Genomic DNA, 55,117 nt, shown 5'->3' with positions numbered 1-55,117 from the left:
AGGTCGTCGGGGAGCGCCGCGGGGTCCCAGAACTTCCACTGGGTGCACTTGTTCGGCTCGCGCAGTTCCGGCTCGCCGCTCCAGGCGCGGGCGCGGAAGAACAGGCCCATGCGGGGCCGGTCCCCGGCCATGTCGATGTGGTGAACGACGTGGGCGAGTTCGACGTCCTGCCGCTCGATGTGCAGGCCGGCTTCTTCCCGTGCTTCCCTGATCAGGCAGCTGATGGCGTTCTCCTGCTCGCAGTGTCCGGCCAGGACGTGCCAGGTGGACGGTGCGAAAGCGGAGTCGGGGTGGCGCAGCCCGAGCAGCACCGTTCCGTCGGGCCGCTCCAGGTAGAGGTGGACGCCGATGACGTTGAGGACCGTGCCGCGTGGGGAGGCCGAGCCGCGCTCCCCGTGGGATGAGAGCCCGCTCTGCGGCGCGGTGAGGGCCGGGTGGCCGGCGGCGTGGCGCCGTACGAGGTCGCGCGTGGTGTCGGCGATACGCAGGCGGTGGAAGTCGTCGGGGGAGAACCAGGCCAGCATCACCCCTTCCGTCAAGTGGAGTTCCCCGGGGTCGCCGTTCCAACGGCCCGCATAAACGGTGATGGACACGGAAGTGCCGGCGTCGTCGGACGCACGCTCAGTGCCGAACGGGGTCAGGTCGGCGATGTGGAGGCCGACTTCCTCGGCCAGTTCGCGCCGCACGGTGTCTTCCAGGGTGGCGTCCTGCGGCTCTCGGCCGCCGCCCAGCAGCGACCACATGCCCGGCTCCCAGATCCGTCCGGGGAAGTAGTCGCGCAGGTGGAGCAGGTACTCGCCGCGGTCGTTGTAGATCAGGGCCGAGGCGTTGGCGGTCTCCGGCTCGGTTCCGGGCGTGAGCTTGAGCAGCTTCTCGCGAAGGGAAGGGGAGGTCAACCGGTCCACGGGCCGCCACTCGATACCGCCGACCTCGTCTTCCTGCAGCACCACCGGTACCTCGGTCGTGTGCAGGCGGAAAAGGAACCGGAAGTCGAAGTGCTGGTGGCCGGGTTCGCCCTTGCTCGGGCGGGCGTCGATGTGGTGGATGTTGATGTCGACCGGCACGGTCTCGTAGCCGGGCCATGGCGCCATGGCCTCGGGCGGGATCCCGGTCTCCTCGTGCAACTCCCGCAGCGCCGCTCCTGCAAGGGACTCGTCGCCTCGTTCGGGGTGTCCGCCGGGGGCGTGGACCTGCCCGCTCGCCAGGTGCAGCACGTGCAGAACGCGGCCGAGCGGGTCAACGACGATCGCGCCGCAGGTGACGTGCCCGGTGAAGGTGGAGCGGTTGGCGATGTCGGCTCGACGGTCGAGCGCGTCCAGGAGTCCGCGGAGCTGCTCGCGCTCGTGAGGGTGGTGTGCGAGATAGGTCTCGATGGTGGTGCGGATGTGGTCGTGTGACAACGGCATGGGCGACCTCGCAGGTACGTGGGGTGAGACGAGTCGGAGGCAGGGGGCGGTCGTGTCAGCTCAGCCGCATCCCCTCCGTGGGGATCTCTTCGATGGCGACGGGCCGAGCGGGGGGTAGACCCCAGCGCTCGCGTGCTGTCTGCGATGCGAGCTGGGCTTGCCGCGCGCCGGGCTGACCCCATCCCAGCAGGGCGGCTGCCTGAGCGGGGGTGGTGAGCAGGCGGATGAAGGCGTGGCCGGTGGCGGGGTCGATGGCCGCCGGGCCGATGCCGGTGACCCGGGCGGCCAGGCGGAGCCTGGCGTTCGGCCCCACTCCGCCGTAGACCTTGCCGGTCTCGTCCAGGACCCAGCCCAGGCGCACCGGGTCGGTGAGGGTGAGCTGGGCTTCCTCGGCGGCTTCGCGGTGAAAGGTAGCCTCGGGGGTGGTGTCGGTGCTCTCCACGGTGCCGCCGGGCAGCATCGGCAGCGCGCCCCGCGGGCCGGGGTCGGCCACGAGGACGACCCGGCCGTCAGGGACGAAGCACCATCCCCAGGCTTGCTGCACGGGGAGATGGTCGGGTACGGGGCCGAGGTTGAGGGGACTGTCCCACAAGGGCCGGTAGCGGACGTGGACGTCGTGCCTGTCCAGTGCCGGGACGTCGAGGATGTGGAGGCCGTCGGCGAGGTGCGCGGTGGCGGTGTTGCCGAGACGGGCACGGTAGGCGGCCAGCATGATCTGCCCGTCCACGGAGCGCATCCGCTGCACCGCGTCCCGGGTCTCCAGGAAGGCGAAATCGGCCAGTTCCTGGGGCGGCAGGCGGATCGCCTTTACCTGGTCGGGGGTGAGCGTGCCGGCGTCGAAGACGAAACGGATCTCTCCGGGGAAGAGCGCGCCGGGCTGAGCGTCGGAGCGGCCCGGGGAGAGGGAGTAGACGGCGAGAATGCCCCCCAGGGGCAGGTCCGTCAGGCCCAGTTCCTCGGCGATCTCGCGTCGACAGGTGACGAGCGGATGTTCGCCGACTTCGACGACACCTCCGGGCAGCAGCCACGAGCCGTCCTCATGATAGGTGGGGCGCACCAACAGGACCCGCCCGACTTCGTCGGTGATGACCGCCGCGGCACCGAGACACGCCGCATGCCGGGGGACGGCGTACCGCGCTGCGGGCGGGGCAGAGCGCGGCGCCAGGTGATCGGAAGGGGGGACGGGAGAGGTCACGATGCGTTGCCTTCCAGGACGGTGGACGGGCCGGTGCGCAGTGCGGTGGTCGGAAGGCGCCGCCGGTCATCCGGTGGTAGGCGAGGCGGTGCTGCCGGGCACGGTCGGCCAGGCCACGGTGATACGGGTGTGCTTCTTGGCGAACACGTGCGGTTCGTGGTCCGTGCGCGCCGGAGCACAGCCGGCTGCCGGTCGGGCGGTGATGAGGGGGCAGCGGGTGCCGCGGTGCCAGTGCTCGACCTGCTCGGCCATCTCCTGCGCGGCGAGGTGTCCTTGGAGGCCGTGGCCGTGGACGACGAACTCGCACAGGCCCTTGCCGTCGTCCCCGTCGCCGATGCGATCGGTGGCCAGCCGGGCGAGAGAGGCCCCGCGGGCGATGGCGGCGCCGGGCCAGTGGCGGGGCGGGGGGTTCAGGACGCCGTTGTCGCCTTCGGGGTCGACCTCCAGGCGGCAGAAGCCGGGCAGGGCGCCGGCGAGGTAGAGGGTGAGGGTGTCGAAGGGTTCCTGACCGCCGACGGTGATGCGAGTGCGGGTCACGGTCGGCACCCGTGTGAGGGCGGGGGCGAGGTCGTCGACGGGCAGCGGGGTGCCGTCCTCCCAGGAAAGGTGGACGCCGGTGCCGGGGACGGTGCGGCGGTTCGATTTCCAGGCGCCGTCGCCCTGCATGGCGACGAAGCCGCAGACGACGAGCGGCTCGCTGCTGTGCAGCGCTCCTTTGTTCTTGGTGAAGCCGATGGCCCAGTGGTAGCCGTGCAGACGCAAGGGGGCGATGAGACGGCCGCCTTCGGCGAGTGCGTCGATCCAGGGCAGGTCCCAGGTGTCGACGGTGACCACGACGGCGTCGAAGCCGCCGCAGGGAACCACACCGGCGGGCAGGTGCTCGGCGTCCGCGGTGACCACGCGGACGTGGCCGTACCCGGTCCGGGCCAGGAAGCGGGTGGCCCGTTCGGTGACGGCCGGGTCGGTGTCGAGGGTGGTGACCTGACCGGTCGGGCCGGTGAGTTCGGCGATGAGCGCGGCGTTGTAGCCGCCGGAGCCGATCTCCAGCACGCGATGGCCTGGCCGGATACGGGCGGCTTCGAGCATGTCGGCCTGGAGCCAGGGCGCGGAGATGGAGCTGGTGACGCTGCCGTCGTCGCGGTGGCGGGTGGGCACGATGTCGTCGGCGTACGCGACGTGGAGGGGCACCTCGGGGGCGAAGGCGTGCCGGGGGACGGTGCGCAGGGCGCGGTCGAGCGCGGGGGTGCGGATGTGTCCGGCGGCGGCGAGCTGGTCGGCCAGCCGGTGGCGCAGGGCGGTGGCGTCGTCGAGTTCCGTGGCGGACGGAGCGGTCACGTGCGGGCCTTTCGGACGAGCGGGTCACACCTGGTCGGAGGTGGTGGGCGTGCCTGGGCCCGGGACGGTGGGCGCGGAGGGGTGGGGGATGATCGCGGTCGGGGCGTACTGGGCGGCCTGGGCGTCGAACATCGCGGCGTAGCGGCCGCGGGCGGCCATGAGTTCGTGGTGGGTGCCGTGCTCGGCGAGGCGCCCGCCCGCGAGGACGTAGATGTGGTTGGCGTGGCGGACGCCGGACATGCGGTGGGTGACCAGGACGACGGCCCGGTTCGGGGCGGCGAGGCGGCGGATGCGGTCGAAGGCCTCGATCTCGGCCTCCGGGTCGAGGGCGGAGGTCGGCTCGTCGACGATGAGGACGCCGTCTGCCTGCGAGGTCGCACTGCGCCAGTGGGTGCGGGCCAGGCCGATCTTCTGCCATTCGCCGCCGGACAGTTCGACGGCGCCGCGGAACATGCGGGCCAGCAGGCTGCGCAGGCCGTCGGGGAGTTTGGCGACGACGGGGCCGGCGGCGGCGTAGTCGACCGAGGGTGTCAGGTCCTCGTCCGTGGCGGGGTGGTCGGGGCGGCCGAGGCGGATGTTCATCGCGGCGGTCACCGGCCAGCGCTGGAAGTCCTGGGTGAGCAGCGAGACGCGCGCGAAGACCTGGGCGCGGTCGAGGCCGTTGACGTCCGCCTCGCCCCAGCGCAGTGTGCCGGTCCCGGGGAGCAGCATGCCGGACAGGATCTTCATCAGCGTGCTCTTGCCGGAGCCGTTCTCGCCCACGACCGCGGTCACCGATCCCATCGGCAGGGTCAGGGACACCCCGTCCAGGGCGGCGGTGTCCCGGTCGGGATAGCGGTAGGTGACCTGGTCCAGGACGATCTCCTCGACCCGTTCGGGTACGGGGGCGCCGCCGGTGTGCAGGGTCCGCCGGCGGGCCTGGGCGAGGAAGCGGCCGTGGTCGCGGACGTACAGGCTCTCCTCGTGGAGCCGGTTGACGTTCATGACCAGTCCGCCCAGGCTCGCCGAGCCGGTGCGCACGGCGATCACGGCGGTGCCGGCGACGGCGAGGCTCATGTGCCCGGTCGTGATCAGCCAGAACATGGCCCCGTAGGTCGCGGCCGTCGCCAGTCCGGATAGGGCGGAGGCGGCCCATTCGGTCAGGGCCTTGCTGGAGGCCAGGCGTTCCTGCTCGGCCTCCGCGCTCTCGGCCATGCGCTCGTAGCGGCTGAGGAGGAAGGGGCCGACGGCGTGCAGGCGGACCTCCTGCGCGGCGGTGCGGTCGGTGAGCAGGTTGCCGATCAGGCGGCTGGCCCGTACGTGCTCGATCCAGCTCATGCCCGACACGTACCGCTCCTGGGCCACGCGCATGGCGCCCCAGCCGCGCGGGGCGGCGATGAGGATCATCAGGGGCAGCAGCAGCGGGTGCAGGACGGCCAGGACGCCGGCGGTCGTGACCAGCGAGATGAGGCCGTTCAGCGCGGCGACGCAGGCGCCGATCATGCGGCGGGCGGAGCCGGGGCCCTGCTGGGCGATGTCGACGAGCCGCCGGAAGTCGGGGTCGTCGATGGCTTCCAGCTCGACGTGGGCTGCCGCGGCGAGGTACTGGGTGGTGGCGATCCGCTTGACCTTGGGCTCCAGCCGCCCGGCGCGGGAGGTGGACCACGCGGACAGGGCGGAGTTGACGACGCCGATGACCGCGGCCGCCAACAGGCCGGGCAGCAGGGCGTGCAGCCGCGCGGCAGTGCTGCCGGTGCCGGCGAGCAGCGCGTGCATGACGGCGTTGACGGCCAGCAGCCCGCCGGCAGCCGCGATGCCCTGGCCGATCTCACTGACCCCGACCGAGAGCAGGGCGCGCCGGTCGGCCTGCCACGCCATGCGCAGCGTGGCACCGACGAGTGACGGCATGGAGCGCAGCGCGGACATCATGGTCAGGTCCAGGCCCGCGTGCTCGTGCTGGGACCAGCCCATGTCGTAGCGCAGCGGCCCGCCGAACAGCTCCTGCTCGGCCTCGGACACCTGCGGGTCGGCCAACTTCACCGGGCCGAAGAACCTCTTCACCGGGCGCCTCCCGCAGGCCAGGCGGTGGCTTGGTAGGACGGGCCGCGGGTCATGCCAGGTACCTCGTGTGCGGTCGTGACCCACGGGTGAGCAGGGTGTTGCGGTCGGCGGCGGAGCGCCAGGGGGCGCTTGAGGAAGCGGTGGTGTTTTCGAACGCGGGTTGAAGGAGTGCAGGCCGGCGTACGGGATTCACGATGGCTCCTCGGAGCGAGATACGGACTGGTGATCGGGTAACGGCGGGTCTGGTGTCGCCGTAACGGGTGGAGGAGGGCGAAATCTAGAACCTGAGTTTGATTTCTCGATGCCTTACCTCTGTGTCCGAACGGCGTGGGCTGTGATGCTGCGTTCGACCACTCAGACGGGCTGGGGTACCTCCTTCAGGGGGTTGTCCGCGCCGCATCGTGGCCACGCAGAAGTCGCTTCAGCTCAGCTTCGCCGAGGGCGACTGCCTCGGACAGGGCCCGCTGATGGCCCGCGCGCATGCCGCTGGCGTCGAGACCTGCGGCCTCGACCACCGAGCCGAGCGCAGACACCCGCTCGGCGCTGAGGACGGCTCGGGAGGGCGGGTGGTGCAGCACTTCGCGCGAGGCATAGGCGTCGAGTCGGGCCACGTCAGCGAGAGCTTCGAGGAGCGCGCTCGACTGCCGCCCGCTGGCGTCGAGTTCCAGGGCGGTCAGGCCTGCCCGGGTCTGGAACACGGCGGTCGACGGCTCGGGGTCGGCGAGGAGCACGACGGTCGCGTGCTGTGCCTGGTCGAGGTCCGACCGTGGAAGCGGTGCATGGGCTGGGCAGCAGTGGGCGCGCAGGAGCTGGGCCACGTGGGTCTCCCAGGGTTCGGTGGGCTTGGTGGCGTCGATCAGGTCGCGGGCCTGCTGGTCCAGGCCTTGTTCCATGAGGGCCATGATCTTGATCTGGCGGCCGTCGAGGAGGCGGTGGCCGATGCCGTGGTGCTGAGCCATGGCGTCGGCTGCGTCGGTCCAGCGGCCGATGCGGGCGAGGGCGCGGGCGCCGTCCACGAGCAAGGTGACGTACAGCTCCTGGCACACCGCGCGGTGGTCCTCGTCCGTGCCGGTCAGGGACGAGAGGTCGACGGTGCGTCCGTCGATCTCGGTCTTCTCCCGGTGCCGCGCTGCGTGGTTGAGGCGGACCAGCAGGTCGTAGGCGGCCTCGCCCTGCCCGTCGCGGGTCAGCAACCGGGAGAGGTTGACCAGCGGCATCAGCGACATGACGGCGATCGGTCCGCTCAGGCGTCCGGCGTCGGCGAAGGCCTGGTGCTGGCGCCAGCACAGGCTGGCGGCCAGGTCGCGCAGGCCGACGTCGGAGGCGATGAGCGCGGCGTAGTTGAGGACTCCGCAGGTGCGGGCCACCAGGTCGTGGTGGCTCGCACCTGCGGGTGCGACGGCCAGACCGGTGAGGTGGTTGATGCGCTCGTCCAGGGGGAGCGCAGGTGCCTTGGAGCGGCGGACCAGGGGGATGCGGCTGGCTATCGCGGGAAGCACCGGTTCAGCCCTTGCGCACCCAGTGGACGACGATCCGGCTGTAGGGCTTGTCGATGACGAAGCGCGGGTCGTCCGCGGTCAGCCGGTCGCGGTAGTCGGCGGTGGCCATGCGGAAGCCCGGTTCGGGGGCGTCGTTGCCGCCGCTGGCGTCCCAAGCGCGGATCTCCTCGACAACCTGCTCGGCGAGGAGGGCACCTGCCTCGCCGTGGCCGATCACGCCGATCTCCCAGTACCGGCCGTGCGCGTCCTCGCCCTCGCGGATGGTCAGGTACGCCAGCGACCCGCCGTCGAGGGCGGCCATGGAGCCCCATCCGAAGTGCGGGGTGAACCCGGGACGCTGCCCGGGGAGGCGCGACAGGCCGTTGGGCAGGACACAGGCCAGGTACAGGTACAGCCACTCCCACGCGGACCCCTGCCGGAACTTCACCCCGGTGTAGAGCTTGGTCTGCTGCCGGTCGAGGACGGTGGCCAGCGCACCGCGGTCGACGTCCTGCTCGCTGAACGTCTCCAGGCGCACGTTGCCCTCTCCGGTCATCGGCACGAGCGTGTACACGTCGTCGCAGACGCCCTTGCGCAGCGGGATGAAGGTGGCCATCTCGCAGGACACGGTTTTCCACGTGTCGCCGTCGCGTTCGAAGGCGAAGGAGCGGGAGATGCTGCCGCGGATCCGCATCGGCAGGACCAGGCGCCCGCCGGAGGCGAGCTGATCGAGGATCTTCACGGGGACGTCGCCGGCGCCGACGGTGAAGATGATCCGGTCGTAGGGGGCGTGCTCGGGCAGCCCGGCCGCGCCGTCGGCCATCACCGCGGTGGCGTTGCCAATACCGGCGTCGGCGAGGTGCTTGCTCGCGCCGGCGACGAGGTCCTGGTCGACGTCGAGGGTCCACACCTGTCCGCAGGGGGAGACGATTGTGCCGAGGAGGGCGGCGTTGTAGCCGGTGGCGGCCCCGGCTTCCAGGACCTTGTGCCCGGGCCGGGCGCCGAGCTGTTCGAGCTGGGTGGCGACGATGGACGGCGCGGAGATGCACGAGATCATCTCCCCGTGCTCGTCGTGCTTGGTCGGGACCGCGTCCTCCTTGTACGCGGTCTCCAGGTCGACACCGGGCAGGAAGGCGTGCCGGTCGGTGCTGCGGAAGGTGTCGATGACCGCCTTCGTGCGCAGGTGGCCGCTGTCGACGAGGCGCTGGGCGAGCGCTTCTCGCAGCTGGACGGGGTCGGTTACGGGTGTCACAGTGGTCTCCGTTCGAGGGAGGCTAGGGTCCGTCAGAGCGGACTTGCGGGTAGATACGTCGCCATCGACGGCGGAGAAGGCGACGTGACGGCCGAGCCACGCGGTGGCGGCCTGCGCGTCGGCAGGCACGCCCGCGCGGTTGAACGCGAAGATCGCGTGATGGGCGAGGACGCCCCGAAGCCCGCGTATCAGTCGGCCGTCGGCGGCGAGCCGGCGCAGGCGGCGCCCGGCGTGCTCGAACGCGGCGACGCGCTCGGCCCAACCGGCTTCCGCGTCGGGGCGCAGGGCCGCGTCGGCGTTCATCAGGCGGCGCATCGCGGAGACGGCCTCCTCCAAGGCGGGACCCTGGGGCGGGGTGACGGGGGGCCGGAGGGCGGCCCACCGTGCGTAGACGTCTCCGGCTTCGAACGGGTCGAGTCCGGCCGCGCGGATCATGGCGGACAGCAGCATCACGCTGCGCTCGCGGGCGCCAGGGGTGCCGGTCTTGGCGAGCGCGGCGGGGCTGTCGGCGCAGAACACGTCGTGCGCGACCTCCATTCCCTCGGGGCCGCCGAAGGCATGGGTCTCCGGTTCGTAGATTCCACTCGTCCAGCCGGTGATCTCGCGGTCGGTGACGAGCTGGTCCAGTAGGCTGGCGGCGGGCTGTTGGGTGCGCAGGCGCACGCCGGCGTCCTTGCGTAGGAAGTGGAAGCGGCGCCCGGACAGTGCGGCCGCCAGCGCCCGTGCAGCGCCCGCGTGCGGGTCGGAGAAGGCCACGGAGGCGTGCCACCAGGGCTGATCTGGGGCAACGGGCAGGTTCTCGTCGTCGAAGGTCACGGGCTTGGGAACTCCTCGGAGGCGGCGGGAAACGGGGTCAGGTGAGCAGGAGGATGCGGGTCCAGCCGGTGGTGTCGGTGGCGTTCAGGGCGAGTTGGGCGCCTGCGCGGCCTTCCATGAAGCCGGGTTTGGGCAGGTGCTCCCAGTCGGCGGCAAGCCGCTGGTGCAGGTCCTGGATGATCGGGCTGAAGCGCTGGGGTGCGGGGCTGTCGGCGGCGACCGAGCGGGCGAGGGTCAGCAGGCCGGCCCAGCCGTGGCAGAGCGTCGAGTCGGTGATGCGGGCGAGTTCCGCCGGGTCAGTCAGGATGGTCGCGACGGTGTCTTCGGCTGCTTGGCGCCGGGCGGGGTCGTCGAGGGCGAGCGCGGCGAGTTGCTGGGCGCGTGCGATGCCGGGTCGGCCGTAGCACCAGGACGGGCGGGCCGGTTCCGGGGCGCGTGGCTGGTCGGCGTCCAGGTGGGCTGCGGTGGACCAGTAGCGGGCGCCGTGCCGGTCGAGCCAGGTCGCGAACGTGTCTACGGCCTCCTCCTGACCGGGGACGCTGACACCGGCCAGGAGGGCGAGGGAGAGGACGGCCAGAGGTCCTGCGATGCCGTGGGCCATGCCGTTGTTGCCGTGCCCACCGGCCATCTCCTTCCCGTCCGGGCCAACCGGCGACCACCACCCGGGCAGCAGCACCCCGTCACTGCGGGAAGGGCGATCGAGCGAGACGAGGCTGGCGAGCACGTCGGGCAGCCGGGGCGCGGTCGGGCGGCGGCCCAGCAGCAGTGCGGCGAGCCCGGTCAGGCCGCGGATGAGATCCCATTCGGCGAGATGGGGCAGCGCGCCCACCGCCTGACGGTGGCGGGCGGCGGCGAGCCGGGCGTCCACGACGCGGTCGACAGCCGCGCGGACGTCGTCGTTCGCTGCGTGCACTCCGGCCAGGATGAACTCCAGGGCGGGTGCGCCGTGGAACAGGCTGGCGTTGCCGCCGGTGCTCACACCGCGGGCGGTGGCCTGGGCGAGGTGGCGTCGGGCGGTGGACAGGTCACGGCGCTCGATGTCGAGCAGGGCCATCCCCAGGGCGCCCTCGGACAGGTCCTGCCTACGCGGCACGGTCGTCGTGGTCATGCGCGCCTGGCCAGGGGGATGACGATGCTGTGGGCCCGGCCGCCGATCCACCCGTCGGCGCCTGCCGGGGGCGCGTCGTGCAGCGTGGCGATACCGAACGGACTGGCGTCCAGATGCGCGCGCAGCAGGTCCAGGTCGACGTCCCGGGTCAGGTCGAGGGGCAGCTGCTGGTCGTCCTCGGCAAGCAGGACCCTCGCCGGCACACCGAACCGGGTGCGCCAGGCGTGGAGTCGCTCCGCCCACTGCTGGAAGGTGGCGGTGCCGGCGGGCAGCGAGCGACGGCGGACCTTCCACCGGGCGGCGGTGAGGATGGTGCGCCGGTAGGTGAGGGCCGGGGTGAAGGGCAGCGCCCAGGCGGCACCCCAGTCGAACCAGGTCACCTGCGGGGACGCGGCACGGCTGATCTCGCCGAGGAAGCGGGCCATGGGCGGGGTGTGGTTGTTCCACAGGAAGTTGATCGCGGTGGGGGCCAGCAGCTCCAGAGGCTTGCCCGTAGCGGACTCGACCAGCTGTGGGCGGCCGCCGGCGACGCTCACCGCCAGGTCGCGGGGGAAGAGGACGTTCGGGGCGGGGCGCCGGAATTCGCCGACGCTGACGACGCGCGGCAGGGCCTGCGGTGCGCGGGTGAGCAGGTCGGCCGGCACACGTCCGGCGTGGAAGGAGAGCTGCGCGAGCTCCGCCTCCGGATCGACGGTGGGCAGGTTCGCGTATGCCGTCTCGGCGCCGGGCAGGAGGTGCCAGAACCGTCCGGTCATCGATCCGGCCGCGCGGGAGACGGTCAGTACGCGCAGCCGGAAGTCGCCCCGGTCCAGCGCCGGGACCGAGGAGGCGTGGACCTGCGCGGCCAGTTCGAGGTGGGGCGCCAAGCCGGAGGGCTTGGTGCCGGCCGCCGCTTCCAGTTCCTCGATCATCGCACCGGTCACCGCGACGGTGCGGGTGCCTTCGACGGCTGCGGTGCCGGCCAGTTCCAGCAGCAGGCGGTCGCGCCGGGACATCGCACGGGGCGGTTCGCTCGCCGTGACGAACCCGGCCGGGAAGCCCACACCCCGGTCGGGGTCCGTCACTGCTTCCACCGGCACCGCGGTGTTCTCGCCGTAGCGCTCGGAGAACTGCTCGATCCACCGCCGCCAGGCTGGTGTCCCGTTCGGATGGGTGACCAGGCGGGCCAGGACGGTCGCCGCGGTCTCCGCTTCGGTCAGCACCTGTACGGGCAGCCGCACGTCGGCGTCCAGCCGTAGGTCGCACGCTGTCAGTAGGCCGGTTGCCTGGTCGCGCGCTGTCGGCGGTAAGACGCCCGCGGGGTCGGTGATGGTGGCGGGTGCGCGCAGCGAGGACCGCAGCAGCCTCACTCGCAACAGCTCACCGAGAAGACCGTCGCACGCGGGGCCGCTCACGGCGGGGAACTCCGCGGCCAGCTTGTCGGACAGCTGGCGGTAGCCGATCGGGTATCGCGCCAGGTCGAGTACGAGGCGCAGGGCCGGACTGAGCGCGAGGCGGAACTCGGCATCGCCCTCGGACGGCACGTGGACGTGCTGGTCGCGCTGTCGGATCAGGTTGTTGACGCAGACCTCGGCGTCGGCCATCCGCGCGGCGTCGCTCTCCCACGCACTGAGCATCTCGTCGAGACCGGCCGGGTCGGGGCGAGCGGCCGCCTGGTGCTCCTCGCCGATGTGCACGGACGTGGTGTGGCCGAAGCCGAGAGGGGCGACTCCGGCGAAAAGGCCGTACGGGGTGGAGCGGTGCGCGTAGCGGATCGCGTAGCGCGCGGTGGACAGCGCCGCCCGGCGAGCCCGGCGCGCCTTAGGCGTGCGGCCGTCGACGATGGCCTGCACCTGGTCCGCCAGGTGAGGGCTCGCGTGTGACACGGCCTGTCGGAAGTCGCAGTCGGACCACACAGCGGTCAGCCACGACCGCCACCCTTCCACGGGCGCCGTGGCGTTCGGCCAGGGCGGCATGGCGGGTTCGGTCGTGTGGACCGTGGCCCGCAGCATGGCCTGCCCCGCGCCCTCGTACAGACCGGGCCGTTGCCGCGTCATCAGCGCTCTCCTCATCTTCTTCCTGGCGGTCGGGCGGTCGGGCCGGACGGGGAAAACCCCGTCCGGCCCACGCTGCCGAAGAGATCCGGACTACGAGGTGGTGCAGGCGCTGGGGCAGGAGCTGCCGCAGGTGTCGCCCGTGCTGCACATCAGGACCGTCTCGGTCGCCGGCGTGCCCTCGATGAAGGTGATGTCGAGCCCGAACGGGTCGTCATCGGTCTTCACGGGGCCCGCCTGTGCGGGAACGGTCGGCCTCTCGGCCTGAACGGCGGTCATGCATGCCTCCTAGGGGTGACGGATGGTGCGAGACACCGGGATCCGGCCGGACCCCGGAGGTTGCGCCCAGACACCGGTGGCCATCAAGGACCCCGGCCGGTGACGTCTGGGAGTTCGGTGCGGGACCTGCCGACAGGGGTGCGGGATGCGCACTGCTTCACCGGACGCCGTGGGGCAGGCCGGGCTGGTCAGGCCGATTCGGACGTCCGTGGTCCCCGGCAGTGTCCGCGGCGGCGGTGTTCCCCGCTTCGGCAGGGCTCGCCGTGGCCGGGGCGGGGAAACCCGGGTCCAGGGCCAGACGGGGATCGGGTCGCCCAAGCGCCCGCAGCAGCCGGCGCTCTCCGGTGAACGAGGTGCGGCCGTGCAGAACTCGGTGGTTGTCCAGCAGGAGACCCTGCCCACGGGCCAAGGGCAGCCGAAGGGTGTTCCGCTCGACGGTGCGACGCAGTGCCGGCAGGTGAGCCGTGGCATCCGGCGAGAAACGGGCGAGGGAGTCCTGCCGCAGCCGCAGGCGCCACCGCCCGCCGGGAAGGCTCTCCAAGACCGGGGCGAAGTGGCCGTCCGCCCCGCCGAAGTACGCCGCACGCGGCGCCGAGAGAGCCTTCAGGGCCGACGGACGGATGTCCGCGAGTTCGGCCAGAACGGCCTGGCCGTCCACCAGCAGGCTCTCACCGCCGGTATCGGCCGTCCGCGCGCAGACCAGCAGGATCAGCCGGGGAGGGTGCGGAAGCTGGGCGCACTCGGTGTGCAGCGCAAGGCGGCCGCGTCCCAGGCCGGCGAAGCCCGGCTGCCCCTCGTGACGGCCGGTGTCACGGATCACGGTCAGGCCGTCCGGATCGGCATCCCGGTGCTGCCACAGGGGGGACATCAGCCACCCCGCCGCGCCGAGGACGTCGTCGCGTCCACCGAAAGGCCCGAGCCGCACCAGGCCCCGGTCGCGCAGCACGGCCGCGGCTCGCTCAAGCACCTCGCCGCCCAAGGCGCCGGGGCTGAACTCCTCGTCCGCAGCCGGGACAGCGGCAGGGAATGAAGGCATCGAGAATCCCCCTCGTGAGAACGGGCGGATGGGAGAGGTCACACTGTCCTGGACACATCGGCCCGCAGTGAAGTGACAGATTGTCAAAGCCCGCCCACCTGCAGACGGACACGTTCGCCGGCCGCTGACTGCTACGTTCGACGAGCCCCTGTCCGCCCGTGCACCACGGAAGAAGAAATGACCGGACAGCCTGAACAGCCGTACGTGCCAACCGCCTTCCCCATCTCGGTCAAAGGCGTCGTCCTCGACCCGCAGAACCGAGTGCTCCTGCTGAAGAACGAACGGGAGGAGTGGGAGCTGCCCGGCGGGAAGCTGGAGGGATCCGAGACCCCCGAGCAGCGGGTCGCGACCGAGATCCGGGAGGAGAGCGGCTGGACTGCTCGCGCGGGCCGGCTGCTCGACGTGTGGATGTACGAGCCGATCCCCGGTAGGCAGGTGTTCATCGTCACCTACGGCTGCACCGCGACGGACGCCCATCGACCGCCGATCGTCAGCGACGAGCACAAGGAAGCCGGGCTCTTCCACCGCCACGAGGTTCCCGACCTGGTCATGCCGCAGGGCTACAAGGACTCCGTCGACCGCTGGTACGCACAGCACGACCGGGCCTGACCAGTGGGCCGGCCGAACGCCCACGGCGGCATCCGCTGGCACTGGACGACCCCCAGGGCCCAGGACATCCTGCGCCGCCGCAGCCTGCCCGAGATCCTCGCCTTCTACCGGCAGCTGAACCGGATCCCGCAGGAAGAACTCGGCGCACTCCTCGGCTACTCCACCTCGTACATCTCCAGGGTGGAGACCAAGAGCCGCACCATCACCGACATCGGAGCGCTGCGGCACATCGCCGGGCGCCTCGGCCTGCCACCCCACGTCTTCGGCGTCACCGACGAAGCCGACGGAGACCACCGCGCCATGATCCAGTTCGCAGAGAGCGTCCTGCGGCTCGCCGACATCGCCCGCCAGGCCGGCCACGCCGCTGAGGCCGTCGACGAACTCTGGCCCCTCATCGCACGCCTGGAAGCCAGAGCCGCCGACGGCCACACCGACACCGACGTCCTGCGCCTGCTCGCCCGCGCCCGCATCGGCCTCGGCGTCGCCCTGGGCCATGTCCTGCCCGAAGAACACCTCGCCACCGCCGCGCGATGGACCGGCAAGGGCGTCACCATCGCCCGCCGTCTCGACGACCACCCCCTCTACGCCCACGCCCTCCGCCACCACGGCAACGAACTGCGCAAGGCCGGCCTGCACCACGCCGCCCTCGACCGCCTCGCCCACGCCCGAGCCCTCTCCCGCACCCCGGACGAACGAGCCGCCGCCGTCATCCTGCTGGCCCGCGCCGCAGGCACCGCTGGCGCCACGAACGTCTTCGACGAGGCCATGGCGGAAGGCCGGAGTCTGCTCGACACCGCCGACGTCACCCCGCTGTTCTCCGAGTTCACCCTCCACGAGGTGCAACTTCGTGGGCTGGCCACCACAGGCCGAACCCAGAAGGCCACGGAGCTGCTCGAACGCTCCCCTGCTCCGGGGCTCCAGGCCAGCCCGCAGTGGCGCATCATCTCCGCGATCACCGCCGGCGAAGTCCTGCTGCGCCGTGGGGATCCCGACGCCGCAGGCGAGCAGATGCGCGCCGCCCTGCAAGGCGCCGAGCTTCACCGGCTGCCCCACCAGGTCCAGCGGGTCATCCGCGCCAGCAGCCCCCTGCCCGAGATCCGCGAACACGCGCAGACCATGCTCGCGCGGCTGCGAGCGGACATAGCGGCCTGAGTCCGGACGCCGGTTCGATGCCCGACCTAGGCAAGCCGGCGCGCTGCGCGACAGCCGCTCGCCGCGTCGGACTCCGATGGTGTGCGTCGGGCAGCCCATCAAGCCTCCTTAGGCGGACCGGTCGTGGTGCTGTCGTGGTGCTGGAGCGTTGGCGAGCCTGCGGGCCGCGGTGCCCCGGGAACATCGATCGCCCCGGGGCCCGCGGCAACGGCTGCGGCCTCCCGACTGGTCAAACCGCAGGCGTCAGTGGCGGGGCGGGTCTGAGGAAGCCCTGGAACACTCCCAGCGCGGCAACCAGTTCGTGGACGTCGGTGCAGCCGTCGAGAGCGCCGTGCGTCATCTCCTGGAACAGCACGATGTGCGGTTCGTACTCGCGCAGGATGTCCAGGGCGATCCGGCGGCGGTCCTGGTTGCCGCCCGTGCGGTGGCTGCTGTATCCGCCGTGCGGGACGTTCCAGCTGGCGACCCGCAGCAAGCGGTCGCTGGTGATCACGCTGGTCGTCGTCAAAAGGGGTCCCCTCGAAGTGGTGGAGCCGGATGGGTGGTGGTCCCAGCAGGGGCCAGCGAAGCTGGCGGACCCCTGCTGGGACCGAGCGGGCGGCCGTCTTCAGGCCGCGGCCGCGAGAGGTTCGTCGGTCACGGCGAGCACCATGTGCACCGAGTAGTCCGGTGTTTCCACCTGGTGGGTGACGCCCCGGGGCAGGAGGAGCACGTCGCCGACCCGAGTCCGCAGGTCGTACGGCTGCCCGTGCGGCTGTGGCCACAGCCGCCAGGACTTCGAGCCGCGCATCTGCACGATCACGCCGTCCCACTCGTCTTCGTGGGCGCCGAGGTTGCGGTCGCCGGCCTGCGACTCGTACAGGGTGCAGGCGATGCGGTGGCGCAGCAGTCTGGCCAGGTGGAGCGTTGCCAGGCTGAACCAGCCGTCGCTGCGCGCGTGGATGCTCTCGTAGACGCGGGTCCGCTTCCAGGCGCGGTAGCCGTTGGTGATGGCGGCCGGGTCGACCGCGCGGTCGAAGTCGAATCCGTCGGCCAGGGCCACGGTCTGGTCGGGGTCTTTGTCCTGGGTGGGGAGGGGCAGCTCGGTGATCCAGTCCTGGTTGAACACCTGCTGAAGGTGCACTGCCTGACCGCCGGCTGTAGGGGGGTAGCGGGGCAGGACGGCGGAGCTCAGGCGGGTGTAGAAGTCGGCGGCCGCCTGGCGGGCTGAGGGAATGTGCATGGGCCGGCCCCTTGTCAGCGGTAGCCGTGGGTGCGCTTGCCGCCGGGGGCCGTGGCCCCGTAACAGCTGAGGGCCATGGGCGACGCCGCGTAGCGGCCGAAGTCCTCGTCGGTGGGGTCGATCACCTGGGTGGCGTGCAGCACGTCGGTCGGGTTCAGCTCGGCGAGCTTGCGCGGGTGCAGTTCGATGGTGCCGGTGGCGGTGTTGACCGTCTGGACCAGGGCCTCGTCGTCGGCCACCGCCAGCGCCGCGGGCGCGAGCATCAGGCGGAAGGCGGTACCGGCGGGGTGGCCGCTCAGAACCTGCTGGAGTCGCTGGAATAAGTCCGCTTCCTGGCTCACCAGGGTCGGCGTCTCAAGGCCAAGGGGCGTCATGGGTGGATCTCCTCGTGGTGCTGTTCGCGGGCCGGGGGCCCTGGGTGTGCTGTGGTGCGGTGGCCCTGTGCGTGAGCCACCGGGCCCGCCCGGGATATCGGGCGGAGGTCTATGTGCCTGTCTCGGCGAGCGGGGGTGGCTCCTCGGGCACCGCGGAGGGAGCCGCCGGAGCGCGCCGCGTCGGCAGGGTTCCCCGGGCCGCGTTCTTCCGGGTGTGGCACGCGGGCGCCCGGGGGCATTGGCAGGGCGGGAAGCCCAGGATCTTGATCTCCGTGCCGTGCGCCGGGTTGCCGGAGTCGTAGTCGATGGGCGGCCGGACCTCCACGCGTTCGAGGTGGCTTCGCCGCTGGGTGAGACCGCTGTGTCGAGACGGTAGAAGCGGAAGGTCACAACGGTCATTGCGCCCTCCTCGGGCAGCAGTCCGCACGCCAGCCTTCGTCCTCGGGCGCGATGGCGGCGCCGACCGGGAAGCGGCTGCCGCACATGACGCATCGGCCGGGGTGATCGGCGCGCACCCAGTCGGACAGAGAGCCCAGCAGTGAAGTGCGAACCGGATCAGCGTCTTCGGCCACGGTGCCGAGGCAGTGGGCGCAGCGCGCCCGCACCAAGCCCGTCAGCTCACACGTGTCCAGCATGCCGACGTCGAGCACCAGCAGACTCACCGCTCCACCGCCGTCGCCGGGCGCCGCTGCTCGCCGGCCAGCCGGGCGGGCAGTCCCGCCTCGGCCAGTTCGCGGTCGATGTCGACGACCGTGACGGTGGTCAACTGCCGTACGAGCTGCGAGGCAAGCAGCCAGCCCAGCACCTTGCGGTCGGTGTAGCGGACGGGGATGTCATCGCCGTCCGGACCGAGCAGCGGCGCCATCGGCTCCAAGCCCTGGGCCCCCATCCGGTACCGCCGACCGATCACGCCGTACAGCCGCGGCACCCGGGAACGCACCAGCACATAACCGTGATCGCCGAGGTGCCTGCACCTGTCGATCCCCTCGGCCGCGTCAGCCAGGCACACCGGCGGTTGCGCCGTGAGCATCCCCTCCACCGGGCGGTCGCCGGCAGCCTTCTCCAGGAAGAGGTAGCCCAGCTCGTTCCGGGAGGCCGGCCCGCAGCACTTCTGGCAACGCAGCTCGGACATGGTCGCCCGCTGACGCGCGGGGTGCACGCACGCCCACAACGGCCTCCCCACCGGCCGCCGGTCGACCGGCGACAGCGACTGCGACACGCGCCCCCACAACGCCCCGCGGTCGTCCCGGTCCCCGGAGACCTCCATGCGGTAGCAGAGACCGGCCGCACGACCCCTGCGGTCGACACGAACGCCGAGCATCTCCTCCCGCACCGGCTCCTCGCCCTCCCGTACCGTGATGTAGGGCACCGACGACCTGCGCACACCCGCACCGACGCCGCTCATCCTCGATCCCTCCCCGGAACGTGCCGCGCCTCGTCGGCCATGCGAAGGCGGTCACTACGGCGCGATTCCGCCCTGGTGGCCGGGCCGTTGCCCTGCGCGGGCACCCGGCAGCCGGCATCCGCCCCCGCAGAGGCGTAGCCGAAAAAGCACCGCGACTCCGCAGAGCGCAACGCGCCCGGTGGCGCCTGCTCGCCCCACTCCACGCACCAGTCCCCGCCGCGCGCGTCTTCGACGATCCGCAGGTGGGGAAACCCGTCGCGGCCGCGCAGGACACTGTGCACGGCCAGGGCGATCGTGACCGGCCCGGCGGACAGGCGCCCGCTACGCCGGCAACCCCCCACCGGCACCGCGAGCAGCGGCACCCGGAAGATCTGCACCGCGACCGCACCGCGCAGCACGGCCCGGTCGTGGAGCCGGGCCGCCGCGAACTCGAAGTCGACCGCCTCCTCGGGAGGCAGCAACCCAACGGTAAGGGCGGACCCAGGGCAGGTCTGCCAGTCAGTGGACGTCAGACGACGGCTCACGGCATGTCCTCCAGCAACTCGTCGAGCAGACCGGACACCGCCAGCGCCAAACGACGCAGGTAGCCCAGCGCCCCGCGAAAGTCCTGCGGCATCAGCTCCGTCAACAACGCCGATGAGGCAGCAACCGTCGCCCGCCGCACGCCACTGCCGGGAACCTGGGAGATGTGCACGAGCCGCCGGAACACCGCGTGAAGACGCCGCGCCAACGCCCTCATGTCGGACTGATCCACATCAGCGCCCGCACCGAGCACGGCCTCAAGATCATCGAAGACGACGTCGATGGACGGGGCCGACGGCAGCTCCGCAAACGAAAGCTCCCGAAGACCAGCGAGCAGCCGGGCTACGGACCTGCTGTCGACCTCGCACACACCGCCCTCGCCCGCCCCAGGCACCACAGCGCCGAGACCAAGGCGGCTCACGACGCGACCTCAACCGTGTTCGATGCCTTCAGAACGCACCACGTCCGGGTGCCGTCCTCGCTGACGCCCCAGACGTCAGCGAGGACGTCAACCAGGAACAGGCCGCGACCACTCGTTGCGTCCAGACCGGCCTCTTGGAGTACCGGGCGGCTGGACGAGCGGTCGTTCACCTCGATGACCAGCACGTCCTTGGCAAGCGCCAACCGGAACTCGATGGACGGTCCGACCCCGTATCGGAGGCCGTTCGTCACCAACTCGCTGACCAGCAGCAGTGCGGCGTCGGAGAGGGCCGGAACACCCCACGAGGTCAACTCCGCAGCAGCGGTCCTGCGCAAGCTACCGACCTGGACAGCAGTGGCGCCGGGCACCTCGCCCGTCTCCGACAGCGCCTCACGGGCGATCTCCAAAACAAGCTTGTGCGCGAAGTGTAAGGCGTCCACCGCGCTGCCAGCCTGCAGGCCGGCGAGCACTTCCAGGCCAGATGCGGCTACAGCCATGCCTCGCTCCTTCACAGCGCAAACGCTGACGCCCAGGGATTTACCGCAACAGCGAGGTCGGCGTCGGCCGGCCACCCAGGTGCGGCTTGTCGGGTTCCGAGACGTGCAGGATTCGCCCGGCGCCGGAGACGGGCAACCGCGACGGCTCACTGATCAGTGACTCGAGCTTGTGAAGTGACTGATCTGATGACTGATCAGTGAAGAAGTCATCGACTTGACGCAAAGTAGACGGGTCGTCACTACGATGTCGTCCCGTCGATCGGGGCTGAGGAGGCGTGGATGCAGCGCACACCGCACGGCCCGTCCTGCGCCAAGCGCATACGACAGGAAGCCGTGCAGCGGGGTGAGTCGCCCCGCGAGATCGCCCACCTCATCCATGCCCACTGCGCGGTGTCCCTCCTGCGCGCCCATCGCCTTGCTCGCGGGCTGACGCTGAAGGAGGCCGCCTGCGGCCTGAACGAGATCGGCGCCGGGCGCGACAGCGCTCCGCGGGCGGACGGTGACCAACTGGGGCACTGGGAGAGCGACCGCCAACCTCGGCCGGCAACTCTCCGGCTGCTGTGCGAGTTCTACGGGAACTGCACACCAGAGGACTTGGGATTCGAGTGCGTAGGCGCCATCGTGTCACCGCGACCCCACGCGCTGGTCCCGGCGGAGCGACCGGCACCGTCGCCCATCGCTCAGGGTTTGCCTCTCCCCGCCGACGCACTGGAGCAGCGCGTCGATGCGGCTCGGCGCTCGATCGACCGGACCCTCGCAGCGGGAACCGTCAGCTCAAACCAACTCGACCTGCTCGACGAGCAAGTGATGTGGGTACGAGAGCAATACCTTTACACGGCACCAGCCCCCATGATCAAGGTGCTCCTCGACCAGCTCGCGGATGTCGAGGAACTCGCGGGGCAACGACAGGCCGCGGCAGTTCAGGTCAGACTGTCCGAACTCACCGCCATGCTCGCGACCCTGATCGCCGACGCCCTCATGAAACTCGGTCAGCTGTCCCGATCCCGGTCCTGGTACTCCACCGCCAGGTATGCCGCCGACGACAGCGGCAACACAGAACTTCGAGCACGCGTGAGGGCGCAGGCCGCAATGCTCCCGTTCTACTACGGCCCCCTGGAAGCAGCGGCCGCTCTTGCCAGGGAAGCCCGGATCATCAGCCGCGGCCGCCCCAGCGCTACGGCGGCCTTCGCCGCGGCGGCCGAAGCACGTGCCCTCGCGAAAATGGGAAACGCGCCGGCCGCCGAGGCCGCACTCCGGCATGCCGCCGCCGCGTTCGACCAGAGCGGAGCCGGAGGGCCGGCCGACAACGATGCCTTCGGCTTCCCGGAGAGACGATTCAGGCTCTACGAGAGCGGCACGCTGACGGCGCTCGGCAGAACCGGCCCGGCGCGCCGTGTCCAAGAGGCAGCGCTTCGCCTCTACCCGTCCAAGACCGGCATCGATCCGGCCCTGCTCAAACTAGAATCGGCGCTTTGCCTGGCTCAGGACCGCAGCCCCACCGAGGCGTGCCAGCTGGCAGTGAGCACGTACTTGCGGGTCGTCCCCGAGCACCGTACGCCGATCGTGGAGGAGCGGGCGCGAGAGGTGATCGGGGCGCTTCCGCCGGGCGCGGAGTCAGGTCGCGCCGCACGTGATCTGCGGGAGATCCTCGCCTTACCGCCCGGACAGATGTGACAGCGACGGTCCACGTCGGCGAGCCTAGACCGCATGACACAAGTTGCTCCGGCCCCCGGCGGGTTCGACGAGTCCGAGATGCACCAAGTCCTGGAGCGGGGCTGCACGGCGGTCGGCCTCGACTTCTCCGACGCTCGGCTGCTCCGCGGGCACACCAACGCGGTCTTACTCCTTGAGAGGGAGCAGGTCGTCGTCAAGATCGCTCGGCGCGGGTCGCGCATCGACGACGTGGCACGTACGGTCCAGTTCGTTCGGTGGCTCATGGAGGCGGGGTTCCCCACGGTGCCTCTGCACCCGGTCGACCAGCCCGTCGTTATCGGCCAGCACGCCATCACCTTCTGGACATATCTGCCCCAACCAGCGCGATCCGTGGCGGCTGCCCAACTCGCCGGGCCCCTGCGCGCCCTTCACGCGCTGCCCACCCCGCCAGTCGCCCTGCCTCTCCACGACAACCTCGCGGCGATCCGTCGGTCCCTCGCGGCGATCACGTGCCTGACCGACGATGCGTTGTCCTTCCTGAGCGACTACGCGGCACAGCTGGAAGACGACCTCGGCGTTGTGGAGTTCGCGCTCCCCGAAGGTGTGATCCAAGGGGACCCGCAGCACCGCAACGCCTTGCACGTCGGCGACCACACGGCCGTGTTGTGCGACTGGGACACGGTGGCGTCCGGTCAGCCGGAGTGGGATCTGGTGACCGTGGAAGTCCACTGTCGGCGCTTCAACCACGGGCAGCAGCACTACGCCGCCTTCGCCGACGCGTACGGATGGGACGTCACGCAATGGCAGGGCTACCAGACCCTGGCGGCGATTCGCGAGCTGCGCATGATCACGACGAATGCGCGGAAGGTCCGCCATGCGCCCGGCAGCCTGGAGGAGATCGAGCGACGGGTGGAGGGACTACGTCGTCACGACCGGTTCCTTGCGTGGAACATCCTATGACGCATTTGGACCACGGTTGTGCTTGCGTCCGGGCGTGCACCGAAAAGGTAGCCCGGATGTCATGTGCATGGGATCAGCTATCCGGGTCTGATTTTTAGAGGTAAAACTCCCCCCTGGAAAAGTCCACCTGCTGGTGTGAAGACTGAGCGCTCGTGAGGTGTGCGTTCCGTGGGGAGGTATCTGGGGTGTCTGTCGCCTATGGGTATGGGTCTCGAAGAGATGTACGCGGCAGTCTGCGCACGGGAGCGTGCGATGTTGGCCGACTCGGATCATCGGCCGCTGCGGCAAACTCCAGGGATTCCAGGCTGAGTTCCGAAATCCTCCTGCGGGCGAGCGGGGTGCATTCCGAACTGGAGTCCGCTGTGGTGGTCGAGGCGGCCGAGGCGCTCAGCGGTCTCATGGGACGTTGTCGGGCTGCGCTGGAGGACGGGCAGCTTGCGGTTGCTGCCGCGGTGTGGGGGACGGAGCGTCTCCTGGGGCGTAGCGGGTGTGTGCATGCGAGCGTCGACGGTGTGCATGTGGTGGCAGGGCGTCGGGCCATGGCCCGCACGCTGGCCGCAGCGCGGGACCAGGCGAAGCAGGGTCGTTTGAGTCTGTCCACGCGGCCTTACGTCCCCGAGCCCAGCGGCCAGGTCGAGGCTGACGTGCGGATCACGGCTCGCGGAGTGCGCCTGCGTGCTCTGTACCAGCGGCCGGTGCTCCGGTTCGACGCTCCGACACCGGGAAGCGTGGAGATCCGCACAGCGGACCTCGTGCCCATGGACATGATCGTGGTCGACGACGAGGTGGCCCTTCTGCCCGTCGACCCCGACCGGCCGGGACTCGCGCTCATCGTCGTGACCGACCTGGCGTGGGTGCGGCTCGCGAGCGTGGTGGCGGAGAGCTGCTGGGCACGTGCCGAAGGAGCCGACGGTGGCCGTTGAGCTGGTGCAGACGATTCCGCGGGCGGAGGCAGTGCCGCTGCCCGCAGGGTCGACCGCCACGCATCCGGTGCCCGCCGAGCCGTACGACCTGGCCCTGCCGTTGTATCTGGCGTTGCGGCGCCGGGGTACGGGAGCGCTTCCCGACGTGTGCGCTGCCGTCGGGGCGTCGGTGCTGGAAGCCAGCCCGGCCTGGTGCCACCTGGAGTCGATGGGGCTGATCCAGCCGGCGGGCCGGGGCGGAGCGATGGCTCCCGTGGAGCCGGACGCCGCCATGAGGACGCTCTTCGAGTCCCAGGCGGAGCGGCTCGGCGGGCTGGCCGCCGAGGTGGCGCTGACGCACCACCGGGCACAGGAGATCGCGACGCGGTACCGGCCGGCGGCCATGCGGGAGACCGTGGGCGTGGAGGTCGACTTCGTGGGGGACGCTGAGCTTCGGGGCGAGCGGCTGCGCTCCCTTCACCTGTCCTCGCGGGAGTCCATGTGGTCGATGCACCCCGGGCCGCTGCCGCCCGCGGAGGTGCTGACGAGGTCGCTGGAGCTGGACGCGGAGCTGGTCGCCCGCGGGCTTGACGTCCGTGCGGTCTACGGACGGGCCGTGGCCACTGCACCCAGCGCCCGGAAGTACCTGGAGAGCCTGGACGCCCTCGGCGTGGATGTGCGCCTGGCCGACCGGGTGCCGTTCGACCTGCTGCTCTTCGACGGCACCACGGCGGTCATGCCGAGTAGGCCGGAGCGCCCCTCCGACCCGATGCTCGTGCTGCACGGCTCGGACCTGATGGGCACCTACATCGCGATGTACCACGACGTGTGGGCGCGGTCCGCTCCCGCCGACGATCCCGGCGCTGAGTACCACGGGGCGGCGCTGCTCTCCGAGCGTGAGGGCGACGTGCTGCGGCTCCTGGCCGAGGGGCTCACCGACGAGCAGATCGGCAAGCGCCTCGGAATCTCCGGGCGGACGGTACGAAGGATCGCCACCACGGTCATGGAGCAGATCGGCGCCACCAGCCGGTTCCAGGCCGGTGTACTCGCTGCCGACCTCGGCCTGGTCCGCTGACGCGGCATGCCTCTCGGAATTGGCCATCCGAATAATGGATGGTACGAGCATGGACCTGCTGGTCGGGGTTTATGCGAGGCCCTGAACGGCGTACGTCGTTCAGGGCCTCGGCGTTTTTCCGGCCGTGGTGCTTGTACCGGCACGGCTGCGGCTGTGACTGTAGGACCGTGTCGGACGTTTACGCATTGCGTGCTTTCCTGGCGCACGCCAGGGCGAGAACGGACCCTGCACAGTTTCCCGAGCTGCGCGGAATCCTCGAAGCGCGCGACCCGCGCGGCCGTCGGCCCGCAGGGATCACCCAGGCGCACATGGACATCCTCCTCGGCCGCAGCGCCGGCACCTACCAGCGACTGGAGCGCGGCAGCGCCGTCCCGGCCGGTCTGCTGGAACGCGTCGGCAGAATCCTCGCCTTGACCGAGGACGAATGGCGCACCGTCCACGCGTACGCCTACGCCACCCCGCCGTCGCGCCCGCTGAACCGGCTCGACGGGAGGGTACCTTCGGGATGGCAGGCGATGCTCGACTCGCTCGGTCCGGCCGCCTACATCGAGGACCGCGAGGGCCGCATCCTCGCCCACAACGAGGCGTTCAGCGGCTATTTCGGCGACGAGCCCGTTCCCCGCAACCTTCTGCGCTGGTGCCTGACATCACCCTCGGCTCGCGTCATCCTCCAGGACTGGCACTCGGCCTGGGTACCGGCACTATGCATGCAGCTGCGCATTCTGCTGGCCGGCAACGCCACCAGCACCGTCCTCCAGGAGCTGCGTGCCGACGCCCTCGCGGACAGCGGGGTCGCCTCCCTGATGAAGGCCGCGCCATCCAGGGCGCCAGGGCTGGACTTTCCCCGCCCGCTGCTGCACCCGGCGCTCGGAGGCGGGACGGTATCCCTCTATGCGGCTCGTCCAACCGGTTTCCCCGAAGCGCGACTGATGATCGTGCTATTCGACCGCGGCTGACCTGCCGGTGTCTGGGACAGCCCCTCGTTCAGAGCGTCTTCTCGTCTGCTCTCCACTCGAACTTCGGCCCGCTGGCCCGCCGGTCGACCGTGATCTCGCGGCGGTATCCCGAATCGTGGGACTACGCGGGCAGCTCTCTGACCAATGCGGACATGACCAGAATGGTCACGCGGTGGCCAGCCTGACTCCAGACGAAGACCGGGCCCGGGAGAGCGAACATATAACCGCAGGTCAGAGGTGCTTCGCGTCCCGTGGCGAGGCCGAGACGGAGCGCTCTCGGACTCCCGCACCTCGCTAAATGTCCCCTTGAGCCCCTTTGTTGCTCGTTGACACTCTGATCTGCCCCATTTGAAGATCGGGCCAACGCAGGAATGGCTCGCCTCGCGCCACGGGGACGGGGAGATGCCGGTTCGGCGTCGGCGCCGAGCATCTGGGCGTAATCACTGGATGCGTGGACGGCGCCTGCATATGGTGCTGGTCGGCCAACGGGGCCGTGGGCCTTACCGGCTCGAATCCGAGGGGGTGAGTGCGGGATACACGAAACCGGCGCCCGGAAGCTACCAACTTCCGAACGCCGGGCCGGCACCGAGGTGCCGATTCGCACCGCGCGGGCGGCAGCGCCTTCTCTGCACGAGAACCGCCGCACCGCGCTCCTACGAGCAACGGAGTATTCCATGCACACCGCCATGGGCGGAACCCCGGCCTGCCCGGAAACCGATCGTGCACGCCGCCTCGCCGCACAGCTCGCCGACATGATCCCCGGCGCCGCCACCATCCGCGTAAGCCTCACCGAACCCAGCTCGGTCTGGCCCCACCCCCGAACTGTCGCCAGGGACGAGGGCGGCAACCGTCTGGACCTGAGCCGGACCACCAGCAGCACGGCGGCCCGGTGGGTGATGCGTGTGTGGCCGGAAGCGGACTGGACCTGCCCGCACACCTTCGACCTGGTCACGGCCACGCTCACCAGCTGCGACCCGGTCGCGGCACACCGGGGCCGCTGACGTGCCACGAATACGGTCCATCAAGCCCGAGACCTGGACGTCCGAGACGCTCGCCGAGGTCAGCATCCCCGCCATGGTCACCTTCCTGGCGATGACCAACATGGCCGACGACTGGGGTCGGCACCGCGACAACGCGGCCATCATCTTCGGCATCATCTGGCCGCTGCGCGCCGAGCACGGCGCGGTCCAGGTCGAGGACGACCTCACCCAGCTCGAAAACGCCGGGGCGATCTGCCGGTACACCGGCTGCGACGGCAAGCGCTACTTCCACTACCCGACCTGGTTCAAGCACCAGAAGATCGACACCCCCTCCCAGTCCCGGCTCCCCGCGTGCCCGAAGTGCGAGCCGCAGCGGTGCGGGGTCTGCAAGGGCCCCTGCACCCAGCTCGCAGAAGCCTCGCCGAACCCTCCCGGAGACCTCCCGGAGGGTTCCCCGAACCTTCCGGGAACCCCCGAACCGCCCACTCAGCCCACCCCGACCCCGCCCGCGCCCACCCCGACCCCGCCCGCGCCCGCCCCGGACCCCGCCGGGGCCGACGCGAGCGCGCACCACGCGCCCGACGGTAAAACCGCAGGTCAAAAGGGTTTCGCCGAGCCCTCCCGGAAGGTTCCCCGAAGCCTCGGGGAAGCCTCGGGGTCTGGATCTAGGATCTTGGATCCTGGATCTTTCTTCCCTACGGGGCGCGAGGCGCCCGACGCGACCAGCGTCTCGGCGAAGGAGCTGGTCGGCGAATACGTCGCCTCGTGCCGAAAGCGGCCGCCCGGCGACGTGATCGGCCACCTCGGCGGCATCGCCAAGAAGCTCCTCGCCGAGGGCATCGCGGTGGAGCACGTACGGGCCGGGCTGCGGCGCTTCGCCGAGATCCAGGGCCACCCCTCGCGCCTGCCGAGCCTGGTCAACGACGCGATGAACGCTCCCTCCGCCGGTTTGGCCCGTCCGGGATTCCGGCCTAACGTGCCCGCTCACACCGCGTGGACCAACCCGGTCGACGCGGCCACCGCCTACTCCGAGGAGCTGTGATGCGCACCCGAACCCGCGAACCGCAGACCCTCGCCGGAGCCGGAACCCTCGACCGCCTCGCCAGGATCCTGGCCGCCCGGAACATCGATCCGACCGCCGTGACAGCCGCCGCAGTCCCCGACGAGCCGGAGCCGTACTCGCCGCTGGACGCCCTGCGGGGCGCGATGGTGCCGCGCTACCGGGACGCGGTGGCCGACCACCCGCAGGTCCTGGCCTGGTGCCGGGAGGTCGCCGCACAGGCGGTCGCGCCGGGCATCGGGGCGCGGCGGCAGGTGGCCACGGGGCCGTCGCTGCTGATGGCCGGGGTGGTCGGCGCGGGTAAGACCCACCAGGCGTACGGAGCGCTCCGGGCTCTGGCCGGTGCCGGGGTCGGGGTGCGGTGGCGGGCGACGACAGCGGCCGACCTGTACGCCGAACTGCGCCCCAGGCCCGGGGCGGACACCGAGCGGGAGCTGGCGGCCGTGGCCCGGGTGCCGCTGCTGATCCTGGACGACCTCGGCGCGGCCAAGTCGTCGGAGTGGACCGAGGAGATCACCTACCGGCTGGTCAACCGCCGCTACACCCACCTGCTGCCGACGCTGATCACCACCAACCTGCGCATCGGCGACCTGCGGACCTACGTCGGCGACCGCGTCGCCAGCAGGCTCACGCAGATGACCACCCGGGTCGAGTTCGATCTGGTCGACCGCAGACGCGCCCGCGCCGCCTGACCCGCATCAGGCTGCTGCCGCCGGGCACGCCCCCCAGCGCGCCGCCCACAACCTTCCCGACCAGGCACCTCCGCCGACGCCCATCGCGCGCGGAGGGCGATCGGAGCACACCGCGCATGCCCAGCACCACGCCCGCCCCTGCCCACCACCGCTCGCTGGGGGACCAGACCTGGCAGAACCAGGCCGTCTGCCAGCCCACCGACTACCACCCGGTCGACCCCGAACTCTTCTTCCCCGACCCCGAGGAGATGGACAAGATCCGCGCCGCCAAGGCCCTGTGCAACCAGTGCCCCGTCCGCCAGACCTGCCTGGACGCCGCCCTGGAGAACGCCGACACCCACGGCATCCGGGGCGGGCTGACCGAACAGGAGCGCACCCCGATGCACACCCGGCTGCCACACCGCCTGGACTACTCCCGCGTCAACGCCGCCGTCGCCGGACGCGACATCCACCTCACCGCCGCCGAACGGCAGGCCGTCATCCACGCCGCCTACCGCCACGGCCTGCCTGCCCGCCGCCTGGCCTGGATCCTGAAGATCGACGAGGAGACCGCGCTGAAGCGCTACCGCGAAACCCGCCGGGCCCTCCGCCACCACGACCTGGAACCCACCAGCCCGGAGCCTGAGCCGGGCGAGAAGGCCCTGGAGCGCGACGACTTCGGGACGGCGGCGTGAACCCCGCCAGCGCGCCGACGACGGCGCTCGTCACCGGCTGGGACCGCCTGGCCGTCATCGTCCTCGGCGGCGCCGGATGCGCGCTGTCGGCCAGCGCCCTGATGCAGATGGCCATCGCCATCCACATCCGCCCCGCCCTGTGCTGGCTCTTCCCCCTGGTCGTCGACGGCTTCATCGCCTACGGCATCAGGGCCCTGCTGGTCCTGCGCAACGCCCCACTGCGCGCCCGCCTCTACGTCTGGACGCTGGTCGGCACCGCCACCGGGGTCAGCGTGTGGGCCAACGCCCTGCACGCGGTCCGCCTCAACCAGGAGGGTGCCGCCGCCGACGGGCTGCAACTCGGCGACACGGTGGTCGCCTACCTGTCCACCGTCGCACCGCTGGCCCTGGCCGGAGCCGTCCACCTCTACATCCTCATCGCCCGGGGTCCGGACAACCGCAGCGAACGCACCGACCGGGCTGACCGACACGGTCACGATCAGGCCGGTCAGCGGTCACCACGCCTCCCTCGGGCTGGTGCCGGTCAGCCGGTCAGCGCGCCGACCGACCCGTCCCGGGTGACCGGGGAGCCGCCTACCTCGCCGGTCCGGTCACTGACCGGGGCAGGTGACCCGGCGGACGACGGCCGCCCGGCGGCGGGTCATCGGGACACCGGCGTCCGGGGGAATCAGGCCGCTGACCTGGGAGGTCAGCCGGACAGCGGCCCGGCGGTCAGTGACCGACCGGGCGCCACCGAGCCGGGCAGCGCCCGCCCGGTCAGCCGCCCGCCGGTCTCCGACCTGCCGGTCACTCCTGCTCCGGTCAGCGACCGCGAGCCTCGCAGAGCCGGTGACCGGCGCCCTGACCCGGACACCGAGGAGCTGCTGGAGATCGCCCGGTCAGCGGTCAAAGCGCAGGACAAACTCACCCGGCAGGTCGTCGCTCAGGCCATCCGGGGTCAGAGGATCCCGCTGTCCAGCGACACGCTGACCGCGCTGATGGCCCAACTCCGCGAGCAGCGCGACGAGCCGGTCACCACATCGCGGGACTGACCCCGCACCACCGGACGGCGTGATCGGGCCGGACAAACCGGCCCGGTCACCAGCCCCGGACAGCCACCTTCCGACTTCCTCCGACCGACTGGAGAGCACCGTCATGCGCACCACCCCCGCCACCTCCGCCGAAGTGGAGACCTGGCTGACCGTTTTGGCTCGGGAAGGCCACCTGTACCGCGCCGAAGCAGGCCCCGACACCACCTGGATCGTGCAGAAGAGCCGCCGCAGCCGCCCGTGGACGCTGCACCACCCGGTCCTCGCGATGGACTTCGTCGAGGACATCCTGCGCGAGGTCCACCAGCAGGAAACGGAGCCGGGCCGATGACCGCGAACGACCCGGCGGCCAACCCCCCGGAACAGGAGCGTGAGGTCACCACGGCCCATGGGGCAGCAAGTTGTGGGGTAAGGAGTCCTTACCCCGCTCCCGCCCCCCAGGGGGCGGGAGCTGCCCGTTCGGCAGCAGGCCCGGGGGTGCCTGCTGCCGAACGGGAAGACGGCCCAGGGGTGCCGTCGGGGGAGAAGCGTCCGCCGCCACCAGCGCCGTCGAGCGCTGCCGTACGCGCAGCGCCGCGACGCCGACTGCGCCAGAGCAGCCTGCGCCCGCACCGCATCTGTCCCCGATTCAGCGACGACGAGTGGACTGCCGTTCAGCAAGCCGCCCACGCGGCCGACCTCGCCCCCGGCGGCTACGCAGCCGCCGCCACCCTCGCCGCCGCATCCAGCGTCAACCCCACCGCCGCGGTCGCGGACTACCGGCGCGGCGTGCAGGAGCTGATGGAGTCCAACCGTCAGCTCGCCGCCGTCGGCAACAACCTGAACCAGGTCGCCCACTTCCTCAACGCCGGCGGGCAGCCCGCCGGCGACCTGCAGCAGCTCCTGCACCGCATCGACACCGCACTGACCGGGGTGGACGACGCGGTGGCCTGGCTGGTGCGCCGGTGATCCCCAAGATCCGGTACGGCACCCGCAGCACATACGGGCTGGTCCGCTACCTGTTCGGCCCCGGCAAACGTGACGAGCACACCGACCAGCACCTGGTCGCGTCCTGGAACGACTACGCCCCCGACCCCGGCCGCAACCCCCACCACACCATCGCCCAGCTCGCCGCCCAGCTCGACCAGCCTGTCAAAGCCCTTGGCGACCGCGCGCCGGAGAAGACGTTCTGGCACTGTTCGGTGCGCGCCGACCCCGGCGACCGGCACCTCGACGACAACGACTGGGCAGCCATCGCCCGCCGCATCGTCGGAGCCGTCGGAATCGCCCCCGAGGGCGACACCGCCGCCTGCCGCTGGGTCGCGGTCCGCCACGCCGAGGACCACATCCACATCGCCGCCACCCTCGTACGCCAGGACGGCCGCCGCGCCGACCTGAAATTCGACAAGCGCAAGGCCCAGGCCGAAGCCCGCCAGATAGAAAAGGACTACGGCCTGCGGCAGCTCAACCCTGGTGACGGCACCGCCGCTCAAGCCCCCACCAGCCAGGAGCGATTCAAAGCCGAACGCACCGGCCGGGACGAGACCCCGCGCGAGACGCTGCGCGAGGCCGTCCGCCAGGCCCTGGCCGGAGCCGCTGACGAAGCCGAGTTCTTCACCCGGCTGAAGGACAAGGGGCTGAGGGTCAAACCCACCCTGGGCTCGTCCGGGGACGTTCTCGGCTACGCGGTCGCCCTGCCCGGCGACCGCAACGCCAAGGGTGAACCCATCTGGTTCGCAGGCTCCACCCTGGCCGCCGACCTCTCCCTCCCCCGCATCCGACTCCGCCTCACCGGCGGCACCCCCGACCAGGACGCCTCGTCGCGAACCGGCGGCGCACGCACCAACTGGTCGGCACCCGCCCAGGGACGCCGGGCCGCGTCCGGGATCGCCGAGCGCGCTGTCCTCCTTCTGGGCAGCGACAACGACGCCGAGGCTGCAGCCCAGCTCGTCGGGATCGACGAAGTCCTGGACGCCGTCGTGCAGACTTCCCCTGCTGCCACCCGCGCCGAGCTGGCCGCCGCGGCCCGCTCTTTCGAACGCGCCACCCGCAGCCACGTCCGCGCCGAACAAGTCGACAGCCGCGCGATGCGCTCCGCCGCCCGCGGCATCATCCGAGCCGGCGGGGCGCTCGGCCGCGGTGAGGACGGCGGCGCCACCGCGATGCTGCTGTCCACCCTGGTCTTGGCCGCCATCGCCGCCGCCCGCTGGCACTCCGCCCGCGGACACGCCCAGCAGGCCGAAGCCTCCCGCCAGACCGCCCAGCACCTGCGCGCCGCCTACCAACAGGCCGCCGCCGTACCCCTGCAGGCCCTTCATGCCCACGGCCGAACCTTGCCCGAGGGCGTGCGCCGCAGCTACGAGATCACGATCCGTGCGGCACTGCCCCACCACCTCACCCGCGCCGATAGCGAGACCCAGCACGACGCGCTGGCCGCAACCCTCGCGCAGGCAGAACAGGCCGGCTACGACCCCGAGGCCCTACTCCAGCTGGCCGTTGACATGCGCGAACTCGACTCTGCCGAGAACGTGAACGACGTCCTGGTCTGGCGCCTGCGTCGCCTCGCCGACCTCCCCGCACACCCTGGCCCCACCTCCCCATCCCCGAAGGGCAGCACCGGTCGCACTACGCCTCCCGCTCACCGACCCGGTGTCCACCGTGCGCCGCCCCCTGCGCCCCGTCCGGATACTCCGGACGCCCGAAACCGCCCGCCCCGCCGCTGATAATCCGGTCCGGCGGTCCCGTATCCGACCTTCCGGACCGCCCGAAACCTCTGGACAACCGGTCCCACCTGCTGTTACGGATGAAAAGACAGGTTCCGAAACGGAGATGACGCTCGTGCTCAGAACCAACGACCACCGCGCAGAGGCACCGCCCGCTCCGCCTGCAGCCCCCGCCGACAGCGACCCGCTGCTGCAACTCCAGCACGAAGTCCATCCTCCTACCGGCCCTCGCGCCTACCGCTACATCCGCCACCCACAGGAACTGGCCCTGCGCGGCATCCCCGTGACGTGCAGGGCCTGCCGAGCGCGGCGGGACTGGCTCCTGATCAACCAGGGCCGCAACACCTGGGTCCACTGCCGCTGCAACAACGAGTGGCACGAAACCGAGATCACCCGCGCCGCCTTCGAAGCGCTGACCCACCTCCCCGACACCACCACCTACGCCAGCGTGGAGGAGGGCGTGGCAGCCATGGGCTTCGACGGGAGCTTCGCCGGCACGTACCTGGAGTAGGCGTGCGCGGCGAAAGCGCGAAGACTTGTTCACGAGGAGACCGTCGGGAAGGTGGCAGCACCGCAGCCCCTTCCCAACGGCCTCCTCTTTGTGTATCCGGGTGTACTTTCACCATCGAGAAGCGGTCAGCCAGTCTCCCTCGTGCCGTACGAGCCGACGGGGCTGGACCATGTGCTCTCGTTTTTCGGGTCGACCCATAGCACTTGGCCCCGAACGAAGCGCGGCACGGCCGGTCGCTGGGTTCCAGGAACGAGGGGAAGCCCGACAGAGTAGAGGTCGACGTATCCATCCGGAATTCGGTTCGCCACGGCGTAGAGGATCTCCTGATCCGTGGCTGTCCCGGATACTGCGAACCCGCAGCTCATACCCGACGAGTCAGTCAGTATCACATCCACCGAGCCCGAGGAGTTAGGGCCCGACAGAGTGAGAACTGGATGGGGCGCAGCGTTTCGGAGATCGCTGATGACCAGCTCGGCTGCTTTTCTCACGCGAGAGAGGAGGTGGTCTTCCTCATGCCCGCCTCTCCTGGAGGCTACGGAGTCGTTGCTCACCTGCACAGCTTAAGCGACCCGTCGTAAATATGGTACGGCGCCCGGGTGGTGAGGTCTCAGATGAGGGTGACCGTGAAGGCGAACTGGGTGGTGATGTACTCCGTACCGCCGGCGACCGGGAAGTTCTCGTTGATCGTCAGCACATAGGCCTTCGTCGAAACGGCGAAGGAGGAATGTGCCAGGTAGCTCGCCGGCACGCCGATGTGCGTGTCCTTGTAGCCGGTGGCCTTACCGTTTGCGGTTGCTGTCGCCGTTTCGGTCATCGGGCCGGTCGCCAGCGCGTAGACGTTCGCGTGGAGCCTGTCACTCCACGCGAAGGTCAGGGACGATGAGCCGTATGCGACCTGCCCCGTGAAGTGGCTGTACTGGCTGTCGCCCGCGTAGGAGGGTGACTGCGGGGTGAAGAAGACCGACGCCGGGGTTGCGTTGACGGAAGTCGTTTCACCCTTGTCGTTCTTGACGAGCGTGTGTGAGGTCTCCACCACCTTGATTGCGTAGGCCTGGAGGGGGCTGCGGTCCGCGCCGGTCTGGGCTTGTGCGGAGGCAGCCGCAGGCAGGACCAGAGCTACCGCCGCAGCGGTGGAAACTGCTAAGGCAAGACGCTTCTTGGTCATTTCTTCTCCCTTTCGGTCGGTTCATCGCAGGAGCAGTAAGAGGATAGGGGGTTTTCTGTGGGCTGCATCGGTAGTTTGTTTTGTGATGGGGATCACGATGTGGCCGCGTTTTGTTCCGTTTGAAGTAGGGGGAGCGGAGTCGCTTCAGGTGGGAACGCTCGACGCCTGGTTTCGATTTCTGTTCTCGATTCTTCGGCTTGTGTCGGATGATCAGGTGCGACGATGTGCAGGAGAACGTAATCCTCGATTCCGCATAGTCGTCGACCTGGATGCTGATCAGGATTTGGGACAAATCGATGCGTTCCGGTTGTGCGTCACGTGATCGATCTTGTGACGCACCTCACTGGATGAGATGCAGAAGCGGGCCGTGCTCGCCGAGAGGTGCGTGCCCAAGTCTCCGACGGAGGCTGTGGCGACCCTCGTGAGTGCAGTCCCCGGCGCGGAGCCGCCGCCTAGCTAGACCTGTTCGGTGTTCCAGCGGACCCGGACCGGGCATACCGCACGGCCGCCCTGCGCCGGTTGGCGCGGGGCGGCCTTCTGCGGTCGCGTTTGCCAGGTGGTGGTTCAGATCTCGGCGAGGCGGTTGGACAGGTCGAGGGCGGCGGTGGCGTAGGCGAGGGCGTGGCACAGACCGGTGACCTCGTAGAGGGTGGGGCGGACGAGGTCGGGCCAGTCGTCGGGGGCGGCGGGCCAGCGGGCGAGCAGTACCTCGGCGGTGGCAAGGCCCAGGTGGGCGTGGACGGTCCAGCCCGCACGGGGGGCGGGCTCCCAGCTCAGGCGGATGCGGCCGAGGGGGAGTCTGGTGGCGGGCATCGGGAGCCAGGCCACGTCGAGAGGTCCGCCGGGGAGGCCGGAGATGCGGCGCACGAGTGCGCCGCCGCTGTCGGCCGGCATCGGCTGGAGGGCGAGGGTGCGCAGCGGCAGGCTGCCGGAACGGTGGGGTGGGATGGGGATGTGTTCCTCCGGGGTGGTCGGGGGTCAGGCCCAGGACAGGAGGTCGCTGACTCCGGTGGGGAGGTAGCCCTCCTGTCCGTCCTCGGCGAGGTACACCAGCCCGTCGCCGATGACGAGGTTCGTACCGAGGAAGTGGGCGAAGGGGAAGTCGGGGTTGACGGCGATGCGGATCTTGAGGGTGGGGTCGAGATCCTGGAGTTGGCTGAGCAGGTAGTCGACGGTCAGGTCATGGGGCACGAGAACCTCCGAGAAGCGGGATGCAAGCGGGGGACAAAGTGGCGCGGTGGAACGTCAGCGCATGTTGAAGGGGAGAACGTCGCGCAGCAGCGGGCCTGTCGGTGTCCGGCGGGTGGCGAGGTTTCGGCGGCGGGACTCGTTGACGTATCCCTTGCCGGACTCCCGGATCTGCCACTGCCCGCAGGAGCAGATGGCCTGGCTGTAGGCGCGGCCGGGGCAGTCGGGGTGGAGCGGCTTGCCGGAGCTGGTGTGCCTGTGCTCGGGCGGGCAAACGGCGTCGTCGGCGTGGTGGTTGGTCAGCGGGGCACGGAAGGCCACGAAGGCTCCTGTCGGCCGGGGAGAGCGCCGGTCGGCCCGATGCCGGGGCCGACCGAGGTGGTGAACGGCGATCAGGCGGACAGCACGAACACGCGCTCCGCGATCGGTGCGCTCTCGTCGGCCACCGTGACCAGGCCTTTGTGCAGCAGGCGGAGCAGGGACCGAGCGGTGTCGACGTGGCGGGTGCTCATGGCGTGGCTGATCATGGGGAGACGGGCTCCGTCGGGCCGTGCGGCGAGGAGGGCCACGATGTCGCTGTCGCGGATGAGGGACTGCTCGTAGGAGTAGTCCCAGGTGTGCACCAGGCCGTTGACGGCGACGACCAGGGAGAGCGCGAACCCGGTGCTGTGCACCGGGCTGGTGGCCGCCAGGGCGAGGCCGAAGACGGTGACGGCGGGACCGCAGAACCGGTGGGTGGCGTGTGAGAGCGAGGGCGACTCCTTCGTGCGGGCGGCAGTGGGCAGGCGCGGTCCGGCCGGGGCCGGACCGGCGGTGGGTCAGCGGTCGACGTGGCTGATCAGTGCTTCGAGGAATCCGGCGACGGCTCGGCTCGGCACGTCCGGGCCGAACTCCTGCACCCAGGGCTCCGCGTCGGTTTCGGCGGGGGTGGCCCGGAGGGTCCAGATGATGCCGCGCCGCCAGGCTGCGGGGTCCTCGGGCAGCCAGCCGACGTAGACCCGCCCGTCCGGGCTGGTGCAGTGGACGTTGGCCTCCGGGGTGTCCACGAGCGCCCAGCCGCGCTCGCTGAGCAGGCTGAGCACCGGTTCCGCGCTGCCGTCGCCGGCCAGGGAGGGGCGCCGCACGACGACAGGGCGGAAGAGGGCGGGCAGGTTGCTTCCGGTGGTGTTCAAAACGAGGTGGTCCCTTCGTTGACCTGCGGTTTTTCCCGACACCGGTACGTTGACATGGGGTGTGCCGGAGTACGTAGTTCTTTCCGGCGGGACCGTGTCTGCCGTGGGCGAACTGGACCGGGATATGGGAGTACCGGGTGCCGGGAATGGATCGGGGCGGCGGGGTGTCGTACGTGGGTTGCGGCGCATGGCCGTGCGAGGCCGGAGGGGGAAGCGGATGGCGGCGTGGGGCGGCAGACACGGGGACGGGGGCTGGGCTGGAGCGCAAGATGCGCAGCAGCGGGCGTCCCTGGACGGTCGGCGACATCGTGATGGTCGCCGACGGCCAGCGGGCCGTGGGCCTCACCGCCCCGGTGGAGGAAGAGGCGGACGCGGTGGTGGACCGCCGAGCTGCCGACGGGTGGCGCGTGGAGATGACCCTGGAGGAGCTGGCCCGCGCGGTCGGCGCCCGGTTCGGGGACGCCCACCGCGAGGACCCTACTGCCTGAGCCTCAGCGGTCCTTCGCGGACGCGGCGGCTCTGGCCGCCGCGTTCTGGTCGGCGATGTCTGCAGCGAGCCGCAGCACTGTGCCGACGGCGGGGTGTCCGAGCGGAGCGGCGGTGATGACCTGGCGGATGAGCCGGAAGGCGGCGTGCGGGCTCCATCCGGGCTGGTTGTCGGGGTAGGGCAGGTGCCCGTTGTCCATCCCGGCAAGGTCGCGGCGGACCCGACGGAGCGCGGTGACGCTCGCAGCGGGGCTCCGGGTGGCGCGGGCATCCTCGATGGCGGCGTCGACGAGCCGGCACAGCGCTGGGTAGGCGGGGGTCCATGAGGCGGGGCGTTCGGCCGGCATGGGGAAGTCCTCCTGGTTGTCGTGGCGTCGATGGACACCGTGGTCTGGCGGCGAGGCGAACAGCTGGGTGTGAGCGTCGGGTTGTGCTTCTTCGAGGACGTCAAGGCGGTAGATCATCGCTGGCAGAGTCCGGCTCTCGGCCTGGGCGGCAGACGGCCGCAGGGCAGCGACCGTGTGCTCGACCGGGATCCCGGCCGTCTGTGCTAAGCCTCCTTCCGGCGATATCTCCGAGCCGAGCAGGGGTTACCGGCGCGGCCTGTCGCCGGCCACCACCGGTCCGACGGGAGCCGAAGCGGAGGGTTGGTCGGGCGACGGTCCCGGCGCCCGGGGTGCCTGCACGGAGCGGGCGACAGCGGCCTGGGCCAGGCGGATTGCCGGCGCACGGTCCGGCGGCGGGGCGGCTTCGCGGGCGTCGATGATGGAGCCGATGGCCTGCAGACGGGCTTGGCTTTCGGCCTGGGCGACTCGCAGATCCGCCGCCGCCCGGGTGATCCGTTCCAGGTCGTAGGAGGCCGGCACTCGACCAGGTGCGGTCAGGGTGTGCAGGCGGTCCTGACGCACGACGACCGCGTTGGAGGGGACGACGAGCGCCGAGCGGATATGCATCGCTGAGCGCAGCAGCGGGTCCTGCAACGGGTGTTGCAGGGCGAGGGTCTCCAGATCCTCGATGGGACGGGCCCAGGCTTTCTCGATCATCGCGTTGGCCTGGTCGAAGACCGTGGCGTCGGGCATGGGCGAACTTCCCTTCTTCGTAGAGGGCTTGGGTCAGCGCCCTAGCCCTGACGCTTGCGGGCGTTGCGGGGCGGAGGGCTGGGGGGCGGACCAGGTCGGGCCAGTCGTCGGGAGCAGCGGGCCAGCGGGCGAGCAGTACCTCGGCGGACGTCCAGCGGCGTCGGCACGTTGGGCTTGACAGCGGTTGCGGTGGCCTGCGGCGGGAGATGCCGCAGGTCGTCGCCGTAGCGGATGACCGGGGCGGGGTCGGTCAGGGCGGTATTCATCGCGGCGACCGGGCCGTCGGGTGGCTTTGTTCACGAGTTCGGACGGCAGTTGTTCACCGGCTCGGGAGGCGCTTGGATCGGGGCGGGGTCGATGTTCACGAGAACGGGAGGCACCTGATCCGGAGTCTGTTCCGGGTGGCTGTTCGAGAGTGCTGAGGGGGACGTCGTGGAGTGGCCGATGGCGTTGCCCGGGTTCGTCGCCGGGCTCCTGATATCCGTCGTCACCGCCCCCGTGGGCGTCTCCGGGGCGGTCTTCCTGCTGCCCGTCCAGGTCAGTGTGCTGGGAGTGCCCAGCCCGGCCGTGACCCCCACGAACCTGCTGTACAACGTCGTGGCCGGCCCCGGTGCCCTCCTGCGCTACTGGCGGGCCGGACAGCTCGGCGGACCGCTGCCCCGGCTCCTGATCTCGGGCACCGTTCCCGGCGTCGTCGTCGGCGCCGTGATCCGCGTCTTCGCCGTTCCCGGCCCGCGCGTCTTCCGTCTCCTCATAGCCGCACTGCTGCTGCCACTCGGGCTGTGGCTGTGGTCGCGGACCGTCCGCCCGGTCCCACCCCGCACCCGCGACCAGCCCTCGCCTCGCGCGACGACGTCGCTGGCCCTGGCCGTCGGTGTGGCCGGGGGAATCTACGGAATCGGGGGCGGTTCGCTGCTCGGCCCGATCCTCGTCGGCCGCGGTGCACCGGTCGCCACCGTCGCACCCGCCGCCCTGGTCTCCACCTTCGTGACCTCCATCGTCGGCTCGGCCACCTACGCGCTGCTCTCCCTCGCCGTCACCGGCGACGTCGCCCCCGACTGGCTGCTGGGCCTCTCCTGCGGTGCCGGTGGCCTCCTTGGCGGATACCTCGGCGCACGCCTCCAGCCGCACCTGCCCGAGACGGCCCTCCGGCTCCTGCTCGGCACCCTCGCCACCGCAATCGGCGCGCTCTACGCAGGCCAGATCCTTAGCTGACCGCGCGGTGCCCAGCCGTTCTGAGGCACCGAGTGCTGTCGAAACTCGTGAACATTCCAACTCGACACCAGCCCCCTAGCGCCTCTCAAACCCGTGTCGAAGTGCTGGCCGTTCTCGCGTACAGAGCCACTCGGGGGTGAAGGAGGAGGCGGTGGCGTACCAGCGGTTGTCCGGCGGCCCGGCGAGGGTGAGCCAGCGTTCCTGGTGCCCGGTCATCTCGGCGGTGTGGTCGAGACGGCTTCGGCGCAGGTGGACCTCGGCCATGCCGTCCGGAGAGTGGAAGGAGACGTCGGCGGTGCCGTAGCTGTGGCCCCACCCCACCGCCGCCAGCGAAGTACCGACGTCGAGGGCGGCGAGGTTGCTGTTGTAATAGACGTAGGAGTCCGGGCCTTCGGCGTAGGCGGCGGCGAGCGCGGTGGTGAAGCCCGCGACGATCTCGGTCGCAGCGCTGTCCTGGAAGGTAACCAGCCAGCGCGGCATGGCGAAGGGGTCGGAGTACGCGGTGATCTTCCACAGCGCGTCGTCGTCACCCTCGGGCAGGTGCCCGGGCCGGACAGTGTGGTCCGGGGCAGCGACGAGGACGTTGCCCAGCTCGTCGTGGGTCAGGTGCCAGCCCCGGTTGAGCAGGGGGCGCAGCGCCAGGTCGCCGGCGCTGGTGGCTCCGGCCAGATAGCGGGGCGTGACGTGATATTCGGCCCACGGAACGATCGGGCCGTACGGCATGGGGTGCTCCTTCGAGCGGCCAGCGGCGCCGGAAGGGCATGGGCGGGGTGGGGCTGGGCACGGTCGTTTCGGTGGTCGGCGCGGGGCTGGCCGGGAGGGCGTGCGAGGTGCGGGCGAGCGCGGCCGACTTGAGTCTGTCGCAGTCCGCCTCGGGGGCGGGTTCGGCGGTGAGGTAGTGCAGGTTCCGTTCGGGGATGCCGGAGCGGGGCCGTTCGACGGGTTCGCTGCTGCTGATCGCGCTGACCGCCGTGGTGACGAGGTGGAGGGGTACGCGCTCGGTGAAGGTGGCGTGCCACCGTTCTCGGGCTGCCTTCTCCACGCAGGCGTACATCGTCCAGCAAGTCGGGTAGTCGCCTTCCAGCTCGGCGGTGTCGTTGACGTCGTAGTTGCGCTGGCTGAGGTAGGCGTGCTCGTCCGGCGACCACTGGTACCGGTGCAGTGGGGTGGTGTCCTCGCGCCAGCCGCGTTCGGCGAGGATGTCGGTGGGACGGCGTGCCCGCTGGTGTTCGTCATCAAGGGTGTCGGCCAGGGCCTGGGTGAAGGCTGCGGTGATCTCGGCCGGTGTGCACCGGCTGAAGGCCGCTGACCACACCGGCATGCCCAAAGGCCCGTGGTACCGGGTGATCCTCCAGCCGCCGTAGCGGCTTTCGGGCAGGTAGGCCACGTGGACGTCCAGGCGGGGGCTGGTGAAGCACAGCCCGCCGTCGGTGATGGCTTTACCCCACCCGCGGGTGTCGCCGAGAGGGTCGTAGACGGTCGCAGTGTCGCCGATCCCGGCCAGGTAGACGGGGCTGACCAGAATCAGCTGGTCGTCGGACTGCGGGGTGCTCATGAAGACGTGCTCCGGGGTGAGGAGGGGCCCGCGCGCCGTCGTGAGCAGCGCGCGGGGCCGCGATCGGCGGGACGGTGGTTCTGGGCAAGGCGGTCACCTGCTGCGGGCGGGGGAGGACTGGGCGGTGATGGTGGCCGGTACCCGCGGCTGCGGGGCTGGGGCGTGGCTGAACAGCCCGCTCGGCGCGGCGGGGCTGCGGCGCAGTGCCGCCGCTGTGCTTATGCCGTCCGGGCGGACCGAGATGGCATCGCGGGGGCGGATCACGGCCGGAGCGTGGGTGACGGCGGGCGGGACGGCGGCGGTGGGGTCGCTCCAGTGCTCGACGGCGGCGTAGACCGGGCCAAGGGCCAGGCCGGCGGGGGTGAGGGTGTAGGGGTCGCCGTGCCGGTGGCCGGTACGGACGACCAGGCCGTCGGCCTGGAGCCGGACCAGGCGATGCCGGGTGTACGGGTCGTCCAGTCCGACCGCCTCGCCGATGTGGACGAACCGCATGGGCCCGACGTCCAGGGCCTGGATCACCGCGGTTGTGTGGCGCAGGTGCAGTCGGCGCACCGCGTCCTCGACACGCTCGGCACGGGCCACACCACCTGGCGAGAGAGGGAAATGATCGTGGGACCAGTCCGTCAGGGCCTGGTGGACCGGGACCAGCGACGTGCCGAATCCGCTGAGGTGATACGGGGCTCGGAAGCCTTCGCTGCGGGCCAGGAGGCCGTCGGCGTGCATCTGGGCCAGCCGCGCGCCGATGACCTGCTCGCTGACAAAGGGCAGTTGGCGGGCGATTTCCCGTACCCGCATCGGCTGGTGCTGCTGGGCCAGGGTCTGCACGACCCAGTTGGTCCACTTCGGGGAGATCAGGGACAGCGCGTCCTCGACGCGATGGGCGCGGGCGGCGCCGGTTCGCGGGGCGCCGGGCCGGGCGAGGGTGGGCATGGCGTACTCCAAAGGGTGGGAGGGCGTGGAGATGAGCGGAGTGTTCAGCGAGTGCGCTCGGCGCGGAGCTGCTGGAGGACGGTGCCGAGGCGCCGGTTGCTGATGTGGACGCCGCGGTCGCGCAGGGCCAGGCGCAGCGCGTCGCGGGTCAGGCGTGGTAGGCGAGCGGCAGCCTGACGGGCGGCGTCCATCACCTCCCGGCCTTCGACGGCAAGACCGGGTGGCCGTGACGACGGGAGGCGGCAGGCAGCCGGCCGGTCGAGTAGCAGCCGGACGTCCAGCAGGTCCCACAGCGCTTCGGCCTGGGACTGCTCCTGCTGCTCCAGGCGCATGAGTTCGGCGATGTGGGGGCGCAGCCGGTCATCCCGGGAACTGCTGTCGGCGACGGCCCTCTGCACGGTGCTGCGCAAGGCATGGCGGGTTGCGCGGCCTTGCTCGCTGGTCTGCTCCAGATCGGTCAGGCGGCGCAGCACGATCGGCAGGACGGGATCGGCGCAGCGGTGGTGGGCGACCTCGCTCTGCAGGTGCTCCAGTGCGCGGCCGTAGCGGTGTTCGACCAGGCGGCGGGCATGGAAGGCGGTGGTGGGCATGGGCGTTTCCTTCGTTCAGGTCAGCGGGAGCGGGTCGGGTTCGTGCGACCGGCGAGGCCGGCGGCGGGGGGTTGTGCCGGGGGCGAGGGGAGGGCGTTCGGCGTGCTGCGGCTGAGGGCGGCGGTGGTGCGCGGGTCCTGGGCGCATCCGGCACGGAAGGCCGTCTCCCCGGATCCGGTGAGGGAGAGCTGCTGGCCGAAGGTCAGCGTGGTACTCGCGTCACGCTCGACCCAGCCCCGATCCGTCATCGCCTCCACCGTCGCGATGGCGATCCGTGCACCCGAGCCGGTCTCCACGCGCAGCCCGGACCGGAAGGCGCGCTCTTTCAGCAGCACTCGGCCGCGCTTGATCCCCTCCAGCGCGAGCAGCTCCTCGTGCGTGGGGAGCGGATCGACAGCACGGCTCGAACTGTCCGCCGTCGCCGTGAGGATGGCGACGTCAGGTATGGCGGGCCCGGGGCCGGCGGCGACATCGTCGACAGCCCGCAGAGCTGCTTGGCCCCGCGCGGTCAGCGACAGGAGCTGCCCTTGCGTGGGCGTCGTGGTGGTGTCGAGGTCGAGCAGGCCGTCGGCGAGCATCCGCTCGACGGTCTGCGCCCAGATGGGGACCAGGACGCCGGTGCCGTCGGAGAGATACCGGTCCTGCTCGGACAACGCGCTCTGCTTCAACCGCAGCCCGCCGCGGTCGACCGCGCGTAGGGCCTGAATCTGCCGATCGCCGGCAATGGTCCAGTCGTCGCTGCCGCCCGGTGCGTCTTCCGCCGTTCGCTCCAGTTCAAGGCCGAGCCCCTGGGCTGCTGTGCCGGCGGCTTCGGGAAGCAGCCGCCGGTAGCCGGCTACTGCTCGGGCCAGCTGCTGGTAGGCCGTGTCCCGGCGGGCCGCCAGGAGTTCGAGCTGCGGGCCGGCGGCGCCCAGAAGTCCGTACGAACCGCGCATCTGCGGGGCCTTGCCATGGGCGATCGGTTCGAGCGTCTCGATCGCTGCCTGCGCGGCGCGGGTGAGGTCGGCGTGCAGGTCGTCGGCCTCGTGCGCGGCGGTGGCGACCAGCCTGCCCACGATATCCAGCGGGCTGAGCACCGGGTGGCGGTCGCTGAGTTCCCAGGGGTCGCCGACGCCGAGTTCGGCTGCGACCAGGTGTGCGCCGGGCCTGACCGCGGGGTCGTGGGGGTTCACCGGGCCGCCTCCATCCGGGTCAGCAGCGTGCGCACCAGCGTCGGCAGGCTGTCCGGCCCTTCACCGATCCGCAGGTGGCCGCCCTTTTCATCGAGCACGTATGCCGCGTCCTCGGCCAGGCCGCTTGCGATCTCCATGCAGGCATCGGTGATCCGGGCCGCGGCCAGCAGCGACTGCGACAGCACGTCCACGTACTCGCTGGACGTCAGCCCGGCGGATTCGGCGGCGGCGCGGATAGCCGCCAGCTCCAGCACGCTGAATCCGAAGCCCGATTCCGTCACGTCCGCCGTGCCGTCCTCCGGGGGCAGCAGCGGGGCAAGAGCGGGGTCGGGCGGTGCGTCGGGGATGCCGACCTGGGTGCAGATCCGGTCGACGGCGTCCGTCAGCTCGGCCAGGGATTCGGTCAGCCATCCCAGGGCGGCGGCGTAGGAGGCCAGCGTGAACAGCCCGGCCGGGGTGGCGGGCAGCGGCTCGTCCAGGAACCCTTCGAGCCGGGCGGTCAGCTCGTCGGCCACGACGGGACCGGCGGCCAGTGCACCGAGGACAGGGTGGAGATAGGAGCGGCCGACTGGAGTGGGGTACTCGGCGGTCAGGACCCCGGAGATGCTGTGGGCGGCGCCCGTGAGCAGGTCGGCCAGCTCGGGGCGGGACAGCTCGGTGCGGTCGGTGGTCATCGGACGGCCTTTCGCGTGGTGGTCGGTGTGTTGGTGCTGTACGCGACCGAGGTGGTGGATGAGTCGGAGGCCAGGCTCGCGGCGTGCGGTGAGCGGGACCGGGCGGCACGGACACGGGCCGCAGTCGCCGGGTCCGGCGGCGGGGTCTGTGTGCGGCCGGTGCGGTGCTGGGCGGTGCGGTAGACCGCGTAGTCCGCGCGAGGGCCGGCGGCGACCAGATACACCTCGCGGTCGTGCTTCGAGGTGGCCGGCGCGGGCCGGAACTGCACGACCAACCGATGAGAAGCCCAGTCCGATCCCACGCCGAGGATGACCTTGTGAAAGCCTGCGAGCCGGCCCTCCAGGCGCTTGGCGACGTGTTCACCGTTGACGAGGTCCTGCAGGTGCAGCAGCGCCTGGTCGCGGATCGGCTCGGGAAGGGCGCGCAGGTCGGCGAGCGCGTCGGGATGGGCGGCGAAGGCGCGGCGGGGCAGACTCACAGGGACCTCCCCTGGCTCACTGGCTGAACGCCGGACGGCGGGACCGGCTGGGGCGTGCGGTTGCCGGGTGTTCCCGGCGCACTGCGGGCGCGGGCCGCCGACACGCGCTGTATCGGGGGCTGCTCCGGAGGGGGCGGCAGCGGTCCGGTCCGGTCGGCCAGCCACGCGAGAGCTGTTTCGGTGTCGGGGAAGGTTCCTTCGCGAAGTGTGTACGCGCCGTCTTCGAGGTCGCCCTCCTGGAGGAACACCCGGACCGGCGCCTTGTGGGCGGCGCGGTCGCGGACCAGTGTCCAGGCGTCGCAGGTGTCGTCGAGATCGTCGTGGAAGACCTGCACGAGGTCGTACCGGCCCGGTTCAGCGCGGATCTTGTCCTCGACGCGCTCGGTCGCGGCATCGGCAGGCCGGGCGCGGTCGTTGCCCGCGACGCTGAGCGCTTCGAGGGGAGCGCCGCGGTCTGCGAGCCACCGCTGGGCGAAGGCGATCCCGGTGTGGGAGGCGGTGTCCAGGGCGAACGTCCCGTGTTCCGGGAAGCGGTAGACCGCGACGGTGCGCACCTGTGGCTTGGGGTCGTACCAGGTCGCTGTCGTGTCGTACATCAGCAGGTAGCTGGCAGTGTCGATGTGGTGGTCGACCACGGTGCTCAGCTGCGCAGCCGAAAGGCCGGCGAGAACCTGCTCGGTGGACGGGTCGGCGGGGATGAAGCCGCGGACACGGAAGTCGCGGGTGCTCACCGTGACCTCCCCGGACCCGGCTGCTGCATCGCACTGGTTGACGGTCCGAGAAGGGTGTCGAGGCCGCACGCCGTGGCGTGGGGAGCGCCGGTGGAGCGGGCGAGGGCGACGCGCGTACGCAGGGCGTCGACGTTGAAGTGGTCTTCGGGTGCCGGTGGCAGCGGGGTGCTGCGGTCCTCCAGCCAGTTCCGAGCTGTGTCCTCGTCGGGGAACGCGCCCTCGCGCACGGTGTAGGTGTGCGTTGCGGGGTCGACTACTTCGAGGAAGACCCGGACCGGCCTTTCGGCGGCGGCGTCATCACGGGCCAGCGTCCAGTTCTCGCACGGGTTCTCATCCGAGGTCCAGGTGTCGATGACGTCGTAGCGCTGCCCGCCTTCGCGGATCATCTGCTGAACCCGGAGGGTCTGCTCGTCGGCCGCACCGACGAAGTCGCCCTCGGCCACGGCGATGTTCTCGGGCGGGCAGCCGCGCTCGATCAGCCAGGCTTGCGCGAACGGCACGCTGGCGTGGTACTCGGATTCCAGCGTGAAGGTGCCCAGGCTGAAGTCGCGCGCGACCTTGATCGCGACGATCTGCGGCGCCCCTGGCAGCCCCCAGGTTGCGGAGGTGTCGTGGGCGACGACGTAGCTGTGCGACCGGTACGGAGCGGTGTGGTGTTCGGCCAGGACCGTCAGGTCACCGACCCACAGCACGCTTTCGGCCTGCTCGGAGTCGAGGTCGGCGGGTTCGAGGTCGTCCAGGGCGAAGTCGAGTTCGGCGGTCACTGGGCACCGCCCGCCGTCGAGGGCGCCGGGGTGGCCAGCACGCGATGGGTCGGTCGGGTCGGGCTGGTTGTGCAGGCGGCGAACGGTCCGTCTGGGGCTCGCAGATGGACCAGGGCCTGGTCGAGGTGGTCGCGGTGCCATGTCGAGGGACCGGAAAGGCCCGCCTCGGAGTCGGTGAGCTGTTGCCAGGCCAGCCACAGGGCATGAAGTCGGGCGACAGCCTCGGGATGCTCGTACCACTTCTCGCACCACGGGCGGGTGGTGCTGATCTCCCGCCCGTAGACCGGCAGGAACAGGTAGTGCACCCAGTCGGCGAGCGCCGCCAGCTCGGTGGCGTACGCCTCGCCGCCCAGCGCGAGGATGAACACGCTGGCCGGGCCGCTGTCCGGGGTTGTCTCGGGGGCCTCGGCGTTGGGATCGGTGCCGTCGCCCAGTTCGGCATCGGGAGGGGTGTCGGGTTCGGAGCCGAGGCGGTCGAGGATGACGCCGTGCTGGCGGACCTCGGCCATGGTCGCGGCCAACGTGCTGGCCAGATCGCCGAGGTTCTCGTCGGCGACGCGGAAGGGCTCGGGAACGGGTTCGGGGGCGGCCGTGGTGGCTTCGGACATGGCGCTTCCAGGGGGAGGGGCGAGCAGGGTGGAGGCGGTGCGCGCGGGGACGGGGTTCTTCTGGAAGCCATGGCGGTGCTCCTCGGGGAGGAAGTGAGCATGGGGAAGAGGATGCGGAGGATCGGCGATTTGGTCGGTCCGGGAAAAGGCGGTAATGCAGCTACGACCGGAGGCAGTGGGGGCAGCGAGGGAACGGGGGGCGCAGCAACTGCACTGCTCGGGCGGCCTGTTGGGGGACGACGCCGTTGCCGAGGGCGGTGAGCTGAGCAGGCCGACCGAGTCCGGGTGTAGCGGTCACCCAGCCGTCGGGCAGGCCCTGCATCCACTCGACGAACTCCGCCCGCAGCCGCCCGGCCGCGTCGGTGGGCGATGGTGCGGGGCGGGTGAGGGTCTCCCATCGGGTGATGGCGGCGCCGTACGGCCCCTACCGCCGGTCGGGCCCTCGTCGTTCGGGGCGGTGTCCGCCCACAGCGGCAGGACCACCGCCGACAGCGGCGGCCGCCGGCCCTGGTCCGGACGCCGTCCCGGGGTGTCGGTGTCCCTCGCCCGCGGCTTGGGCTGCAGCGAGGCCGCTGCCGAGGGGAGCGTGAGGTCGCCGTTGCCGTGCCGCTGGTTCGGCGAGCCCATGATCCCGTCCGACGCCTTCGGAGTCGGCAGCAGCCACTCCACCTCGTCCGCCAGATTCGGCCCGTGGCCGCCGCCCTTCCTCTTCGCCGGGTGCTGGGAGCCGCCGTTCGACCCGATGTTGGACGTCGGGGTCTTGAGCAGGGGGTCCGGCGGGCCAGGCGACGGTGTTATCTGGACAGTCCACTCTTCCTGGTGACTGTGTGTGCTGCCGTCTGTGCATAGGGTTCCGGCCGTGCGTGTCATCAAGGTGGTCGATCCGAAACCCGGCCAGCCGCAGGTGCGTCTGGTCGATGCGTCCGGCGAGCCCGTGAACGAGGTCAACGAGTTCCTGCGGTTGCTCGCGGTCCGCGCGTACTCGCCCAACACGGTGCGGGCGTACGCGCACGACCTGCAGAAGCTGTTCCTGTTCCTCACCGAAATAGGGCTTACGGCCTCGGAGTTCACGCCGTCGCGGGCCATGGAGTTTCTGCAGTGGCTGCGACTGGTCTCCTCCTCGCGCCGGGCTCAGCGTCTGGAACTGGGGCTCGCGACCACCGCAGGCAGGGTGCTGTCGGCGAAGACCTGCAACCGGATCATGGCGGCGGTGTCCTCGTTCTACGAGTTCCTGATCGCCAGCGAGCAGTACACGGGCCGGGACAACCCCATCGTCAAGGTCGTCGACCAAGCAGCAGCCCGGGTCCCGGGACGGTACCGGCCGCCGCTGGCCAACGCGGCGCAACAGCGCCCGGTGCGCCGAGTGTTGCGGGTGAAGACGGTCGAGGCGATGCCGCGGCCCATGACCGCCGAGGTCTACGCCGCTCTCCTCACCGCCCTGCGCACCCGCCGTGACCGGGCTCTGCTGGAGGTGATGTGGGAGGGCGGGCTGCGGCCCGGCGAGGTGCTCGGGCTGCGGCTGGAGGACATCTCCTACGGCCGGCGCCGGATCACCGTCCGCAAGCGGGACGACCATCCGCGGGGAGTGCAGCAGAAGTCGCGCCGGGACCGCGTCGTGGACCTGCTGGAGGACCGGGCCCTGCCCGCGCTGAACGACTACGTGCTGCGCGAGCGGCCCACCGACACCGACATCACCTGGGTCTTCCTGGTCGGCGGCCGGGGCAAACGCCGCACGGAGCCGCTGAGTTACGACGGGATGGTGCGGATGTTCGCCAGGGCCGCCACGCGCGCGGGAGTCCGCGACGCCTGGCTGACGCCCCACAGCCTGCGGCACACCCACGCCACGCGGATGTTCGAGGGCGGGATGCGGGAGCTGACCTTGATGACCCGGCTGGGCCATGCGACTCCGGACTCGATGAAGGTCTACACCCGCGTCAGCGACCCGGACGTCATCAAGGACTACCGCCAGGCGATCGGGGAGCAGACGCCGTGAACCAGCACCCGTCGCTGAGGGCCTCATCGCCGGCCCCCGATCCCCAGACTCCGCGCCACTGCCCCATGGCGGAGTACATGGCCTTCATCACCCGGCTGGACGTCAGCGCCCAGTGGCGCACCAAGCACGCCGCCTACCACCGGCGCTTCGTGCGCACCTACCCCGAGCTGACCGCCTGGTTCGCCCTGCCGCTGCGGCAACGCCTGGGCTGGCGCACCGGAGAAGAACAGAGCCAGCGCAGCGGCCCCGCGGACGGGTTCGATCAGACCGTCGGCTGGATCAACTTCAACGCCCGCCACTACCTGATCTACCTGGCACTGACCGGACGGCTGCGCCTGGACTGGGGATGGCTGCTGGGTATCGGCGTGCTCAAACCGTTCCTCATCGCCGACCAGTTGGGGCTGCCGCTGCGCCAGCAGGTCGACGCGATGCGGGAGTGCTTGATCTCCCTCGGACACGCCCGCCGGGAGGAGAACTTCCGCCTGCCCTGGGCCCTGATCCGGCTCGTCCTGCACCGCGGCGACCCGGACCTCGGCGCGATCACCACCGACGACGTGGAGGAAATGCGCCGGGCCATCAGGAATCTCGACCAGATCCCGGACATCGACCAGGTCATCGCCCCCGAGCGTCTGTCCACCATCAAGGGGGCCTGGGGCACCAGCGCCTTTCGAGCCGGCATGGCACTGTTCCACGCCGGCATCATCGGCACCCGCCCGTCCCGGCTGGAGGCCGTCTCGTCGCCCTCTCTGAGCGGCAAGCCGCGGATCAACGCCGTCATGGAACGCTTCCTGACCGAACGCGCCCTGGTCCTGCGGCCCGAGTCCATGAGCAGTACCCGCGGCGGACTGCGGCGACTCGGCCTCTGGCTGGACACCGAGCGCCCGCACATCGACAGCCTCGACCAGTTGCACCGTGCAGACCTGGTCGCCTTCATAGAGTCGGTCAACCGCCTGCGGAAGATCAAGCACCCCGACGAGCCGCTGAGCCCGGCCTACCGCGCCGGCATCATCTCGACCGTCGCCGTCTTCTTCCGCCATGCCGCCCTCGGCGAGTGGGACGACGTCCCGGCCCGCCCGCTGATCACCCACGCGGACATGCCGCGCCGCATCGAGAAGGTCCCGCGCTTCATCCCGGAGCATCAGCTCGAACCCGTGATGGAGCAGGTCCGGGCGCTTCAATGTCCGCTGCAGCGGTGCGCGTTGCTCGTCGCACGGTGGAGCGGCGCCCGCCGCACCGAGATCCGCAAACTGCACCTCGACTGCCTGGACGCCTACCCGGACGGCACCCCTCGCCTGCGGCTGGCGGCCGGCAAGGCCCTCAAAGAGCGCACCGTCCCCCTGCACGAGGAGGCAGCCGAGGCCATCCGCGCCCTCGTCGCCCTGCGCGAGCCCCAGCCCGACCGGGGCATCCACGACCCCGACCTGGGCCGACCGGTGCGCTACCTGTTCCTGCGCAACGGCGGACTCGCCCACCCCGACTACCTGTTCGCCAACCCACTCGGCGAGATCTGCCATCAGCTCGGGATCTTCAACGGGGAAGGAAAACCGGCGATCCACCCGCACCGTTTCCGGCACACCCTGGGCACCCAACTCGCCGAGAAGGGCGCCCGCATGCAGACCATCATGAAGGTCCTCGGGCACAAGAGCCCGGGCATGTCGATGACCTACACCCACATCTCGGACCCCACGGTCCTGGCCGACTACCAGGCCGTCCTGCAGCCCGGTGCGGTCATCGCCGGCCCGCTCGCCGACACCCTGCGCGCCGGACGCCTCGACCAGGACGCCCTGGACTGGCTCAAGAGCAACTTCTACAAGACCGAGCTGGAGCTCGGCCGCTGCCTGCGCCTGCCCCAGGAAGGCCCCTGCGAGTGCGAGCTCTACCTGACCTGCGCGAAGTTCATCACCACCCCGCAATACGCGCCACGGTTGCGTGATCGCCTCTGCGTCGAGCGACAGCTGGTCGCCGACGCGGAAGCCCGCGGCTGGGACCGCGAGGTCGAACGCCACCAGCGGACCGCCGACCGCATCGCCGGTCTGCTGGATGACCTGGGCGAGCCACACCAGGCCGCGGACGAAGACCACTGACACCGCAAACGCATGGACCATCAGCAGCAGCCCCATGAGAATGCGGTCATGCGATACCCCAGGGAAGACGACCCCGAGTTGATGGAGGCCATCCGCCGCTACGTCACCCCCGGAGAGCGGGCCAACCGGCGCTACCTGAAACTGCTGGGCGGACAATTCGCTCGGCACGACGTGCCAGACAAGGCCACCTTCCTGCGCGCGCTCGTCGAGGACGCGCACCAGATCACCGACCACGAGCTGGGCGTCCTGCTCGACTGCGAGTGGCGATCGCGCATTACCGCGGCCTGGCTGATCGGAATCAGCCGCCGCGACCAGTTTCGCGAGCGCCTCGGAACGATGCTGCTGGCAAGCGAGCTGGTCTACGCCGGACAGGGCTACTGCTTCGCGCTCGCCCGTCTTGGCACCGAACAGGACGCCGAGATCCTCACCGCCTATCTGGACCACTACCTGCCACGGGACGACTGCCAGTACGACCAGCCCTGGGCACTCGGCGCCCTCCTGCGCATCGATGAACTTCGGGGCGCCAACCACGCCGGCCGGTTTCTGCAACCTGACGGCCTCTGGCAGCAGTGGGCCAAGGAGCGATTCGATGCCGCAACTCAGAAGAAACGCATCGACGAGCTCAGCTCCTACGTCGACAAGGACCCTGACCTCGCCTGATCGAGTGACACACGCCCGAGGGAAAAGACCCCTGAACAACCTCGAACTGTCCAGATAAGCGAGGAAGACGCGCTCGCGCCGGTGCGGGGCTCCGATGTCGGACGCGCGTAGCACGAGCCACCGTGCGTCGTACCGGAGGTCGGCCAGGGAGCCGAGTACGGCACCGAGTGCCCGCAGAGCAGGCTGGGCTGGGTCGTCTCCCACACACCACGGGCAGAATTCCACGTCGCCAACGGGACGGGCGGCGGGGGAGGTGAGGAGTCCTCGGACATTCTCGATCACCACCAGGCAGGGGCGGAGGGCTTCGACCGCACGGGCGACGTGCAGCCACAGCCCCGAGCGGGTTGCGGGGTTCAGTCCGGTCCGGCGGCCGGCGACGGAGACGTCTTTGACAAGGGAAGCCCGCGGTCAGCACGCACACGCGGGGGACATCGGCCCAGTTCACGACGCTGATGTCACCGAGGTTGGGTACGCCGGGCCAGTGCCGGGCAAATATTCGGGAGGCGTCGGCGTTGATCTCGGCGTGCCAGGCCACCGTGCCGCCGAGGGCGGCCTGCACACCCAGGTCCAGGCCGCCGTACCCCGAGCAGAGACTGCCGATCGCAGGCCCGGCAGCCGACTGGGCAGGCATGTCAGCGGCCCTTCGCGGCGGTAGGCGGCACGGCTGAGGACGTCGGGGAGGGCGGGGCTGCAGGCACCGGGGCGTTCCGTCCGACAAAGGAGGCGTGGGGGGAGCGGGCCCTGGTGAGGGCGGCGGTGATCCAGGTCTGCGCGAAGGCGGTGTCCGCATCCGGGTGGCCGTACCGGTCGGCGAACTGGTCGACGAACAGGTGGGCGTCCTGGGCGGCGGCCAGCGCGTTGACCGCCCGCCCGGCGGCGCCGATGGCGTGGCACAGTTCCGTTGCGGTAGCCGCGTGGGAGGGCCGGTCGGCGGGTGCGCAGGCGGCCAGTGCACCGTGGGCGTCGTGGATTGCGGAGCCGAGGCGTACGACGAGGCCGGTCACGGCGGTGAGGGGCCCGGACAGGTGCTGCGGGGCGGGGTTTTGGGTGCTGAGGAAGTGCAGCACGGCGTCGAACTCATCCGCGAGAGCGACGAACTCGGTGGACGGATCGCATGGCTGGTTCATATGTGGCTCCGGGAAGACGGCCGTGCCGGCGGCACGGCAGGGGGTGCGGCGGGTGCCTCGGGTGCTGGAGAGGGCGGGGCGCTGCGGGCACGGGCGGCTCGGACCTGGGCCGGAGGCGGCCCGGCGGCGGGTTCACCGCTGGTCGGAACCGGTGCCGGCGGGCGGGTGCCGGTGGTCCACCGCTGCCGGACCTCGGTCAGTACGCCGAGAGCGGCCAGGGCCTGGTTGACGAGCTGCCCGGGGGCCAGGGCGTCCGTTGCGGCCAGGCCGCGGATCGTATGGGCGGTGGCAGCAGCGGTTCGGAGCAGGGCTGAACGCGCTACCTCCTCGCCGAGCCACTGCGCGCTGCCGGGGCCGATGCCGTAGCAGATCGCGGTGATCTGGCCGCCGGTCACGGTGCCGTCGGCGAGCAGCCCGCGCCGCTGGACCTCCCAGAGCAGAATGACCTGGTCGATGGGTTCGCCTCGGTGGTGCAGTGCCCCCAGGCACCTGTACAGCTCGCCGTGTGCGCGGTCGGCGAAGTCCTGTGGTCGCAGCCAGCCGACGACCTCGTCTATGCCGGAGGGCCTCTGGGTCAGGACCGCCAGGAGGAGCTGCTCGTCGTCCGTGTCCGGGTAGGCCTCGCCGGGCGCGGGTCCGGCCGGGGGGACAGGTGGTGTGGGGCTGGCGGGCCGGGGCTCGGTTCCCCAGCACCGGGCGAGGTCCTCCAGGACGGCGGCCAGCACGTCTGCGTGGCGGAGGGTGTTGTCGACCTCACCGCGGACCGCGTCGGCGCGGGCGGTCTGGTGCAGGCGTACGGCGTGTTCGGTGATCGTGCGGTGGATCGCGCCTTCCAGGACCATCCGCCCGTAGACCGGGGCGTGCTCGGGGCGGGGACAGGCCGACACCAGAGTGTGTGCGTATACCGAGGTCACGCTGCGCGTGTGCTTCGCGGCTTCGGTGACGGCATCGCTCACCCAGGACAGTGGCACCGCGGCGTCGGCGGCTGGGACCGGCTGCCCCTGGGAGCGCAGATGCCGCAGCGCGGCGAACAGCGCCTGGTGGGCGGGCCGGTAGAAGTGCTCCGGCTCCAGCCAGCCGAGGTGGTCGAGCTGGCCGGGATCGAGCAGGACCGCGCCGAGCACCGCCTGCTCGGCCTGCAGCAGCGGCCTCACTGCCGCCTCCCGGGATGCGAGGTCAGCGGAGACAGGGCGGCGACGTCCTGGTTGGCGGCGGCCATCGCCACGGCGAAGCGGTCCAGTTCGGCGGCGAGCACCCGGTCGGCGGGCACGGCGCTGCTGCCGGCGGTGAGTAGCCACCGACCGCTGCGCCGCACCACCGGCAGGCCGCCGAAAGGCCGGCCTGCAGTGGGAACGACGGAAGAAAACATGGGGGCTCCAGCGGGCAGGGGGAAGACGAGGGCGGTCATACGGTGGTGTCGACCGCTCGGAGTACGCCGTCGTCGTCGGCGGCGCCGACGGCGAAGACCTGCCCGATCGCGGGGGCGTGGTGCCGGTGCCAGGCGGCGACGAAGTTGCGGGCGTCGCGGGCACGGACCGGCACGAGGTGCAGCGCGCTCATGACGCCGCCTCGAAGTCGTCGCGGCTCAGGCCGGCCTTGGCCAGGGCGCGTTCGGTGATCGCCTTCGTGGCGGCGGCCGACGCGGGGCCGATCGTCTTGGCGGCGGCCTCCTTGTACCAAGGGCACAGGTCGAGCATCGCGGTGCGGATGCCGGTGGCGAACATCAGTGCCTTGCCCTTGGGGAGCGCGCGGATCGCGTCGGGCGGCAGGATCCGCTCGGTCCGCATCGAGACCGACGTCGACTTGCCGGACTCCGAGGTGGAGACCGAGACGGTCTGGACGTCGTGGTCGCCGATCATCCGGGAGAGCCGGTCGGCGAAGTCGGCATCGTCGATCCCGCTGCCGATGATTTTGACGGTGGCGGCGGACCACAGGGCGTCCATGCCGGCCTCGCCCCAGCACTTCTGGCCCTGCCGGTAGTCTTCTGAGTCAGGAATTCGCTTCAAATATCCGGCGAGGCGCTCGAGGATGTCGTCGGCGGTCTTGGTCCAGATGTAGGGCTTGGGGTCGGT

62 protein-coding genes and 3 pseudogenes (1 of these 65 cut by a window edge) are annotated in these 55,117 nt (G+C 71.0%); 21 read left to right on the top strand and 44 right to left on the bottom strand.

Features of this window, described 5'->3' with window-relative positions:
* The 10 genes from ACH4PY_RS23315 to ACH4PY_RS23270 all read right to left on the bottom strand — a co-directional run.
* Positions 1-1,406, bottom strand: partial view of an NUDIX domain-containing protein gene (locus ACH4PY_RS23315; RefSeq protein WP_398186060.1) — the 5' portion only. The gene continues 76 nt to the left of window position 1, outside the view; 1,406 of the gene's 1,482 nt are visible here — the first part of the coding sequence; its start codon is at positions 1,404-1,406; the stop codon falls past the left edge of the window.
* A gap of 55 nt (positions 1,407-1,461) precedes the next feature.
* The gene (locus ACH4PY_RS23310; protein ID WP_398186058.1) at positions 1,462-2,601 is read right to left on the bottom strand and encodes an NUDIX domain-containing protein; all 1,140 of its coding nucleotides are present in this window, start codon (positions 2,599-2,601) and stop codon (positions 1,462-1,464) included.
* A 66-nt stretch (positions 2,602-2,667) separates the two neighbouring features.
* A complete protein-coding gene (gene fxlM / locus ACH4PY_RS23305) occupies positions 2,668-3,936 on the bottom strand; it encodes a methyltransferase, FxLD system (RefSeq protein WP_398186055.1) in 1,269 nt (422 codons plus the stop codon).
* A 24-nt stretch (positions 3,937-3,960) separates the two neighbouring features.
* Positions 3,961-5,976, bottom strand: coding sequence for an ATP-binding cassette domain-containing protein (locus tag ACH4PY_RS23300; RefSeq protein ID WP_398186052.1), 2,016 nt, complete (start codon positions 5,974-5,976; stop codon positions 3,961-3,963).
* Between the two features lie 377 nt (positions 5,977-6,353).
* The gene (locus ACH4PY_RS23295) at positions 6,354-7,475 is read right to left on the bottom strand and encodes a hypothetical protein (RefSeq protein WP_398186050.1); all 1,122 of its coding nucleotides are present in this window, start codon (positions 7,473-7,475) and stop codon (positions 6,354-6,356) included.
* Between the two features lie 4 nt (positions 7,476-7,479).
* Entirely contained in the window at positions 7,480-9,522 is a 2,043-nt protein-coding gene (fxlM, locus tag ACH4PY_RS23290; protein ID WP_398186047.1) for a methyltransferase, FxLD system, read from the bottom strand.
* Between the two features lie 37 nt (positions 9,523-9,559).
* Positions 9,560-10,630, bottom strand: coding sequence for a lanthionine synthetase LanC family protein (locus ACH4PY_RS23285; RefSeq protein WP_398186044.1), 1,071 nt, complete (start codon positions 10,628-10,630; stop codon positions 9,560-9,562).
* Positions 10,627-12,666: a lantibiotic dehydratase family protein gene (locus ACH4PY_RS23280; protein ID WP_398186041.1), complete on the bottom strand. Its 2,040-nt coding sequence runs from the start codon at positions 12,664-12,666 to the stop codon at positions 10,627-10,629. Before ACH4PY_RS23280 ends, ACH4PY_RS23285 begins: the two co-directional genes overlap by 4 nt.
* Positions 12,667-12,756: 90 nt before the next feature.
* Positions 12,757-12,942 carry an FxLD family lanthipeptide gene (locus tag ACH4PY_RS23275; RefSeq protein WP_398186039.1) on the bottom strand — a complete coding sequence of 62 codons (186 nt, stop codon included), beginning with the start codon at positions 12,940-12,942 and terminating at the stop codon, positions 12,757-12,759.
* Between the two features lie 157 nt (positions 12,943-13,099).
* Complete coding sequence (locus ACH4PY_RS23270) at positions 13,100-13,921, bottom strand: TauD/TfdA family dioxygenase (RefSeq protein WP_398186037.1); 822 nt, start codon at positions 13,919-13,921, stop codon at positions 13,100-13,102.
* Positions 13,922-14,155: 234 nt separating this feature from the next.
* Between ACH4PY_RS23270 and ACH4PY_RS23265 the strand changes: the two genes are divergently transcribed.
* Both ACH4PY_RS23265 and ACH4PY_RS23260 read left to right on the top strand, forming a co-directional pair.
* The gene (locus ACH4PY_RS23265; RefSeq protein WP_398186034.1) at positions 14,156-14,587 is read left to right on the top strand and encodes an NUDIX domain-containing protein; all 432 of its coding nucleotides are present in this window, start codon (positions 14,156-14,158) and stop codon (positions 14,585-14,587) included.
* A 3-nt stretch (positions 14,588-14,590) separates the two neighbouring features.
* Complete coding sequence (locus tag ACH4PY_RS23260; protein ID WP_398186031.1) at positions 14,591-15,739, top strand: helix-turn-helix domain-containing protein; 1,149 nt, start codon at positions 14,591-14,593, stop codon at positions 15,737-15,739.
* Between the two features lie 229 nt (positions 15,740-15,968).
* Here ACH4PY_RS23260 and ACH4PY_RS23255 read toward each other — a convergent pair whose 3' ends face one another.
* The 8 genes from ACH4PY_RS23255 to ACH4PY_RS23220 form a co-directional block, all read right to left on the bottom strand.
* A complete protein-coding gene (locus ACH4PY_RS23255) occupies positions 15,969-16,247 on the bottom strand; it encodes a hypothetical protein (protein ID WP_398186028.1) in 279 nt (92 codons plus the stop codon).
* Between the two features lie 99 nt (positions 16,248-16,346).
* A complete protein-coding gene (locus ACH4PY_RS23250) occupies positions 16,347-16,961 on the bottom strand; it encodes a JmjC domain-containing protein (RefSeq protein ID WP_398186025.1) in 615 nt (204 codons plus the stop codon).
* Between the two features lie 14 nt (positions 16,962-16,975).
* Positions 16,976-17,335: a hypothetical protein gene (locus ACH4PY_RS23245; protein ID WP_398186022.1), complete on the bottom strand. Its 360-nt coding sequence runs from the start codon at positions 17,333-17,335 to the stop codon at positions 16,976-16,978.
* Between the two features lie 395 nt (positions 17,336-17,730).
* Entirely contained in the window at positions 17,731-17,997 is a 267-nt protein-coding gene (locus ACH4PY_RS23240) for a hypothetical protein (RefSeq protein ID WP_398186019.1), read from the bottom strand.
* Complete coding sequence (locus ACH4PY_RS23235; RefSeq protein ID WP_398186016.1) at positions 17,994-18,740, bottom strand: hypothetical protein; 747 nt, start codon at positions 18,738-18,740, stop codon at positions 17,994-17,996. The genes ACH4PY_RS23240 and ACH4PY_RS23235 overlap by 4 nt, the downstream gene beginning before the upstream one ends.
* The gene (locus tag ACH4PY_RS23230; protein ID WP_398186013.1) at positions 18,737-19,264 is read right to left on the bottom strand and encodes a DUF6302 family protein; all 528 of its coding nucleotides are present in this window, start codon (positions 19,262-19,264) and stop codon (positions 18,737-18,739) included. The genes ACH4PY_RS23235 and ACH4PY_RS23230 overlap by 4 nt, the downstream gene beginning before the upstream one ends.
* Entirely contained in the window at positions 19,261-19,683 is a 423-nt protein-coding gene (locus ACH4PY_RS23225) for a DUF6415 family natural product biosynthesis protein (RefSeq protein WP_398186011.1), read from the bottom strand. Before ACH4PY_RS23225 ends, ACH4PY_RS23230 begins: the two co-directional genes overlap by 4 nt.
* Positions 19,680-20,180 (bottom strand): ATP-binding protein, encoded by a 501-nt coding sequence (locus ACH4PY_RS23220; protein WP_398186008.1) that lies wholly within the window; start codon positions 20,178-20,180, stop codon positions 19,680-19,682. The genes ACH4PY_RS23225 and ACH4PY_RS23220 overlap by 4 nt, the downstream gene beginning before the upstream one ends.
* A 279-nt stretch (positions 20,181-20,459) precedes the next feature.
* Between ACH4PY_RS23220 and ACH4PY_RS23215 the strand changes: the two genes are divergently transcribed.
* The 14 genes from ACH4PY_RS23215 (at position 20,460) to ACH4PY_RS23150 (ending at position 33,373) form a co-directional block, all read left to right on the top strand.
* Positions 20,460-21,854: a helix-turn-helix domain-containing protein gene (locus tag ACH4PY_RS23215; RefSeq protein ID WP_398186005.1), complete on the top strand. Its 1,395-nt coding sequence runs from the start codon at positions 20,460-20,462 to the stop codon at positions 21,852-21,854.
* Positions 21,855-21,887: 33 nt separating this feature from the next.
* Positions 21,888-22,793: a phosphotransferase family protein gene (locus ACH4PY_RS23210; RefSeq protein ID WP_398186003.1), complete on the top strand. Its 906-nt coding sequence runs from the start codon at positions 21,888-21,890 to the stop codon at positions 22,791-22,793.
* Between the two features lie 728 nt (positions 22,794-23,521).
* Positions 23,522-23,716 carry a hypothetical protein gene (locus ACH4PY_RS23205; protein ID WP_398186000.1) on the top strand — a complete coding sequence of 65 codons (195 nt, stop codon included), beginning with the start codon at positions 23,522-23,524 and terminating at the stop codon, positions 23,714-23,716.
* Entirely contained in the window at positions 23,706-24,770 is a 1,065-nt protein-coding gene (locus ACH4PY_RS23200) for a LuxR C-terminal-related transcriptional regulator (protein ID WP_398185997.1), read from the top strand. The genes ACH4PY_RS23205 and ACH4PY_RS23200 overlap by 11 nt, the downstream gene beginning before the upstream one ends.
* Before the next feature lie 167 nt (positions 24,771-24,937).
* Positions 24,938-25,726, top strand: a complete 789-nt coding sequence (locus ACH4PY_RS23195; protein ID WP_398185995.1) for a hypothetical protein — start codon at positions 24,938-24,940, stop codon at positions 25,724-25,726.
* Between the two features lie 674 nt (positions 25,727-26,400).
* Entirely contained in the window at positions 26,401-26,727 is a 327-nt protein-coding gene (locus ACH4PY_RS23190) for a transcriptional regulator (protein ID WP_398185992.1), read from the top strand.
* 1 nt (position 26,728) lies between these two features.
* Positions 26,729-27,748 (top strand): hypothetical protein, encoded by a 1,020-nt coding sequence (locus ACH4PY_RS23185; protein WP_398185989.1) that lies wholly within the window; start codon positions 26,729-26,731, stop codon positions 27,746-27,748.
* Entirely contained in the window at positions 27,748-28,458 is a 711-nt protein-coding gene (locus tag ACH4PY_RS23180; RefSeq protein WP_398185986.1) for an ATP-binding protein, read from the top strand. Before ACH4PY_RS23185 ends, ACH4PY_RS23180 begins: the two co-directional genes overlap by 1 nt.
* A 116-nt stretch (positions 28,459-28,574) precedes the next feature.
* Entirely contained in the window at positions 28,575-29,132 is a 558-nt protein-coding gene (locus ACH4PY_RS23175) for a WhiB family transcriptional regulator (RefSeq protein ID WP_398185983.1), read from the top strand.
* A complete protein-coding gene (locus tag ACH4PY_RS23170) occupies positions 29,129-30,163 on the top strand; it encodes a DUF2637 domain-containing protein (protein WP_398185980.1) in 1,035 nt (344 codons plus the stop codon). Before ACH4PY_RS23175 ends, ACH4PY_RS23170 begins: the two co-directional genes overlap by 4 nt.
* Before the next feature lie 103 nt (positions 30,164-30,266).
* Positions 30,267-30,491 (top strand): hypothetical protein, encoded by a 225-nt coding sequence (locus ACH4PY_RS23165; protein ID WP_398185977.1) that lies wholly within the window; start codon positions 30,267-30,269, stop codon positions 30,489-30,491.
* Positions 30,492-30,670: 179 nt separating this feature from the next.
* Complete coding sequence (locus tag ACH4PY_RS23160; RefSeq protein WP_398185974.1) at positions 30,671-31,108, top strand: MobC family plasmid mobilization relaxosome protein; 438 nt, start codon at positions 30,671-30,673, stop codon at positions 31,106-31,108.
* A complete protein-coding gene (locus ACH4PY_RS23155) occupies positions 31,105-32,862 on the top strand; it encodes a relaxase/mobilization nuclease domain-containing protein (RefSeq protein WP_398185972.1) in 1,758 nt (585 codons plus the stop codon). The genes ACH4PY_RS23160 and ACH4PY_RS23155 overlap by 4 nt, the downstream gene beginning before the upstream one ends.
* Before the next feature lie 106 nt (positions 32,863-32,968).
* Entirely contained in the window at positions 32,969-33,373 is a 405-nt protein-coding gene (locus tag ACH4PY_RS23150; RefSeq protein WP_398185970.1) for a hypothetical protein, read from the top strand.
* A gap of 125 nt (positions 33,374-33,498) precedes the next feature.
* On the opposite strand, the gene ACH4PY_RS23145 is transcribed toward ACH4PY_RS23150, so the two are convergent.
* The 7 genes from ACH4PY_RS23145 to ACH4PY_RS23115 all read right to left on the bottom strand — a co-directional run bounded on the left by ACH4PY_RS23145 (position 33,499) and on the right by ACH4PY_RS23115 (position 36,898).
* Positions 33,499-33,924, bottom strand: a complete 426-nt coding sequence (locus tag ACH4PY_RS23145) for a hypothetical protein (RefSeq protein WP_398185967.1) — start codon at positions 33,922-33,924, stop codon at positions 33,499-33,501.
* Positions 33,925-33,980: 56 nt separating this feature from the next.
* A complete protein-coding gene (locus ACH4PY_RS23140; RefSeq protein ID WP_398185964.1) occupies positions 33,981-34,538 on the bottom strand; it encodes a hypothetical protein in 558 nt (185 codons plus the stop codon).
* 564 nt (positions 34,539-35,102) lie between these two features.
* Positions 35,103-35,432 carry an esterase gene (locus ACH4PY_RS23135; RefSeq protein ID WP_398185961.1) on the bottom strand — a complete coding sequence of 110 codons (330 nt, stop codon included), beginning with the start codon at positions 35,430-35,432 and terminating at the stop codon, positions 35,103-35,105.
* An 84-nt stretch (positions 35,433-35,516) separates the two neighbouring features.
* Complete coding sequence (locus tag ACH4PY_RS23130; RefSeq protein ID WP_398185958.1) at positions 35,517-35,729, bottom strand: hypothetical protein; 213 nt, start codon at positions 35,727-35,729, stop codon at positions 35,517-35,519.
* A gap of 54 nt (positions 35,730-35,783) precedes the next feature.
* Positions 35,784-36,047, bottom strand: a complete 264-nt coding sequence (locus ACH4PY_RS23125) for a hypothetical protein (RefSeq protein WP_398185955.1) — start codon at positions 36,045-36,047, stop codon at positions 35,784-35,786.
* A 71-nt stretch (positions 36,048-36,118) separates the two neighbouring features.
* On the bottom strand, positions 36,119-36,400 hold the full coding sequence (locus ACH4PY_RS23120; protein ID WP_398185953.1) for a hypothetical protein: 282 nt from the start codon (positions 36,398-36,400) through the stop codon (positions 36,119-36,121).
* 144 nt (positions 36,401-36,544) lie between these two features.
* Positions 36,545-36,898 carry a DUF317 domain-containing protein gene (locus ACH4PY_RS23115; protein ID WP_398185950.1) on the bottom strand — a complete coding sequence of 118 codons (354 nt, stop codon included), beginning with the start codon at positions 36,896-36,898 and terminating at the stop codon, positions 36,545-36,547.
* A gap of 269 nt (positions 36,899-37,167) precedes the next feature.
* Between ACH4PY_RS23115 and ACH4PY_RS23110 the strand changes: the two genes are divergently transcribed.
* Positions 37,168-37,386 carry a hypothetical protein gene (locus ACH4PY_RS23110; RefSeq protein WP_398185947.1) on the top strand — a complete coding sequence of 73 codons (219 nt, stop codon included), beginning with the start codon at positions 37,168-37,170 and terminating at the stop codon, positions 37,384-37,386.
* Between the two features lie 3 nt (positions 37,387-37,389).
* On the opposite strand, the gene ACH4PY_RS23105 is transcribed toward ACH4PY_RS23110, so the two are convergent.
* On the bottom strand, positions 37,390-37,848 hold the full coding sequence (locus ACH4PY_RS23105) for a hypothetical protein (protein WP_398185944.1): 459 nt from the start codon (positions 37,846-37,848) through the stop codon (positions 37,390-37,392).
* 126 nt (positions 37,849-37,974) lie between these two features.
* The gene (locus ACH4PY_RS23100; RefSeq protein WP_398185941.1) at positions 37,975-38,463 is read right to left on the bottom strand and encodes a hypothetical protein; all 489 of its coding nucleotides are present in this window, start codon (positions 38,461-38,463) and stop codon (positions 37,975-37,977) included.
* A 444-nt stretch (positions 38,464-38,907) separates the two neighbouring features.
* On the opposite strand from ACH4PY_RS23100, the gene ACH4PY_RS23095 reads away from it, so the two are divergent.
* Positions 38,908-39,678, top strand: a complete 771-nt coding sequence (locus ACH4PY_RS23095) for a TSUP family transporter (protein WP_398185938.1) — start codon at positions 38,908-38,910, stop codon at positions 39,676-39,678.
* 75 nt (positions 39,679-39,753) lie between these two features.
* Here the strand turns inward: ACH4PY_RS23095 and ACH4PY_RS23090 are convergent, their stop codons facing one another.
* From ACH4PY_RS23090 to ACH4PY_RS23045, 10 genes and pseudogenes are all read right to left on the bottom strand, one after another.
* Positions 39,754-40,401 (bottom strand): DUF317 domain-containing protein, encoded by a 648-nt coding sequence (locus ACH4PY_RS23090; protein WP_398185935.1) that lies wholly within the window; start codon positions 40,399-40,401, stop codon positions 39,754-39,756.
* A gap of 226 nt (positions 40,402-40,627) precedes the next feature.
* Positions 40,628-41,233 (bottom strand): annotated as a pseudogene (locus ACH4PY_RS23085) (DUF317 domain-containing protein); the annotation flags it as partial.
* 93 nt (positions 41,234-41,326) lie between these two features.
* A complete protein-coding gene (locus ACH4PY_RS23080) occupies positions 41,327-42,163 on the bottom strand; it encodes a winged helix-turn-helix transcriptional regulator (protein WP_398185932.1) in 837 nt (278 codons plus the stop codon).
* A 44-nt stretch (positions 42,164-42,207) separates the two neighbouring features.
* Complete coding sequence (locus tag ACH4PY_RS23075) at positions 42,208-42,753, bottom strand: hypothetical protein (protein WP_398185929.1); 546 nt, start codon at positions 42,751-42,753, stop codon at positions 42,208-42,210.
* Positions 42,754-42,773: 20 nt separating this feature from the next.
* Positions 42,774-43,925, bottom strand: a complete 1,152-nt coding sequence (locus tag ACH4PY_RS23070) for a hypothetical protein (RefSeq protein ID WP_398185926.1) — start codon at positions 43,923-43,925, stop codon at positions 42,774-42,776.
* Positions 43,922-44,599: a hypothetical protein gene (locus ACH4PY_RS23065; RefSeq protein WP_398185923.1), complete on the bottom strand. Its 678-nt coding sequence runs from the start codon at positions 44,597-44,599 to the stop codon at positions 43,922-43,924. Before ACH4PY_RS23065 ends, ACH4PY_RS23070 begins: the two co-directional genes overlap by 4 nt.
* Positions 44,596-45,078: a hypothetical protein gene (locus tag ACH4PY_RS23060; RefSeq protein ID WP_398185920.1), complete on the bottom strand. Its 483-nt coding sequence runs from the start codon at positions 45,076-45,078 to the stop codon at positions 44,596-44,598. The genes ACH4PY_RS23065 and ACH4PY_RS23060 overlap by 4 nt, the downstream gene beginning before the upstream one ends.
* Positions 45,075-45,809 carry a glycosyl hydrolase gene (locus ACH4PY_RS23055; RefSeq protein WP_398185916.1) on the bottom strand — a complete coding sequence of 245 codons (735 nt, stop codon included), beginning with the start codon at positions 45,807-45,809 and terminating at the stop codon, positions 45,075-45,077. The genes ACH4PY_RS23060 and ACH4PY_RS23055 overlap by 4 nt, the downstream gene beginning before the upstream one ends.
* Entirely contained in the window at positions 45,806-46,573 is a 768-nt protein-coding gene (locus ACH4PY_RS23050; protein WP_398185913.1) for a glycosyl hydrolase, read from the bottom strand. The genes ACH4PY_RS23055 and ACH4PY_RS23050 overlap by 4 nt, the downstream gene beginning before the upstream one ends.
* Positions 46,570-47,181 (bottom strand): DUF4913 domain-containing protein, encoded by a 612-nt coding sequence (locus tag ACH4PY_RS23045; protein ID WP_398185910.1) that lies wholly within the window; start codon positions 47,179-47,181, stop codon positions 46,570-46,572. Before ACH4PY_RS23045 ends, ACH4PY_RS23050 begins: the two co-directional genes overlap by 4 nt.
* 859 nt (positions 47,182-48,040) lie before the next feature.
* Between ACH4PY_RS23045 and ACH4PY_RS23040 the strand changes: the two genes are divergently transcribed.
* The 3 genes from ACH4PY_RS23040 to ACH4PY_RS23030 all read left to right on the top strand — a co-directional run bounded on the left by ACH4PY_RS23040 (position 48,041) and on the right by ACH4PY_RS23030 (position 51,918).
* A complete protein-coding gene (locus ACH4PY_RS23040; protein ID WP_398185907.1) occupies positions 48,041-49,174 on the top strand; it encodes a tyrosine-type recombinase/integrase in 1,134 nt (377 codons plus the stop codon).
* A 77-nt stretch (positions 49,175-49,251) separates the two neighbouring features.
* Positions 49,252-51,258 (top strand): tyrosine-type recombinase/integrase, encoded by a 2,007-nt coding sequence (locus tag ACH4PY_RS23035; protein ID WP_398185904.1) that lies wholly within the window; start codon positions 49,252-49,254, stop codon positions 51,256-51,258.
* Between the two features lie 12 nt (positions 51,259-51,270).
* Positions 51,271-51,918 (top strand): DUF6000 family protein, encoded by a 648-nt coding sequence (locus ACH4PY_RS23030; protein WP_398185901.1) that lies wholly within the window; start codon positions 51,271-51,273, stop codon positions 51,916-51,918.
* Positions 51,919-52,035: 117 nt separating this feature from the next.
* Here ACH4PY_RS23030 and ACH4PY_RS23025 read toward each other — a convergent pair.
* The 7 genes and pseudogenes from ACH4PY_RS23025 to ACH4PY_RS22995 form a co-directional block, all read right to left on the bottom strand.
* Positions 52,036-52,245 (bottom strand): annotated as a pseudogene (locus ACH4PY_RS23025) (C-5 cytosine-specific DNA methylase); the annotation flags it as partial.
* A 121-nt stretch (positions 52,246-52,366) separates the two neighbouring features.
* Positions 52,367-52,549: pseudogene (locus tag ACH4PY_RS23020) on the bottom strand (DNA cytosine methyltransferase); the annotation flags it as partial.
* 1 nt (position 52,550) lies between these two features.
* Complete coding sequence (locus ACH4PY_RS23015; protein WP_398185898.1) at positions 52,551-53,045, bottom strand: hypothetical protein; 495 nt, start codon at positions 53,043-53,045, stop codon at positions 52,551-52,553.
* A complete protein-coding gene (locus ACH4PY_RS23010) occupies positions 53,042-54,199 on the bottom strand; it encodes a DnaB-like helicase N-terminal domain-containing protein (RefSeq protein ID WP_398185895.1) in 1,158 nt (385 codons plus the stop codon). The genes ACH4PY_RS23015 and ACH4PY_RS23010 overlap by 4 nt, the downstream gene beginning before the upstream one ends.
* Positions 54,196-54,414 (bottom strand): hypothetical protein, encoded by a 219-nt coding sequence (locus tag ACH4PY_RS23005; RefSeq protein WP_398185892.1) that lies wholly within the window; start codon positions 54,412-54,414, stop codon positions 54,196-54,198. Before ACH4PY_RS23005 ends, ACH4PY_RS23010 begins: the two co-directional genes overlap by 4 nt.
* 35 nt (positions 54,415-54,449) lie before the next feature.
* Positions 54,450-54,605 carry a hypothetical protein gene (locus tag ACH4PY_RS23000; protein WP_398185889.1) on the bottom strand — a complete coding sequence of 52 codons (156 nt, stop codon included), beginning with the start codon at positions 54,603-54,605 and terminating at the stop codon, positions 54,450-54,452.
* Positions 54,602-55,117, bottom strand: a 516-nt coding sequence (locus tag ACH4PY_RS22995; protein ID WP_398185886.1) for a TraM recognition domain-containing protein, incomplete at its 5' end; no start/stop codon positions are given. The genes ACH4PY_RS23000 and ACH4PY_RS22995, both read right to left, overlap by 4 nt.

Source organism: Streptomyces sp. NPDC021224, assembly GCF_044332905.1.
GTDB lineage: Bacteria > Actinomycetota > Actinomycetes > Streptomycetales > Streptomycetaceae > Actinacidiphila.
This window is presented reverse-complemented; position numbering and strand designations above follow the sequence as displayed.

Coding starts and splice junctions, on each gene's coding strand:
- ACH4PY_RS23175 (WP_398185983.1), top strand. CDS start 28,575: ATGCCCAGCACCACGCCCGCCCCTGCCCACCACCGCTCGCTGGGGGAC.
- ACH4PY_RS23135 (WP_398185961.1), bottom strand. CDS start 35,432: ATGCCGGCCGACAGCGGCGGCGCACTCGTGCGCCGCATCTCCGGCCTC.
- ACH4PY_RS23095 (WP_398185938.1), top strand. CDS start 38,908: ATGGCGTTGCCCGGGTTCGTCGCCGGGCTCCTGATATCCGTCGTCACC.
- ACH4PY_RS23140 (WP_398185964.1), bottom strand. CDS start 34,538: ATGACCAAGAAGCGTCTTGCCTTAGCAGTTTCCACCGCTGCGGCGGTA.
- ACH4PY_RS23165 (WP_398185977.1), top strand. CDS start 30,267: ATGCGCACCACCCCCGCCACCTCCGCCGAAGTGGAGACCTGGCTGACC.
- ACH4PY_RS23110 (WP_398185947.1), top strand. CDS start 37,168: ATGCGCAGCAGCGGGCGTCCCTGGACGGTCGGCGACATCGTGATGGTC.
- ACH4PY_RS23235 (WP_398186016.1), bottom strand. CDS start 18,740: ATGAGCGGCGTCGGTGCGGGTGTGCGCAGGTCGTCGGTGCCCTACATC.
- ACH4PY_RS23250 (WP_398186025.1), bottom strand. CDS start 16,961: ATGCACATTCCCTCAGCCCGCCAGGCGGCCGCCGACTTCTACACCCGC.
- ACH4PY_RS23215 (WP_398186005.1), top strand. CDS start 20,460: ATGCAGCGCACACCGCACGGCCCGTCCTGCGCCAAGCGCATACGACAG.
- ACH4PY_RS23190 (WP_398185992.1), top strand. CDS start 26,401: ATGCACACCGCCATGGGCGGAACCCCGGCCTGCCCGGAAACCGATCGT.
- ACH4PY_RS23000 (WP_398185889.1), bottom strand. CDS start 54,605: ATGAGCGCGCTGCACCTCGTGCCGGTCCGTGCCCGCGACGCCCGCAAC.
- ACH4PY_RS23150 (WP_398185970.1), top strand. CDS start 32,969: ATGACGCTCGTGCTCAGAACCAACGACCACCGCGCAGAGGCACCGCCC.
- ACH4PY_RS23265 (WP_398186034.1), top strand. CDS start 14,156: ATGACCGGACAGCCTGAACAGCCGTACGTGCCAACCGCCTTCCCCATC.
- ACH4PY_RS23245 (WP_398186022.1), bottom strand. CDS start 17,335: ATGACGCCCCTTGGCCTTGAGACGCCGACCCTGGTGAGCCAGGAAGCG.
- ACH4PY_RS23280 (WP_398186041.1), bottom strand. CDS start 12,666: ATGACGCGGCAACGGCCCGGTCTGTACGAGGGCGCGGGGCAGGCCATG.
- ACH4PY_RS23015 (WP_398185898.1), bottom strand. CDS start 53,045: ATGAACCAGCCATGCGATCCGTCCACCGAGTTCGTCGCTCTCGCGGAT.
- ACH4PY_RS23210 (WP_398186003.1), top strand. CDS start 21,888: ATGACACAAGTTGCTCCGGCCCCCGGCGGGTTCGACGAGTCCGAGATG.
- ACH4PY_RS23035 (WP_398185904.1), top strand. CDS start 49,252: ATGGCCTTCATCACCCGGCTGGACGTCAGCGCCCAGTGGCGCACCAAG.
- ACH4PY_RS23065 (WP_398185923.1), bottom strand. CDS start 44,599: ATGACCACCGACCGCACCGAGCTGTCCCGCCCCGAGCTGGCCGACCTG.
- ACH4PY_RS23090 (WP_398185935.1), bottom strand. CDS start 40,401: ATGCCGTACGGCCCGATCGTTCCGTGGGCCGAATATCACGTCACGCCC.
- ACH4PY_RS23075 (WP_398185929.1), bottom strand. CDS start 42,753: ATGCCCACCACCGCCTTCCATGCCCGCCGCCTGGTCGAACACCGCTAC.
- ACH4PY_RS23285 (WP_398186044.1), bottom strand. CDS start 10,630: ATGACCACGACGACCGTGCCGCGTAGGCAGGACCTGTCCGAGGGCGCC.
- ACH4PY_RS23275 (WP_398186039.1), bottom strand. CDS start 12,942: ATGACCGCCGTTCAGGCCGAGAGGCCGACCGTTCCCGCACAGGCGGGC.
- ACH4PY_RS23100 (WP_398185941.1), bottom strand. CDS start 38,463: ATGCCCGACGCCACGGTCTTCGACCAGGCCAACGCGATGATCGAGAAA.
- ACH4PY_RS23045 (WP_398185910.1), bottom strand. CDS start 47,181: ATGTCCGAAGCCACCACGGCCGCCCCCGAACCCGTTCCCGAGCCCTTC.
- ACH4PY_RS23180 (WP_398185986.1), top strand. CDS start 27,748: ATGCGCACCCGAACCCGCGAACCGCAGACCCTCGCCGGAGCCGGAACC.
- ACH4PY_RS23220 (WP_398186008.1), bottom strand. CDS start 20,180: ATGGCTGTAGCCGCATCTGGCCTGGAAGTGCTCGCCGGCCTGCAGGCT.
- ACH4PY_RS23105 (WP_398185944.1), bottom strand. CDS start 37,848: ATGATCTACCGCCTTGACGTCCTCGAAGAAGCACAACCCGACGCTCAC.
- ACH4PY_RS23080 (WP_398185932.1), bottom strand. CDS start 42,163: ATGCCCACCCTCGCCCGGCCCGGCGCCCCGCGAACCGGCGCCGCCCGC.
- ACH4PY_RS23005 (WP_398185892.1), bottom strand. CDS start 54,414: ATGTTTTCTTCCGTCGTTCCCACTGCAGGCCGGCCTTTCGGCGGCCTG.
- ACH4PY_RS23030 (WP_398185901.1), top strand. CDS start 51,271: ATGGACCATCAGCAGCAGCCCCATGAGAATGCGGTCATGCGATACCCC.